General features: G+C 69.7%; 41 protein-coding genes and 1 pseudogene. 17 read left to right on the forward strand and 25 right to left on the reverse strand.

The window, feature by feature from the left end; translation table 11 throughout:
- Positions 1–378 precede the first annotated feature (378 nt).
- Both OTB20_RS33200 and OTB20_RS33205 read right to left on the reverse strand, forming a co-directional pair.
- The gene (locus OTB20_RS33200) at positions 379–954 is read right to left on the reverse strand and encodes an ATP/GTP-binding protein (protein ID WP_267823306.1); all 576 of its coding nucleotides are present in this window, start codon (positions 952–954) and stop codon (positions 379–381) included.
- Positions 955–1,244: 290 nt separating this feature from the next.
- Positions 1,245–1,853 carry a hypothetical protein gene (locus tag OTB20_RS33205; protein WP_267823307.1) on the reverse strand — a complete coding sequence of 203 codons (609 nt, stop codon included), beginning with the start codon at positions 1,851–1,853 and terminating at the stop codon, positions 1,245–1,247.
- Between the two features lie 673 nt (positions 1,854–2,526).
- Here OTB20_RS33205 and OTB20_RS33210 point away from each other — a divergent pair.
- Positions 2,527–3,786 carry a PQQ-binding-like beta-propeller repeat protein gene (locus OTB20_RS33210; RefSeq protein ID WP_267823308.1) on the forward strand — a complete coding sequence of 420 codons (1,260 nt, stop codon included), beginning with the start codon at positions 2,527–2,529 and terminating at the stop codon, positions 3,784–3,786.
- 45 nt (positions 3,787–3,831) lie between these two features.
- Here OTB20_RS33210 and OTB20_RS33215 read toward each other — a convergent pair whose 3' ends face one another.
- The gene (locus OTB20_RS33215) at positions 3,832–5,241 is read right to left on the reverse strand and encodes a transcriptional regulator (RefSeq protein WP_267823309.1); all 1,410 of its coding nucleotides are present in this window, start codon (positions 5,239–5,241) and stop codon (positions 3,832–3,834) included.
- Between the two features lie 336 nt (positions 5,242–5,577).
- Between OTB20_RS33215 and OTB20_RS33220 the strand changes: the two genes are divergently transcribed.
- The 4 genes from OTB20_RS33220 to OTB20_RS33235 all read left to right on the forward strand — a co-directional run bounded on the left by OTB20_RS33220 (position 5,578) and on the right by OTB20_RS33235 (position 10,448).
- Positions 5,578–5,748: a hypothetical protein gene (locus OTB20_RS33220; protein WP_267823310.1), complete on the forward strand. Its 171-nt coding sequence runs from the start codon at positions 5,578–5,580 to the stop codon at positions 5,746–5,748.
- A 127-nt stretch (positions 5,749–5,875) separates the two neighbouring features.
- The gene (locus tag OTB20_RS33225) at positions 5,876–7,723 is read left to right on the forward strand and encodes an asparagine synthase-related protein (RefSeq protein ID WP_267823311.1); all 1,848 of its coding nucleotides are present in this window, start codon (positions 5,876–5,878) and stop codon (positions 7,721–7,723) included.
- Complete coding sequence (locus OTB20_RS33230) at positions 7,720–8,430, forward strand: lasso peptide biosynthesis B2 protein (protein WP_267823312.1); 711 nt, start codon at positions 7,720–7,722, stop codon at positions 8,428–8,430. The genes OTB20_RS33225 and OTB20_RS33230 overlap by 4 nt, the downstream gene beginning before the upstream one ends.
- Before the next feature lie 53 nt (positions 8,431–8,483).
- The gene (locus OTB20_RS33235) at positions 8,484–10,448 is read left to right on the forward strand and encodes an ABC transporter ATP-binding protein (protein ID WP_267823313.1); all 1,965 of its coding nucleotides are present in this window, start codon (positions 8,484–8,486) and stop codon (positions 10,446–10,448) included.
- A gap of 82 nt (positions 10,449–10,530) precedes the next feature.
- Here OTB20_RS33235 and OTB20_RS33240 read toward each other — a convergent pair whose 3' ends face one another.
- Positions 10,531–10,944 (reverse strand): NUDIX domain-containing protein, encoded by a 414-nt coding sequence (locus OTB20_RS33240; protein WP_267823314.1) that lies wholly within the window; start codon positions 10,942–10,944, stop codon positions 10,531–10,533.
- A 378-nt stretch (positions 10,945–11,322) separates the two neighbouring features.
- On the opposite strand from OTB20_RS33240, the gene OTB20_RS33245 reads away from it, so the two are divergent.
- Positions 11,323–12,483 (forward strand): hypothetical protein, encoded by a 1,161-nt coding sequence (locus OTB20_RS33245; RefSeq protein ID WP_267823315.1) that lies wholly within the window; start codon positions 11,323–11,325, stop codon positions 12,481–12,483.
- A 397-nt stretch (positions 12,484–12,880) separates the two neighbouring features.
- Here the strand turns inward: OTB20_RS33245 and OTB20_RS33250 are convergent, their stop codons facing one another.
- Positions 12,881–13,069: a hypothetical protein gene (locus OTB20_RS33250; RefSeq protein WP_267823316.1), complete on the reverse strand. Its 189-nt coding sequence runs from the start codon at positions 13,067–13,069 to the stop codon at positions 12,881–12,883.
- A gap of 905 nt (positions 13,070–13,974) precedes the next feature.
- On the opposite strand from OTB20_RS33250, the gene OTB20_RS33255 reads away from it, so the two are divergent.
- Both OTB20_RS33255 and OTB20_RS33260 read left to right on the forward strand, forming a co-directional pair.
- Complete coding sequence (locus OTB20_RS33255; protein WP_267823317.1) at positions 13,975–14,337, forward strand: Scr1 family TA system antitoxin-like transcriptional regulator; 363 nt, start codon at positions 13,975–13,977, stop codon at positions 14,335–14,337.
- 622 nt (positions 14,338–14,959) lie between these two features.
- Positions 14,960–15,775 carry an alpha/beta hydrolase gene (locus tag OTB20_RS33260; RefSeq protein ID WP_267823318.1) on the forward strand — a complete coding sequence of 272 codons (816 nt, stop codon included), beginning with the start codon at positions 14,960–14,962 and terminating at the stop codon, positions 15,773–15,775.
- On the opposite strand, the gene OTB20_RS33265 is transcribed toward OTB20_RS33260, so the two are convergent.
- Positions 15,772–17,061, reverse strand: coding sequence for an XRE family transcriptional regulator (locus tag OTB20_RS33265; RefSeq protein WP_267823319.1), 1,290 nt, complete (start codon positions 17,059–17,061; stop codon positions 15,772–15,774). The genes OTB20_RS33260 and OTB20_RS33265 overlap by 4 nt on opposite strands.
- 263 nt (positions 17,062–17,324) lie before the next feature.
- Between OTB20_RS33265 and murC the strand changes: the two genes are divergently transcribed.
- A complete protein-coding gene (gene murC, locus OTB20_RS33270; RefSeq protein ID WP_267823320.1) occupies positions 17,325–18,743 on the forward strand; it encodes a UDP-N-acetylmuramate--L-alanine ligase in 1,419 nt (472 codons plus the stop codon).
- On the opposite strand, the gene OTB20_RS33275 is transcribed toward murC, so the two are convergent.
- Positions 18,740–20,143: a UDP-N-acetylmuramoyl-tripeptide--D-alanyl-D-alanine ligase gene (locus OTB20_RS33275; RefSeq protein WP_267823321.1), complete on the reverse strand. Its 1,404-nt coding sequence runs from the start codon at positions 20,141–20,143 to the stop codon at positions 18,740–18,742. The two genes, murC and OTB20_RS33275, sit on opposite strands and share 4 nt — an antisense overlap.
- 139 nt (positions 20,144–20,282) lie before the next feature.
- Between OTB20_RS33275 and OTB20_RS33280 the strand changes: the two genes are divergently transcribed.
- Genes OTB20_RS33280 through OTB20_RS33290 form a run of 3 tightly spaced genes read left to right on the forward strand, consistent with a single transcriptional unit; the run spans position 20,283 to position 22,823 of the window.
- A complete protein-coding gene (locus OTB20_RS33280) occupies positions 20,283–21,242 on the forward strand; it encodes a D-alanine--D-alanine ligase family protein (RefSeq protein ID WP_267823322.1) in 960 nt (319 codons plus the stop codon).
- Positions 21,239–22,222: a threonine/serine dehydratase gene (locus tag OTB20_RS33285; RefSeq protein ID WP_267823323.1), complete on the forward strand. Its 984-nt coding sequence runs from the start codon at positions 21,239–21,241 to the stop codon at positions 22,220–22,222. The genes OTB20_RS33280 and OTB20_RS33285 overlap by 4 nt, the downstream gene beginning before the upstream one ends.
- Positions 22,215–22,823: a C39 family peptidase gene (locus OTB20_RS33290; protein WP_267823324.1), complete on the forward strand. Its 609-nt coding sequence runs from the start codon at positions 22,215–22,217 to the stop codon at positions 22,821–22,823. The genes OTB20_RS33285 and OTB20_RS33290 overlap by 8 nt, the downstream gene beginning before the upstream one ends.
- A gap of 54 nt (positions 22,824–22,877) precedes the next feature.
- Here the strand turns inward: OTB20_RS33290 and OTB20_RS33295 are convergent, their stop codons facing one another.
- The 13 genes from OTB20_RS33295 to OTB20_RS33355 all read right to left on the reverse strand — a co-directional run bounded on the left by OTB20_RS33295 (position 22,878) and on the right by OTB20_RS33355 (position 39,519).
- Entirely contained in the window at positions 22,878–24,299 is a 1,422-nt protein-coding gene (locus tag OTB20_RS33295) for a hypothetical protein (protein ID WP_267823325.1), read from the reverse strand.
- Between the two features lie 768 nt (positions 24,300–25,067).
- Positions 25,068–25,430 (reverse strand): hypothetical protein, encoded by a 363-nt coding sequence (locus OTB20_RS33300; RefSeq protein WP_267823326.1) that lies wholly within the window; start codon positions 25,428–25,430, stop codon positions 25,068–25,070.
- 47 nt (positions 25,431–25,477) lie between these two features.
- The gene (locus OTB20_RS33305) at positions 25,478–27,598 is read right to left on the reverse strand and encodes an ATP/GTP-binding protein (RefSeq protein ID WP_267823327.1); all 2,121 of its coding nucleotides are present in this window, start codon (positions 27,596–27,598) and stop codon (positions 25,478–25,480) included.
- Entirely contained in the window at positions 27,595–28,065 is a 471-nt protein-coding gene (locus tag OTB20_RS33310) for a hypothetical protein (RefSeq protein WP_267823328.1), read from the reverse strand. Before OTB20_RS33310 ends, OTB20_RS33305 begins: the two co-directional genes overlap by 4 nt.
- Before the next feature lie 171 nt (positions 28,066–28,236).
- The gene (locus tag OTB20_RS33315; RefSeq protein ID WP_267823357.1) at positions 28,237–29,322 is read right to left on the reverse strand and encodes a C40 family peptidase; all 1,086 of its coding nucleotides are present in this window, start codon (positions 29,320–29,322) and stop codon (positions 28,237–28,239) included.
- Between the two features lie 62 nt (positions 29,323–29,384).
- Entirely contained in the window at positions 29,385–31,667 is a 2,283-nt protein-coding gene (locus tag OTB20_RS33320) for a hypothetical protein (RefSeq protein ID WP_267823329.1), read from the reverse strand.
- Positions 31,668–31,740: 73 nt separating this feature from the next.
- Positions 31,741–34,212, reverse strand: a complete 2,472-nt coding sequence (locus OTB20_RS33325; protein ID WP_267823331.1) for an ATP-binding protein — start codon at positions 34,210–34,212, stop codon at positions 31,741–31,743.
- Entirely contained in the window at positions 34,212–34,814 is a 603-nt protein-coding gene (locus tag OTB20_RS33330; protein WP_267823333.1) for a hypothetical protein, read from the reverse strand. The genes OTB20_RS33325 and OTB20_RS33330 overlap by 1 nt, the downstream gene beginning before the upstream one ends.
- Entirely contained in the window at positions 34,811–35,089 is a 279-nt protein-coding gene (locus OTB20_RS33335; RefSeq protein ID WP_267823334.1) for a hypothetical protein, read from the reverse strand. Before OTB20_RS33335 ends, OTB20_RS33330 begins: the two co-directional genes overlap by 4 nt.
- A 22-nt stretch (positions 35,090–35,111) precedes the next feature.
- On the reverse strand, positions 35,112–36,170 hold the full coding sequence (locus OTB20_RS33340) for a conjugal transfer protein (RefSeq protein WP_267823336.1): 1,059 nt from the start codon (positions 36,168–36,170) through the stop codon (positions 35,112–35,114).
- A complete protein-coding gene (locus tag OTB20_RS33345; RefSeq protein ID WP_267823338.1) occupies positions 36,167–36,433 on the reverse strand; it encodes a hypothetical protein in 267 nt (88 codons plus the stop codon). Before OTB20_RS33345 ends, OTB20_RS33340 begins: the two co-directional genes overlap by 4 nt.
- Before the next feature lie 43 nt (positions 36,434–36,476).
- Complete coding sequence (locus OTB20_RS33350) at positions 36,477–37,370, reverse strand: hypothetical protein (RefSeq protein ID WP_267823339.1); 894 nt, start codon at positions 37,368–37,370, stop codon at positions 36,477–36,479.
- A 502-nt stretch (positions 37,371–37,872) separates the two neighbouring features.
- Positions 37,873–39,519 carry a DUF2637 domain-containing protein gene (locus OTB20_RS33355; protein WP_267823341.1) on the reverse strand — a complete coding sequence of 549 codons (1,647 nt, stop codon included), beginning with the start codon at positions 39,517–39,519 and terminating at the stop codon, positions 37,873–37,875.
- 429 nt (positions 39,520–39,948) lie between these two features.
- Between OTB20_RS33355 and OTB20_RS33360 the strand changes: the two genes are divergently transcribed.
- Positions 39,949–41,331 (forward strand): replication-relaxation family protein, encoded by a 1,383-nt coding sequence (locus OTB20_RS33360; protein ID WP_267823343.1) that lies wholly within the window; start codon positions 39,949–39,951, stop codon positions 41,329–41,331.
- 131 nt (positions 41,332–41,462) lie between these two features.
- Here OTB20_RS33360 and OTB20_RS33365 read toward each other — a convergent pair whose 3' ends face one another.
- The 3 genes from OTB20_RS33365 to OTB20_RS33375 all read right to left on the reverse strand — a co-directional run bounded on the left by OTB20_RS33365 (position 41,463) and on the right by OTB20_RS33375 (position 43,641).
- Positions 41,463–43,235, reverse strand: coding sequence for a hypothetical protein (locus tag OTB20_RS33365; RefSeq protein WP_267823345.1), 1,773 nt, complete (start codon positions 43,233–43,235; stop codon positions 41,463–41,465).
- Positions 43,236–43,316: 81 nt separating this feature from the next.
- Positions 43,317–43,445 (reverse strand): hypothetical protein, encoded by a 129-nt coding sequence (locus OTB20_RS33370; RefSeq protein ID WP_267823347.1) that lies wholly within the window; start codon positions 43,443–43,445, stop codon positions 43,317–43,319.
- Positions 43,435–43,641 carry a hypothetical protein gene (locus OTB20_RS33375; RefSeq protein ID WP_267823359.1) on the reverse strand — a complete coding sequence of 69 codons (207 nt, stop codon included), beginning with the start codon at positions 43,639–43,641 and terminating at the stop codon, positions 43,435–43,437. The genes OTB20_RS33370 and OTB20_RS33375 overlap by 11 nt, the downstream gene beginning before the upstream one ends.
- Between OTB20_RS33375 and OTB20_RS33380 the strand changes: the two are divergent.
- A pseudogene (locus OTB20_RS33380) lies at positions 43,640–43,942 on the forward strand (tyrosine-type recombinase/integrase); the annotation flags it as partial. The gene OTB20_RS33375 and the pseudogene OTB20_RS33380 sit on opposite strands and share 2 nt — an antisense overlap.
- Before the next feature lie 94 nt (positions 43,943–44,036).
- On the opposite strand, the gene OTB20_RS33385 reads toward OTB20_RS33380, so the two are convergent.
- Positions 44,037–44,390 (reverse strand): hypothetical protein, encoded by a 354-nt coding sequence (locus OTB20_RS33385; protein ID WP_267823349.1) that lies wholly within the window; start codon positions 44,388–44,390, stop codon positions 44,037–44,039.
- Positions 44,387–51,088, reverse strand: a complete 6,702-nt coding sequence (locus OTB20_RS33390; RefSeq protein WP_267823350.1) for a polymorphic toxin-type HINT domain-containing protein — start codon at positions 51,086–51,088, stop codon at positions 44,387–44,389. Before OTB20_RS33390 ends, OTB20_RS33385 begins: the two co-directional genes overlap by 4 nt.
- Positions 51,089–51,504: 416 nt before the next feature.
- Here OTB20_RS33390 and OTB20_RS33395 point away from each other — a divergent pair, with 416 nt between their 5' ends.
- From OTB20_RS33395 to OTB20_RS33405, 3 genes are all read left to right on the forward strand, one after another.
- On the forward strand, positions 51,505–54,819 hold the full coding sequence (locus tag OTB20_RS33395) for an FG-GAP repeat domain-containing protein (RefSeq protein WP_267823351.1): 3,315 nt from the start codon (positions 51,505–51,507) through the stop codon (positions 54,817–54,819).
- Between the two features lie 123 nt (positions 54,820–54,942).
- Complete coding sequence (locus OTB20_RS33400; RefSeq protein WP_267823353.1) at positions 54,943–55,815, forward strand: hypothetical protein; 873 nt, start codon at positions 54,943–54,945, stop codon at positions 55,813–55,815.
- A gap of 27 nt (positions 55,816–55,842) precedes the next feature.
- Positions 55,843–56,019 (forward strand): hypothetical protein, encoded by a 177-nt coding sequence (locus OTB20_RS33405; protein WP_267823355.1) that lies wholly within the window; start codon positions 55,843–55,845, stop codon positions 56,017–56,019.
- Positions 56,020–57,516 lie beyond the last annotated feature (1,497 nt).

The following is a 57,516-nucleotide window of genomic DNA, read 5'->3' on the forward strand; positions in this document are numbered from 1 at the left end:
GCAACCGACTCGTCGGCATCCTCCACGGCTGCCTCAAAACCCGCACCCACTACGACGAAGCAACCGCCTGGTCCCACCACGCCCACCCCCACCCCGCTTGACACCAAACGACATGGGGTGTCTGACCTGCCGGTACGTCCTGGGCGATCGCGAGCACCTGGGTGCGCTCACCCACCGAGGTGACCGCGGCAGCGGCGCCGAGCGCACCGGCCACGGCGAGCACGGTGCACAATGCGGCGACGCCGTAGCGGCGCTGCCGCTTGACGGGCACCGCGGTGGTGATGGGGATGTCGGAGCGCGAGCCAGCGGGGCGCGGCACCGGCGGGGCGACGGGGGATTCCATACGGGTGCCTCTCGGGGAAGAGCAGGTGCGACGTGCTAGTTGAGGACCTGGACCTCGACGACGGTGATGTCCACGGAGGTGGTGCGGACCTCGGTGAGCTGGCCGGCCTGAGCGCCGCTGGTGACCTGCCAGTCGATCGCCCAGGTTGAGGTCGCGGTCACGTGGTACTTCCCGCCGGCGGTGGATGAGGGGGCCGTGTAGCGGTGCCCGCAGTCCGGGGACGGGGTCTTGCCGTACTCCGCCTTGTAGGGGGTTCCGGCCGTGGTGCAGGTGACGGACTTCCCGTCGCCCATGTTCCATACGATCTTCTTCACCCGGGCCGTGGCCGTCACCGATACCGGGCCGATGGACGCCGACGCGGTGTTCGGCCCGTACGTCTCGGGGCCCGTCGCGGTCCACATGTAGACGGGCATGCCGACCACGCCCTTGCCGCCCGGCTTCGGCGTAATGCCGACCTGGGGCGGGCGCAGCAGCATCTTGTCCACAGCCTGCTGGGCCACGACCGCCGGGTCGATCACCGGACCGCCGCCATCGGCGGGCGGCGCCGTGGTGAAGATGTTTCTGACGACGCTCATGCCGGTCTCGTTGTCGAGGCAGTCCTCGATGTACATCGAGACACCGTGCTGCCGGCCGCCAGACCCCCAAAGCCCGCTGTCATCCGACGGCTGTGGGTCCGCCAGGGTGTAGGTGCAGGTGTAGCGGCCCTTCTCTCCGCCGGTGTTCCCCCCGCCGTCTCCGCCCCCGCCGTCTCCGCCGCCCGGCGGGTGAGTTCCGCCTGGTTCCTCGGGCGTCACGATGATCGGGCAGACGTAGTAGATCTCGCACCCCTCCTCGGCGGCTGCCGTGGCGGGGTAAACAAACGGAAGGGCAAGCGGAAGAGCCAACGCGGCAAATCGACGGGCTAGCACGGCTGGTCCGCGTGCAGGTCTTCCTTGAGCACCTTCCAGGATCCGTCCCAGCGCTCCAGGTGACCCGTGACCACGTACTTGCTCACGCCGCTCGTGGCCATGGGGGCCGGCTTCCCGGACTTCTTGTCGACGATCCGCCAGTTCGAGACGTCCAGACAACTGGAAATCGTGACGTTCGGAGTCGCCTTCTCCAGTTCCGTCGCGGTCACCAAGGAGTTGGAGACGACCGGCTGGCCCGTCATGACCCGGCCGTTCGCCTTCAGATTCGCGGTCCCCTCCTGGGCACGGGTGAGCGCCTCGAAGGCGGCGTATCGCTTCAGGTCCGTACCCTCGATCGCCGGAATGGCGAAGGCCTTGGGTACTTCTGTCCAGTACGCCTGATAGGCGGAGAGCGCAGCCGCCTTCGCAGTCTCCGTCGGATCAGCGGGCGTCTTGCTGGTTGATGCTGTGGATACGGGCGGACTGCCGGGCTGGCTCGTCTTGCTGTCGGGTTCCTTGGACGAGGTGCAGGCCGAAGTGACGACTGCGCAGGCGGCGAGGAATAGGGGGATGGACCGGCTGCGATTCCTTCCGGTCCGACGGCGCATCTCAACAGGTGCCATGGGTACCGCTACCTCCCCGTAGTACCGAGCCAGAATCTACTGGCACAGGCAGCCGCAGGCCGTCGGCGCTTAAACCTCAACCGCCACATCCAGCCGGACCTTCCCATACGTTACGCAAAGTTTGGTCAACACTGAAAGCGGTTAGTGCAGTTCACGGGCGCGCGATGGGAACAAACCGGCGCGTTTTCGCACACCGACTGCGCCTCCTCGGAATTAAGTCCGAAAGGTCGGATATAGGGAGCGGGATTGCGCAGCGAGCGACGCCTGGACGGAACCTCGTCCATTCACCTGCGGACCGGCAGCCCGGCTACGAATTGGCCAAATATGGAACCTGAGAGGCTGGAAACCTGCGCAACCATCGGGGCTGATTGCCTCGCATGAGGCAGTTGATATCAAGTTCCTGACGGCTGCTGAACCGAGGCAGCCGGCTGAGGCTGGAACAGCCACTTCTGCATCCGCCCCCGGCACGTTTCTCCGGCCCAACCTCGACTATGTCCCGGCACAGGGCCTCGGTAGAGTCCTGATCTCCGGACCTGCTCGAGGGCCGAGCCCCGCTTTGCGGGAAACCCGAGTCCCGTGATCAACCCGGCGAATATGGTTGGCCGATCCAGGTGGTTAGACACGCGATCGGGGAGAAATGCCGTCTCAATGGAGTTCGAGAAGGTTCGTCGGCTTGACGCTGGGCGCCGTCGTAGCCAGCTCAGCACTGGCGGGCTGTGGAGGCGAGGACCTCAAGCAGTCCGGAAAGAACACGGGCCCGCAGGTGCACTCGCCATCGCCATCCAAGCCCGCTCGCACTGCCTTCGACCCGCCCCTGAAGTTCGACGGATCTGGGACGAGCCAGGTGGACCTGACGGACGCGCGTCAGCCCAGCACCAGCAGCGGCGATGCGAGCCGGCCCGCAGTGACGCTGACCGACGGAACGGCCTACGTCACCGCGGAGAGCGGCCTGAAGGCGCTCGACACCGGGACGGGCGCGGCGAGGTGGGAGGCAGACACGAAGAACCCTCCCGAGCTGGGCGGCTTCGGCCATGAACGAACTGCTCCCCTGGTGACAGCCGCTGAGGGAGTCACGACGGTGTTCGCGGCGTTCAACCGGACGGTCAAGGCGCAGGGGACGACGCCCTCCCGCCACGTCATCGAGGTGCTCGCCGTGGACGCGGCTACGGGCAGATCCATCTGGGCGGCTGAGTTCCAGCCGGTGTCCGGAGGTCCGGTCAGTCTAAGCGAGGTCCGTGCTCCGCAGGTCGTCGCCACCGACCAGGACAACGTCGTGGTCGTGGCGACGAACGCGACCTACATCCTGAACCGGCAGGACAGCAGCGTGCGCTGGAAGCAGCCCGGCTTCCGGGCCGTCGCCTTGGCGGATGGTGTGGTCGCAGGGTCCCAGTCCACGGATGTGATGCAAGGCCAGATCTCCGGGTTTGCGATGGACACAGGGCAGCCTCGGTGGACGGCGCTGAAGGGTAAAGGGCCTCTGCCCGCATCATCCGCCGGCCCTGGGCTGGTGGCCACGAGCAGCGGCTCGAAACTGACGATCCTCGATGTCGCAACGGGCGCCGTCCGGGCGGCAGCCGACAGCCCGGAGAAGCTGCCCGGGTCGTGGAACTGCCGCTACGACGAGCGGTCTCTCGTGCTGTGCGCTCTCGAGACCGGTGGCGGGAGGAGCAACAGCATCGTCGTCTTCAACGCCTCGAACCTACAGAAGCTGTGGCAGCTGCCGGACGGCTCCGGACGGCTGATCCCGCGGGTGACAGCGTTCTGGCACGGTGCTGTGTACGGCAGAACCTCAAACGGCTCCGTGGTCCTCGACGGACAGACGGGTCAGGACCGCTCTGCATCAGCCGAGGAGAGCGCCCCCTTCGAAGTCGATCAGTACTCGGGCCTCGCGCTTTCGAACGGAGAAGTGACCTTCCGCAAGGCGACGGGCTAACGACGTGGCCGCTGCCATCAGGCAGAGGTTGGGGAGACGCGGTATTCAGAGGGGTTGGAGCGCAGTACGGATGCGTGCGCGGCTGTCGGCCGCAACCGGCGCTTCACCCAGAACGGTTGCCAGTTCGGCATCCAGTTCCCGTAGGCGGTCACCGACGCGAGTGGAGGTGATGGTGCCCATCAGGGTCAGGGCGGCGGCGGTCGCGATGTCGGCGGCTTCGGGCTCGTCGGCGCGGACGTGGGCGCGGGCCAGGGCTATCTGGTCGAAGGCCCGGCTGCGGGCCCGGTCGGCGGGCCGGTCGGCGGTGCCCTGCTCGATCAGGGTGATGGCGTTGCCGATTCGGGTGGGGGCGTGCTCGGCGGCTTCGAACTCACACACGCCGGCGGTGACGCGGAATTCAGCGAGGTCGAACCAGGCGGCCCAGCCGGGAGTCGTTGTGGTGTCTTCGTCGGCGAGGGCCTGTTCGGCGGCGCCGGTGGCGCGGGTCATCTCCTCGATGTTGCCGAGGGCCGCGTGGGAGCGGGCTTCGAGGGAGCACAGCAGGGCTCGCAGTCGGCCCTGGGGCAGTTTGCGGGTGCCGTACTGCGCGGCCTGGACGAGCTCGAGGGCGTCGTCGGTTCGCCCGAGGTGGTTGGCCTGCCGGGCGAGGCAGTTCATCAGGTGGCCCCCGATCCCGGCGCCGTCGCGGCCGGCCTGCTTGGCGGCTTGCAGGCCGAGGAGGAGGTAGTTCTGCGCGTCGGCGTGAGCGCCCGCATCGTGGGTCATCCATCCGGCGACGGAGGCGAGTTCCGCGACGGCGACGAACAGGGCGCGGCCCGTCTCCTCGGTGTAGATGCCGGTGCGGGTCAGGTTGGTGACGTGCTGGAGCTGGCCGACGACCGCGAGGCGGGACAGGCCGCCTCCGTGCGCGTTGTCGAGTTCACGGAAAGCTTCGGTGGTCGCCTCGATCCGTGCGACGTCCGACAGGCCGAGGCGTGGTCCGGGCTGTTCCGGGGTGGGTAGGGGTTCGAGGTCGTTCAGGTGCAGCCAGGGCTGGACGGCGTTGACCAGGGCGGCGCCGGTGAGGTGGCGCGCGCGGCACGGGGTGCGGTCGTCGGTCACGGCATCGCTCCGGGTGGTGTCGAGTATGGCGGCCACGACCGTGCGAGCGGACCACGCCTCTCCTCTCCGGGCCGCTGGCACTCCGGCGGAGGTCAGGCCGAGATCGGCCGGGCTGAGTGTGTGCCCATGGCACAGGTTGCTCATCGCCTCGGCCAGGAACGCGGGGACGGGATGACGGGGCCTCTCCCCTTTGGTGATCCATCGGGAGACGCGGGAGCTGTCGGGCTGGATGTCGTGGCGTCCGTGCCCGGCCGCTACACGGCCGACTTCCGCCGCGATCTGGCCGTAACTGGCTCCGGAGATGCGCGCCCAGTGCGCGAGAGCCTCGTTGGGCTGTGCTGCCAGCTGCGCCACCGTGTCCACCTGATCCGAGTAAGGGAGAAGGGCATGGTCGTAGGTGCGTTTCCAGGCTACGCCGGGTGGTGAACTACGGCCTGGTCTACGGCTGTTCGCAGTGATTCGCAGCGCCATCGCAGCACGGGCGTTGTCTCGGAGCGCAGGCAAGCGCAACGGAGTTCGCCGTGGAGACGCAGCGGGTGGAGGGTGCCAACTGGTCTCAGCCCGGCAGCACGACGCCGAGTGCAAGGGGGAGGGGCTACAGCCGCCCTCCTGATCTGCTCCGTGGCCGACGCCTTCGTCGCGCCGGCCTTGGAGGACCTGATCCGACAGCCCTACACGAAGGAGTCCGTCATGAAGCACACCGAGATCGAGACCGTTCAGGCCATCGCCACCGCCGAGGCCATCGCCACCGTCGAGGTCTTCACCACTCCCGAGGTCTCCGACCTCGGGGCCGTCGCCGAGGTCACCCTGGGCAGCGGCGGCTTCAACAACCCCGACCACACCATGTACTACCAGGGCTGATCCTCCCGGCGCCGTCCGGCGCCACCTCGGGTGAACGCGCGCCCGGGACGGCCAGCCCTCGCCGGCTGGCCCGTTCCAGGCGCGCGTCCGCCTTGCCGGAACGTCTGACCGACAGGGAGAGCCCGCCATGAGGTACGTCGCAGGCACGGTCACCCACACGCCCCCGCTCACCACCGGGCCGCGCCCGCGCGGCGGGCACCAGATCCACGACGACGGCACCCTTCGCGCCTGGACCGTCGAGCACGGCCCCCACGAAGTACAGCGGGCGCTGTCCCGGGACGGCACCGCGGAGGTGATCCTCGTCGGGGACTGCCTGGCCACCGACGACGAGGTCCGGGACGCCGCCGACGCGGCCGCGCGCGGCCAGTGGCACACCGCCGGCCGACTGCCCGGCTCCTACCTGGGGATCGTCAGGGTCGGCCGCACCGTACGGATCGCAGGCAGCCGGGCCGCCGCCGTCCAGGTTCACTGGGTCGCCGATGCCGCCGGGATGGTGACGTGGTCGACGTCCGCCACCGCGCTCGCCGCCCTTGTCGGCGCCGTCCCGGATCCGGTCCGGCTGCTGGCCGAGGTCACCACCTGGGGCGTGGAGCCGGGCGGCGACGGCTGGTTCGACGGCATCCACCGGGTCCCGCCGGGAGCGGCGCTGACCCTCGCCCCCGACGCCCCGCCCACGATCGAGCGGCTCCCCATCCCGGCCAGAGTCTCCTTCGCCGATGCCGCCGCAACCCTGCGCCACGAACTGCCGCTCGCGGTAGGCCGCCGCGCCTTGTCCAGCCAACCGGTGTCGGCGGATCTGTCCGGCGGCGTCGACTCCAGCACGATCACCTGCATCGCCGCCGCGCACACCGACCTCACCGCCGTCACCTACGTGGATGCCGCGATGGCCGACCAGGACGACACCCGGTACGCGGCCGAGATCGCCGCCGCGTATCCGGGCATCGCCCGGCACCTGGTCGACGGTCGCCACACCGGCAGCCGTCACTTCGACCGGCTGGAGGAGCCCGCCAGCATCCCGTTCACCGACGCGCCCGCCCTGAGCGTGGGCACACTAGGCATCCTCGGGGCCCAACTCGCGCCCGCGGTCGCCGCGGGCAGCACCGGGCATCTCACCGGCTGGGGCGGTGACAACGTCCTGGACGGGATCGCGTCCCCGGCCGACCGCTACCGGTCCGGCGACCGCATCGCCGCCCTCCGTGACGCTGCCCGGCTGGCGCGGGACCGCCGCGCCGCCGCCCAGCCGGTGCTGCGCGCCGTCACCGCCTCCGGACGCGGCGACCACCCCCGGGCGCTGACCGACCTCGCCGATACGGTCCTGGCCGGCCCCGCCCTACGGGTGCTGCCCGACACCGCTGATGTGGCCCGCTGGTGCGGGCGGCTGACCGCCGCACGTTGGCTCACCCCGGCAGGCCGCACCGCGCTCGCCGACTTCATCGGGGCCCGCGCCGGCGTGGCCGACAGTGCCGTCGGTCCCGGTGAACTACGCGAGCGCCTCGCGCTGGAGGCCACGGGGACCGAGCACGCCGGTCTGGACACCCTCACACGGACGCTGTGGGGCCTGCCGACGTACGCCCCGTACCTGGACACCCGCATCGTCGACATCTGCCATGCCGTCCCCGCCTGGGAGCGGCGCCGTGCTGGCGACTTCAAGCCCCTGGCCCGCGCCGCCCTCACCGGTCTCGTGCACGCCCCAGTCCTGGCCCGTCGCACGAAGACCGCGTTCAACGGCGTCTACGACGGCCTGCGCGTCAACGCCCCCGCCCTGCGCGATCTCCTGGCCAACTCGGCGATGTCCGGCGCCGGTCTCATCGACCCGGCTGCTGTCCTGGCCTCCTTGGACCGCACGATCCACGGCTCGCCCGCGGACCTGGGGAGCGTGCACGCCCTGGTCGCCGCCGAGCTGTGGCTCACCAACCTCCCCACCGCCTTCGCGACGTGGTGGGAGCCGACGCCGACCCGGGAGACCCTCCGATGACCGAGCCCAGCCTCCACGCCGCCCGTGGCCCCGCCGGCGCGGCCCTCCTCGACCTGGCGACCGGCCGGTGGACCCTCCTGGACCCCATCGCCGCCACCCTCCTCGACCTACCTGCCGCCGGTCACGAGCGAGAGACCGCCATTGATGCCGCCACCGCACGGTGGGCAGCAACCGGCGCCGCCCCGGAGCGGATCCGGGGCGACCTGACCCGAGCCGCCGCCGACCTCGACCACCTTCGCGCCGGGCGCCCCGTCCACCACACCCCGCCCGCCCCGCCGCCGACGGTCCGCTTCGTCCCCACCACCCGGCCCACCCTGAGGAACCGCGCGGCCGCGGCCATCGGCCTGGCCGCGGCCCTGCTACTCCTACGAGCCCTGCCGATCCGGCACGTAGTCACCGCCGCCCGCGCCGCAACCCGTCTGCCCGGCCACCGGGCCAGTGTCCGTGAAGCCGAAGCCGTCCTTGCAGCCGTCCGGGCTGTCGGGACCTGGTGGCCGGGCCGCGTCGCCTGCCTGGAGGAGTCCCTGGCCTGCCACCTGGCCGCCGCCCTCACAGGCCACCGCGTCCACTGGGTCTTGGGGGCCCGCTTCACCCCGCGCGGCGCCCACGCCTGGGTCGAAGCCGACGGCCACGTTCTCGGGCAGGACGACCACGACCGCCTCTGGCCGTACCTGCCCGTCCTCACCGTCGGCAATTCGAACGGGTGATGGACCAGGGGTATAGGCGTATCCACCCGTATGGGTGACGCGTTGCGCCCGACGTGACAGACACACAGCACCGCACCCAGACCACCCCGCACCCCCGCAGCCCCCTCGGGGAGCGGCTCGGCAACCGGCTGCGCCGCCGACGGCGACCGGCCCCCGAACCGCTCCCCGCCTGGACGCTCGGCAGCGAACGCCACGAGGACCGCGCCGACGGCCTGCTCACGATGGCCCGCACCCTGCCCCACCTGATGCGAATCACCCTGTCCCTGGCCTGGCAGGCCGACCGCACCGCCCTGCTGCGCCTGGTCGGACTCCAACTCGCCGCGGGCGCGCTCACGGCCGTTGCCCTGCACCTCACCCGGACCGCACTCGCCGCCCTGTTCGCCGCCGGCGCCCCGCTGGAACGCCTGGACCGCGCCGAACTCGCCCTGCTGGCCCTGGCCGCCGTCGCCGCCGCCCGCTCCCTGGCCTCCGCCGCGACCGTCGCGACAACCGCCCGCCTAGGCCCACGGGTCGACGGCCGCGCCGAACTCGCCTATCTGGAGGCCGCCACCCGCGTCCCCCTCGCCGCGTACGACTCCACCGCCTGGTGCGACCACGGCGAAGCCGCCAACCGCGCCGCCAAGGACGCCCACACCATCGTCGAATCCCTCGTCGCCCTCACCGGCGCCGCCCTCGGCATCACCGCAGCCGCCGGAATCCTGACCGCCCTGGACCCGCTGCTGCTGCCCCTGCTGCTCTTGGCGGTCCTGCCCCGCGCCTGGGCTGCCGCCCGCGCCGCCCAGGCCGCCCACCGGGCCGACCGGCACGCTGTTGGCGACCGCCGCACCCGCCACATCCTCATGTACCTCGCCGCAGGACGCTCCACCGCCCTGGACGTCCGCGCGGGCACCATGCGGTCCTGGCTCCTCGACCAGTACCGAGCCGTCAGCCGCCGCCTGGAGGACCACACCGCCCGCATCGGCGCCGACACCGCCCGCCGCCAGCTCACCGGCGACACCCTCGCCGGCACGGCCACTCTGCTCGTCTATGGCGCCCTGCTGTGGCTGGCCATTCACGGCCGGATCCCCACCGCCGACGCCGCGACCGCCCTCATCGCCGTCCAGACCAGCCGCGCTCTGCTCACCGGCATGGCCACCGGCCTGACCACCACCTACCGCATGGGCCTCTACCTGGAGGACTGGGCCAGTTTCCTCAGCGACGCCAAGGCCCGCAACGCCCTCCCGGCCGCCCCCGCACCAGTCCCGACGAACCCCGTCGTCATCCGCGCCGACCGCGTCACCTTCGCGTACGAGGGCGCTGCCACACCCGTCCTCAGCGACGTCTCCCTGACCGTCCGCCGCGGCGAGATCCTCGCCATCGTCGGCCACAATGGCGCCGGCAAGTCCACCCTGGCCAAGCTCCTCGCCGGGCTCTACCACCCCACCAGCGGCACCGTCACCTGGGACAGCACCGACCTCACCACCGTCGACCCCGACGAGCTGTTCTCCCGTCTCGCGATGCTGCCCCAGGACATCGCCCGCTGGCAGGCCACCGTCCGCGAGAACATCACCCTCGGCCAAGGCGACCAGAGCGACGAAGCTGTCCTCGCCGCCGCCCTCGCCGGAGGCGCCACCGAAGTCATCGACTCACTCCCCGACGGCCTCGATACCAATATCCGCCCCTCCCAGTCCGGCGGCCGGGACCTCTCCGGCGGCCAGTGGCAGCGCATCGCCGCCGCCCGCGCCTACGCCCGCAGGGAAGCACCCCTGTTGATCTGCGATGAGCCGACCAGCGCTCTGGACCCCCGAGCTGAGCAGGCAGCGTACGACCGCATTCGCGAACTGGCCGCGCACCGGACCGTCATCCTCATTACGCACCGCCTCGGCTCCACCCAGCACGCCGACCGCATCGTCGTCCTCGACCACGGCCGCATTCTCGAAGAGGGCGACCACAACAGCCTCCTGGCCGCAGGCGGCGAGTACTCGGCGATGTGGACCACCCAAGCCCGCGCCTACGGCCCCACCCCCACCAAGGTCTGACCACCGCGCCGCCATCGGATGCTGCTGCCCAGGGTGTCGGGCCGACGGCGAAGGTGTCCATCGAGGTCAGAACGAGGGACGGTCACGGCGCCGGCGCGAACCAGGCCCGGGACTCGTCCTTCTCGACCATCGCGATGATCTCCCGCATCCGCGCGGTCATCGGCGGCAGTGCGTCGAGCGCGAAATAGCCGACCTCTACCGACTCGTCGTCGCAGACCCGAGGCGCCTGGTCCGGGTCTGCCGGACGGCAGGCGAAGACGATCTCCAGGTACTGCGCCCGGTCTCCGTTGTCGTGCCGCACCGGCGGGGAGGAGGTCACCGCGGCCAGACGCTCCACCACTACCCGTACTCCGGTCTCCTCCTCTACCTCCCGCGCCGCTCCGGCGGCCGGGGCCTCGCCGGGTTCCAGGATCCCGCTCAGCGGGGTCCACAGCCCGGCAGCGGAGCGCCGTTGCAGGAGGACTCGCCCGTGCTCGTCGCGGACAACGGCGACCACTCCGGGGAGCCACAGCAGACAATCGGGACCTGCAGCAGTCCGTAGATCTGACACAAAATCGGGAATCATGCGGCCAGACTAGGGCGGCGAATCGGCTGGTGGCGGGCTTCCAGGACACTCCCCGCCCGGGCGCCACCGAGCCAGTCGGCCATGTGTTCTCTGGTGCTGTGTCAGCGGCGGACAGTTCCCCTCCGTGCTGCCCGTATCCTCCGACGTGATCTTCACCTGCCTGCCCAACCCCCGAGTGAGGTACCTGTGCGTGCTCCCGCGTGGCCGCTAGCTCTCGCCCTGTCCCTGACCACTGGTCTCCTCGCCGGGTGCGGTCCGGCAGCTGATGACGCCAAGCCGAGCAGCGCGCCACCGCCGGCGGTGAGCGCTGTGGCACCGCCTGCGGAGCCGAAGCTGGTGGCGCACGACCCGCCGAGCTGGTTCGACGCCCGCGGCAAGGTGCTGTTGCCCGAGGTGGCCACGGAGGGCCGGACCAACCTGGCGGGCCAGGTCCGTGGGGGCGGAGCCGATCTGCCCGTTCTCCTTCACGACGCCTTCGCGTTCGTGGCCTCCCCCACCGGGGTGCAGGTCGTCGATCTCGCCACCGGCCGCACCGTGGGTGAGGAGAGTGCCCGGGGAGAGGCTCTGCGCGGTGGCACCGAGGGCTTCACGCTGCCGCCGGTGCTGGCCGGGGCCGAGGCGCTGACGCCGTTCCTGATGACGACGCCCGCCTCGGGCACGTACGCCGCCGGTGCGGTCGTCGAGGTCGTCGCCGTCGGTACGGCGGCCCCGTACAAGGCTGCCTGGCGGACCGCGGTCAAGCTGCCCGAGTGGGCGCTGAAGTCCACCAAGATCAGGGTTGCCGCCGTCGGCGCGCTGGACGGTACGGCCGTGGTCACCGTGGTGGGCGACGACACATCGGTGACGTACGGCATCGACACGACGTCGCACTCCCTGCGCTGGACCGCTCCCGGTGTGGAGGCCGTCGCGGTGGGCACCGGAATGGTCACCGGCCTGCTGGACGGTGAGCCTCTCACCCCCATCCCGGTCGGCGTCGACCTTGCCACCGGCTCCGAGAAGTGGCGGGGGGTGGCAACGTACGCCGCGGACATGGAGTCGGCTGGTCCCGTCACGGTCCGGGTTGCGGGCCAGCTGCCCGACGGCTCGAGGGTTGACCAGCTGCTGGACGTGACCAGCGGACGGCTCCGTGCCGCCATGCCTCCGGGCCTGGAATCGACGACCTGCACCTACGACCAGATCCGCACGCTGGTGTGCGCGAGCTCCTCCGCGGTCGCCGCGGTGGACCCAGCCACCGGACAGTTCCTGTGGTCGCTCAAGACCGGTGAGGGAGACCGCAAGGCCCCGAAGGTGACTGCGGTCTGGCATGGGCGGGTCTACGGCCAGGGTGTGGGCGGCCCCGTTGCCCTGGACGCGCGGTCCGGCGCGGACATGCCCACCAAACCCGAGGCCGCACCGCTCCTCGTCAACGCCTACGTCGGCCTGGTCCTGAATAAGGACCTGCGGCTTTCGAGTTACCCGGCCGGCGGCTGAACGGCCTCGCGGTTCAGAGGACGTTGCCCTGCTTGCGGAGGCGTCCGGTGGCCGCGAGGGCCTGATGCAGCACAGAGGAGAGAGCTGGTCGGCCTCTTCGTCGAAGAGATCGGCCTGCTTCTCTGCGCGGCAAAGCCGGTCCAGGAGCACGCCGCGCAGGACGGCGCCGACTGGTTCATGGGCCAGATCCGCGAGCTGTACGGGTGGGGTGTCGAAGGCGTCGACTACGGGCGCCCCGCGGAGACCACAGTGGCATGGCCGACGCTCATCGTGTGAGGCTGCGGCACCTGCGGCCCGGGAGCTGCCCCTCGTCTCGCTGTCACGGGACAGCTCTCGGCGGAGTTGGCCGGACGGGTCAGGGACAGGTGGTCCGGCCGTACTCTTCGCGATCATCCGGTCAGTGCCAGCCGGTATACCCGTCCTGGTTCGCGGGCCCGGTGTCCGCGCCCATGAGACCGACCAGGAAGAGAACCACCACGATCAGCGCGAGCAGCACCAGCCAGAAATGGTCCTCGAATCCTGACGGACCCGGGCTCCGCGGACGATCGTCGTCGCGGCTCTCCGTGTCGCTGTCTTCGTCGGTCATTCCGCATCCCCCTCCATCCGCCTTCATGACACTGCGCCACACGGCCTGCGTCAAGCCGATAGGCATCGAAGGCAGCGCTCTGTGGGCGGTTGTCCGGATCGTCGCCTGCGGACTGCACGCCGTCGCTGTAGGCGTTCATGCTTGTTGAGCATCCTGACCAGCTGGTTCGGGTAGCTGAGCATGGCCTCTGGGGTCGTTCAAGTCGCCTGAACCTACCCACCACCGTGCCGGGTCTGGCGCTCGTCCTCGGCTCTGGGGACGACGCAGCCTTCACGCGCAGGGCCCTCGCCACCCACCACCCCCCGGCCGGATCACCCGCCACCCCGGCCCCGGCACGACGAGTGATACCGCCCTGGCCTACGACCTGCTCCTGGCCCTGGGCAAAGCCGTCCATATCCGGGGCCGGTTCCTCCATCTGTCGAGACCGCCATGACGTTCGCGCGCCAGGAGCCGTACTCGGCCAGGCCGATAGCCAGCCAGGTCCAGGGGCGGGTCGAGCTGTCGCCTTCCGCCACTGACCAACACCGTCCGCGGCCCATGGCCGTGGCACCGCTGGGCTTCAGAAGTGGGCGGTGGCTTCCCCTGGCGGTGCCGTGAAGTAAGGGACCGTCTCGATCACGCCTCCGCACCCGTCTTCTGGACAGGTACGGGTCTCGATCGTCTGATCCTCGTTCAACGTGCCTGGAGGGAACTCTGGAAAGCGGTCGCACGAGGGACACAGCGGACCCATCAGCGGGTAGGGGATCCACTTGCCGTACTTGTTGCTCGTCATGGCTCCAAATTCGCATCCCCAGGGGCGCGGGGGCGGTGGTTTCTTCCTTCCCGACGAACTGCAGCCGCTACTTGGCTCTGGAGTCGGTGGCCGAGGCGGAGCCAGGGCCCCCAAGGCCAGGACGACCCGGCGGATGAGCCCGCGCTGCGACCCGGAACAGCAGGCCGAGTACGAGCGGCTCGCTGCCCAGATCCTGACCCCGGGCGCGATCTGGCAGGACGCCGTCGAGGCCGGCATCGTGCCAGGCCTGCTCCAGGCACCCGGCTACGCGCGGGCGCTGCTGGCCCGGTCGGTCAAGGACGTGAGACCGGACCGCATGGAGCTCCTGGTAGCGCTACGGATGGGACGTCAGCAGGTCCTGACGCGGACCGCGCCGCCGGCCACCCTGCAGCTGTGCCCGGGCAGCATGGTCCACGTGCCGCTGTCCAGCGCCGTGGGCTGGCAGGACGCCTTGCCAGATCCGGACCCGGAGCCCGGGCTCTTCGAACTGCCGTAACTACGCCGGTGGCCCCGGCTGCGGACAGCGCGCGCCCAGCCGACCAACAGCCATCTCCAGGGGAGGCTGAGTGTCTGCCCGCCGCCCTCCAAGCCGCCACGCTCCCGCACCCCTCTTCCACGCCCAGATGCCAACCACCCGATCCGCTGCCGGCCAACCCCACCCCGGGGTGTCAGCGGCGAGCGGCGGGGCCTGCTGTTCGACCTGGCGCGCGACGCCCGGGTCGGTGGGTGTGAGACGCCGGTCGCACAGGAACCCGCCGGTGCCCGTTTTGGTAGGAAACCGCCCTTCTGGGCGAGACCGTCGATGCGGAGTCGATGCCGCGGACCCGTCCAGAAGCAAGCTTGCGTGGTTTGGATTCGGACGGCCAAGAGCCTGAGGAGTGGGCAGCACCCAACCGACCCGCTCATTAAAGGATCGGCCACACGGGGGTATAGCCCGCTTCTGGCTGGGGCCACCCACAGCCCTGGCCGGCGTCACCGCATAGCGCCGCGCGACGGTGTGCGGTGACGGGCATGGTCGCAGGCTCTCGCTACCCGGAGGAGATATGTCCGTCCACCCGTGGGTGGACGGTGCCGTAGGCGGGTCGTGCTGTGGAGTTGCGGTCTCTACGATCGTCTCCATGACCTCTGGGTTGGAAGTCGGGTTCCGGTCGCTGGACGGCACTGCGCTGATGGGGACGGTGACGGTGCCGGAGCAGACGACGGCGGGTTTGGCCGTCCTGGTGCACGGTGCTGGCGTGACCCGGCACGAGGGTGGGTTCTTCACCCGGCTCGCTGCCGGGCTCGCCCATTCCGGTGTGCGGTGTCTGAGGTTCGACCTGCGCGCGCACGGCGCGAGTGGCGGCCAGGCGCAGGAGGTGACGATCGCGGGAGTCGCCAACGACATCCGGGCCGCGAGCGATCACCTGCGAGCCGAGGTGGGTATGGACCGGCCGGTCCACGTGATCGCGGCATCATTCTCCGGTGGGGCCGCCGCGCTGCATGCGGCGTACCGCCCGCAGGACGTTGACCGCCTGGTGCTCCTCAACCCGCGCTTGGACTACCGCGACCGGTACGTCACCAGCCGCCCGTACTTCGACGCCGACTACATCACCGCGTCCGCCGCCCGCGACCTCGACGAGCGCGGCTTCACCGAGAAGTCCCCGTTCGAGCTGGGCCGGGCCCTGCACAACGAGGTGTTCTACCTCGACCCGGACGTCTACCTGCGCCAGGTGCGGGCGCCGGCCCTGTTGGTTCACGGGACGAAGGACACGTTCGTGCCGGTGGAGTCCTCCCGCCGCTACCTCCCGGTGTTCGGGGGGCCGGCTGAGCTCATGGAGCTGGAGGGCGCTCAGCACGGTTTCGCCGTGCATGAGGACCCCGGGTACGCGGATCCGCAGACCCAGGTGTGGCAGGCAGCTGTGATCGAGAGGGTCTCCACCTTCCTCACCTGCTAGTTCGGCAGGGCGGTCAGGGCTTGTCGGAGTTCGCGTACGGCGGGCCTGCGTGCGTGGGGGCGGAGTTCGGCGACGGTGCGGCGGAGTTCGCCGAGGGCCTGGCCGAATCCGGGGACCGCGGCGAGGTGGAGTGCGGACAGTCCGGTGGTGGCGGCGTCGTCGGGTTGTCCGGCGGCGGCGAGGGCGCCGGCGAGGTGGGCGGTGAAGAAGGCGCGGTCGCGTGGGGCGAACGCGCCGCGGGTCAGGTGCTGGCGCAGCAGGGTGACGGCCTTGTGGGGCTGTCCGGCTTCGCGGTGGCAGATCGCGCTCTGGGCCATCAGCCTGTCCTGGCTGTATCCGGCGCACAGCGGTCCGGTGCAGGTGGCTGGCTCGGCCGGGGCCGCAGTGGCGAGGGCGTCGTGGGCCTGGCCGAGGGTGCGTGCGATGGAGCCCGTCGGGGCGCCGGTGAGCGCGAGGGCGCGGGCTTCTTGCTGGAGGGCTTCGGCGCGGGCGCGCGGGGGCAGTGTCCAGGGTCCTTGGGCGGCGGCGTGGGCGAGGCCGAGCATGCGGGCGGCGTCGCCGCGGTCGGTGGCCTGGGCTTTGCGGAGCAGCACGTAGGCGTGCATGGGTCCGTCGCCGGTGATGCTGGCCCATTCGATGGCCCGGTCGTGGAAGTACAGGGTGACGGGGGGCGGGGCGCCGGCGTCGCGGTGGAGGAAGGCGGTGAACTCGGCGGCGCGTGCGCCGACCATGAGGAGGTCGCGGCGTACGGCGGAGCGGGTGTCGCGGGCGAGCTCGTCGATGACGCCGAGGAGGTCGAGCGCGGTGGGCAGCGTCTGGCGCGGTCCGGTGCGTCCGTCGCTGCGGGCGGCTTCGTCCAGGGCAGAGCGCAGGTGGTTGACCAGGGCGTGGTCGCTGTAGCGGCGGGCGTTGGCGAGGGCGGCGGTAAGCCGGCTCTGACCAGTGGGGTTGAGGAGTGGGGCTGCGCCAAGGACGAAGCCTCCGAGGAAAGCGCGTCGGCGCATGGGGTCCTCCTCGCGGTCGGGGAAGTTCTTCCCCACCGTGGGCGGGACGAAGCCGAGTGCGGTGAGCGGGAGGCCGAACATCGCCTCCAGGACGCGTCGGGTCCGGCGCTTGGGCCAGCCGGGGTCAGCCGACTCCCACCGCCTCACCTGGCGCACCGTGATGGTGGCGGGATCGCCCAGGAGCGTGGAGTGGTGCTCGTAGGCGTCGGCGACGTCGCTCTGGCTATGCCAGCCCTGCCGGCGTCGGGCGTCGGCGAACGTGCTGATTCCCGGTCGGGACATGGGTACCCCCGGTCGCAGACCTCGCGGTGATCGGCGGCCGCGAACCGTGCGGCTGCCCGGAGTGAAACCATGACGTTACTCCCGCCAAATGTCCTGCGATACGTCCTCGTTGCCACCCCTTTGGCGAACCTACGGTCCTCAGTACGGCCCCGCAGCAGTCAGGCGCTTCCCAGGCGCAGAAGCTGCTCGGCCCGGGGCGGACCGGTGCGTGTTCACGCGCCGCCGTCCGAGAACACCGCACCTCAACGCAACGAGGAGTAGCCGTGACTGAAACCAAGCACGTCCAGATCCCGGTCGAGTGCAGCCCGCTGGACCTGTCCCGCCCTCACTTCGCCGGGATCGGCGGCGCCGGAATGTCGGCGCTGGCCCGCCTGCTCGTCGAGCAGGGTGCCCAGGTCTCCGGCTCCGACCTGAACACCACGGCCGTCACTGAGCGGCTCGCCTCCGCTGGCTGCCGGGTCCACGCCGGGCACCACCTCGCCCACCTGCAGCAGCCCAGCGTGGTGGTGTGGTCGAGTGTCATCGCCGAGGACAACGAGGAGTTGGTCGCGGCCCGTGCGGCGGGGATCACGGTCGCCCACCGCAGCCACGTGCTGGCCCAGCTGATGAACGAGGCGGGCCGCCGGTCGGTGGTCGTGGCGGGCACGCACGGAAAGTCGACGACTACGGCCATGCTCGCCGCCGCGCTGGAGCGGCGTGACCCGTCGTGGGCCGGCGGGGGAGCCCTCCTCGGCGGGACGAACGCCCACTACGGCGCGGGGCAGGTGTTCATCGCGGAGGGAGACGAGAGCGACCGCAGCATCATCAACTACCGGCCGGCCGTAGCCGTCCTGCTGAACGCGGAGGACGACCACCCGGAGAACTACACCGGCCTCGCCGAGACGGTCGGCGTGTTCCGCGACTTCGCCCTGGCGGCTGAGGTCCTGGTCGTCTCCGCAGATGACCCGGGCGCCGGGGCCGTGACCGAACTCGTCCGGGGGCGCGAGGGCCTGCGGGTCGTGACGTTCGGCCAGTCGAAGGGCGCAGACGTGCACGTCACCGGGATCGAGGCAGCCGGCCCCTGCACCTGGGTCCAGCTGGAGGACCTCGACGGGACGCCGGTGACGCTGACGGTGCGGGTTCCGGGTCGCCACAACGCGCTCAACGCCGTCGCCGCGTTCACGACCGGCCGGATCCTGGGCATCGACGCGATCGAGCTCGCCGAGGGCTTGGGTGGCTTCGAGGGGATCGAGCGGCGCATGAACATGGTCGGCACCGCCGACGAGGTCAGCGTCCGCGACTCCTTCGCCCACCATCCGACGGCGATCTCCGCCGACCTGGCCGCCGCCCGCACCCTCACCACCGGCCGGACCGTCGTGGTGTTCGAGCCGCGCGGCTGGGCCCGCACCGCCGCCCTCGGAGCGGACATGGGCAGCGCCCTGGCCGCGGCGGACGAAATCGTGCTGCTGCCCGTGCACTCCACGGTGACCCCGCCGCCCGCCCAGATCGGCACAGAGGAGATGGCCAAGGCCGCGGTCGCGGCCGGCGGCCGCGTCCACCAGGTCACCGGCCTCACCGACGCCGAGGGCGTGGTGGCCGGGCTGGTGAGGCCCGGCGACCTGGTCCTGCTGATGGGAACCGGCGAGGTGAACGCCCTCGGCGCGCGGATCCTCGCACACCGGGCCACCACCGTCCTGTCCTAGACAGGCGCTCCCGCAGCGTCGGCCTCCAGGAGCAGTGCCGCGGTGCGCTCCAGGCCGACGCTGTGGGAGCCCTTGACCAGGACGACGTCGCCCGGCCGCAGCTCCTCCTGGAGCAGAGGCAGGGCGGCTTCGCGGTCCGCAGCGCGCAGGACCCGCAGCTCGGGAGCGTGCTGCTGGGCGGAGCGGGCCAGTACGTCGGCGTGATAGCCGCCGACCGCGACCAGCACGTCGATGCCGCACTCGGCGACGAGCCGGCCCACCCCTTCATGGCCGGGCACGGCGTCCTCGCCGAGCTCCTTCATTTCACCGAGCACGGCAACCGTTCGCCGTCCATCCGCCATGGCGGCCAGGGCTTTCAGGCCTACACGCATCGAATCGGGGTTCGCGTTGAACGCGTCGTTGACGACCCGCACGCCGTCCGGACGGTCGCTGACCTGCATCCGGCCCGACGTCACCTGCACCGCCCCCGACAGAGCGGCCGCGACCTTCCCGATGTCGGCGCCCAGCCCGAGCGCGACAGCGGCGGCGGCGAGCGCATTCCACACGTGGTGCTCGCCGTGGAGCGTCATCGACACCGGTGCGGACATGCCGTCGAAGGTGAGGGCGAAGGAGGGGCGGCCCACCCGGTCGAGGGCTACGTCCAGCGCGCGGACGTCAGCGCCGGTGGCGAGTCCGAAGGTCATGACGCGGGCCTTCGTCCGGGAGGCCATGGCCGCCACGAGCGGGTCGTCGGCGTTCAGGACGGCCAGCCCGTCGGCGGGGAGCGCTTCGAGGAGTTCGCCCTTCGCGGCGGCGATGGCCTCCCGGCCGCCGAACTCGCCGACGTGGGCGGTCCCGACGTTGATGACGAGCCCGACCTGGGGCGGGGTGATCTCGGTCAGGTGCTTGATGTGCCCGATCCCGCGGGCGCCCATCTCCAGCACCAGGTACCGGGTCGCCCGGTCGGCTCGAAGGACGGTCAGCGGCAGCCCGATCTCGCTGTTCAGCGACCGTGCGGTGGCCGTCGTCGACCCGAGTACCGCTGGCAGCACCTGGGCGATCAGGTCCTTCGTCGACGTCTTCCCCGACGAGCCGGTCAAGCCGATGATGACCGGCTCGGCGATCTCGGCGAGCGCGTGGCGGGCCAGCAGGGCGAGCGCCTCCAGCACATCCCCGACGACGACGGCAGGCACCCCGACGGGGTGCGTCGCGAGCACGGCAACGGCCCCGGCTTCCACCGTCTGCGCGGCGTAGTCGTGGCCGTCGACCCGCTCACCCACCAGCGCCGCGAACAGCCCGCCCGGCTCGATCTCGCGGGAATCGACCACCGCCGGCGCCGTCATCAGCACGCCCGGATCCGGAACGTCACACAGGCGCCCGCCCACGATGGCGGCAATTCGTTCGAGCGAAAGGGGGATCACAGGCACTCCGTCCACAAGCGGTTCCCGAGGGGTGCCGCATCCCGTGCGCCACCCGTTCCGGTCTCCACGACCGTAGCGCCTCCCCACCCCCGCAACCGGACACCCAGGCCCCACACCACCAGAGCGGAGTACCAAAGCGATGCTCACCCACATCCAAGAGCCCCAGCTCATCGCCGTCGTGACCGGCGGACACTCCAGCGAACGCGAACGCTCCTTCTTGTCCGGGCGAGCCGTCCACGACTCCCTGCTCCGCCAGGGCTACCAGACGGTGTTCCTCGACGCCGCTGCTCCTGACTTCGTCGACGAGGTCCGCCGCGCCGACGTCGCGTTCCTCGCCATCGCCGGCCAGGGCGCCGAGGACGGCAAACTCCAAGGACTCCTGGAATCCCTGAACATCCCGTACACCGGCTCCCCGGTGGCGGCGAGCGCGGTCGGCATGCACAAGACGCTGGCCAAGACCGTCGTCGCCGCGACCGGCGTCAAGGTGCTTCCGCACGTCGAGATCCCCCCGCTGCAGATGCCCGACGTCGTCGCCAAAACCCTGGCGGAAACTCTGGCCTTCCCCGTCATCCTCAAGCCCCGCTCGGAGGGCGGCTCGATCGGCATGAGCCTGTGCCACAACCTCACAGAACTCATCGAGGCGATCACGGCCATCGACCGTGCCCAGGCATGGTTTGTCGAGCCGTTCATCCCCGGAACCCCCGCCACCTGCGCCGTCCTGGAAACCGGCGGCAGCACCATCGCGCTCCCCGTGCTGGAGAGGGTTCCCACCGCGGCCGAGTTCTACGACTACGCCGCGAAACGCGACGACACCCTCCACCGCTACCGGTGCCCCGCCCGCCTCACCCCGGACGTCACCACGCTGGTCATCGAGTCGGCGCTCGCCGCCCACCGCGCGCTCGGCGCCAGCGGATACTCCCGCTCCGACTTCATCGTGAGCCCAGAGGGCCGGGTCACCTGGCTGGAGGTCAACACCCTCCCGGGCCTGTCCCACCCCGGGAACCTCGCCACCATGGCCGACGCCGCGGGCATCAGCTACGACCACCTCATCCGCATGATCCTCGACACCGCCCACACCAGCGGCGGGTACCGGCCGTGACCCTGCTGGACCACGCCCGCATCGAAGCCGCCGCACGCACCCTCCAAGGCATCGCGGTCCGCACCCCGGCCATCACCTCCCGCGCCCTGGACGCGGAGGCGGGCTTCCCCGTCCTGTGCAAGGCCGAGAACCTCCAGCACACGGGCTCCTTCAAGTTCCGCGGTGCCTACAACCACACCGCGAACCTCCCCGCCGGCCAACGAGTACGCGGCATCATCGGCGCCTCCTCCGGCAACCACGCCCAGGCCCTCGCCCTGACCGCCCACATCCTGGGCATCCCCGCCACCGTCGTCATCCCCGACGATGCCCCCCGCGCCAAGGTCCAGGGCTCCCGCGCCCTCGGCGCCCGCATCATCCGCCACCAACGCACCGGGCAAGACCGCGACGCGCTCGTGGCCAGGCTGGCCGAGCTCCACGGGCTGGCCATCGTCCCCTCCGCGAACTCCGCCGACGTGATGGCCGGAGCCGGCACCGCAGCCCTCGAACTCCTCACCGACCACCCCCACATCACCACCCTCCTCGTCCCCGTCGGCGGAGGCGGACTCGCCGCCGGCACCGCCGTCATCGCCAAACACCTCAACCCCCGCATCCAGGTGATCGGCGTCGAACCCTGGAGCGCCACCGACACCCTGCAGTCCCTGCGCACAGGCACCCGCGTCACCCTGCCCGCCGCGCCACGTACCATCGCCGACGGCCTCGGCCACACCACCCCCGCCGAGCTCCCCTTCGCCATCAACACCCGGCTCCTCGACGACATCGTCACCGTCACCGACCACGACATCACCACAGCCATGGCCTACGCCTTCCGCCATCTCAAGGTCGTCGTCGAACCCAGCGGCGCGTGCGCGCTGGCGGCCCTGCTCGCGCGACGGATCACCCACACTGGCGGGACGATCGGCGTGATGATCTCCGGCGGCGGCGTCGACCTCGCCGGCTTCCTCACCACCATCAGCCTGTACAAGGAGAAGGCCCGTGTCTGAACTCGCGTTCCCCACCGTCACCCAGTACGCGAGCCCCGACCTCATCGAAGCCATCGCCTACCAAGGACACGCCCCCGGCGACGACCCCCGCTGGAAGGAATCCGGCGCCCCCGACCACGCCACCTACACCCGCTGGTGCACCCAAATCTGCGGCATCGCCTGCCTGCGCATGATTCTGCTCCGCCGCGACGGCCACGCCCCCACCCTGTTCGATCTCCTCGACGGCGCCCGCAAGTACGACGCCTACACCGAGAGCCCCGACACCAGAACGATCCGGGGCCTGATCTACGCCCCCTTCGCCGGCTACGTCCACGCCGAGCTCGGGCTGACTGCCGATGTACACAGCAACCTTCCCGCAGACCAGCTCACCGACCTCCTCGACGGCGGCCAGACGGTCATGGCCTCGGTCCACAAGGAGATCCGCCGCCCTGATCAGCCGGCCCTCGGCCAAGGCGGACACCTCATCCTCGTCACCGGCCATAGGAACGGCACCGTACGATTCCGCAACCCCTCCGGGCACACAACGGAAACCCGCAACGCCGAACTCCCCATTGACATCTTCACCACGTTCTACGGACAACGCGGCATCGCTTTCGACTAGCGCCAGGCGCCCCCGAGGCCGGCGCCAAGAGGTCGGTGGAGTCGCCGAAGGGACTTATCGCCAATGGGGCTGTTCTTCCTGCTCGGCCTGCCAGATTTCCAGGTCGGCCCGGAGAGCCGCACACGCACGTTCGGCGTTCAGCTGTTCCTTCATGTAAGCGAGCCACCGCTCGTCGCCGGAATGGGTTTGCCGGCTCTGGGGCACGGTGTGCCTCTTGGCCCGAGCCTCGTAGACCTCCCGGGGCGAGACCTGCCGCCCGTAGGTCTCGTGTGGCGGCAGAGCGCTCAGGAAGGCGTCCTCGGGTTCCCGCAGCCAGGCCGGCGGAGCGTACGGAGCCGGGAAGGGCCTCTTCTGTGAGACGGCTTCCCGGATCTCAGCCAGGCGCTGGCGCAGTTGGGGACCGACCTGCGCCTTGAAGCGGTCCATGATCGGCGCCCGGTATGCCGCCAGCCCGTTGAGGAAGTCGGTGTACTGCTGCCCGGTCTCGTCGACGAGCTCGTCGCGGACGGTGGGCGCTGCCGGGTCGCCCAGGTGGCCGAGGCGTTGCTGGCGGGCAAGTTCATGGCGGACATAGGCGGCAGGGTCGCGGAGATGTCCCGGGACGCCCCAGCTTTGGAGTTCGGCGCTGAGGCTCTGCCAGCTCCAGCGCTGGACGATGAGCGGGCGTAGAGCATGGGCGAGCCGGCGGGCGCAGGCCCGGTGCAGCCACCAGACCTCGGTTCGCAGCTGCTCGGCGATGGAGATCGCCTGGGCGCACTGCGCCGCGGTGAGGCGAGAGAGGTTCTGGCTGATGGGCTTGGGGGACTTCGAGGCGCACCCGCGCTCGCGGGTGTAGTTCTTACCCCCCACTACCTGCAGGTTGCTGTGGTCCTGTGGGACCACAGAAGAAGGGGTGCACCGCCTTCCACGCTTCGGCTTCGCCACGCTGCGCCGACGGACGTCCGTGATTGCCTGCGCCCGGCCGTGGTCGGTGACTCCGATGACGCGGGCGGTGTACCCGGTTCCGGCGATCCGACGGCCCATGGCCGCATCCCACATGGGCGGGGCCACGGCGGCGAAGAGCGTGGCAGTTCCGCGGTATCCGTGCTTAGCGGTCCACGCGGAGCCGTGCCGGGTGCGCATCGAGTTGGTTTTCGACCCGTGCTCGAGGTACGCGAGGAGCCCGAGCTCGCGGAGCACCTTGGCGTGTTTGAGGACCGCCCGCCTCCCCAGGGCGAGTTCACGCTGCGTCGCTTCGACGCTGAAGGGGAAGTGGCCGTGGTGGCTGCGCCGCATCCGGGCCGCGAACGCCTCGGCCAGGCGCACCGTGGTGGGTCCCGCGTCGCAGTGGTAGCCGGCGGAGACCATGAAGCGGACCGCGGCGAGGAAGTCGCGAGCGCGACGCAGGTGCCGGGACGCGGTCGTGGCGACCTCGTGCTCGCAAGCGTCATCGATCAGCTCGAACTGGATGCCTGCGGGCCCGGGGGTCGCGGACACGTTGAGGCACGCTGCCGGGTCGATATGGCGGCAGGCCGGGACGTCGTGCATCATTACCTTCGTTGCGTCCGCTCCGTTGCGCGCAGCACGAAGCGCCCCTTGGGGGTGTTTCGGGTTCTGGGAGAACCGAATGAATGTCCGGCCTTCAGGTCGGACACTTCGCCGGACCAGGGGGTCAAGCCCTGGAGATGGCGGTGGCAGATGGCCAGCTGGCCCGACGGCAAATCGGGCACGGTGGCCGGGGCAGCTGAGCGAGGCCTGGGGAGGTTCTCGCGGCCGGGCTGCCCCTCAGATGGGTTACGTCATCCAGCCCCGCTCACGGGGGATGGGTACGGTCCCGGATGCCGGAGGGCATGGGGAAGTCCACCAGGTGGCCGGAGTGGACACGGGCTCGGCCTGGCGGTGGTTGTTGTGTCCCGGGGGACGGTTGCGGGTACGCTGCACCGCAGCGAGACCTCGATTCGGCAAGCATCGGTCTCGCACTGTGCGAGGCCTTTTTGGTCGAAGTTTTCTCGCACCGGTTCAGCCCCAGTGGCGCGATTCAGGCCGGCCAGCCTGATGCCGTTGGGGTTTTCGCCGTTTACGAGGTGGCTGCCCTCCGCATCCGGGTGAACACGGAATCCAGCGCAGGCCCACCCTATGCCCCTCGCACCACTCTGGTGCAAACCCCTGCTCGCTCCCTCCACCGTGTCGGAAGAGCCTTGCTGACGGTGTGTCGCCCGCACGTCGGGACGCCAGCGGGAGCCGGATGCGCCAGTCGGTGAGACCTCAGAGCGCACGGTGGTGCTCCCGGGTGTCGGCCTGGACGGACCACCAGGGGAAGGGCCGGACCGGCCGGGGTTCGAGGAGGAGGTCGTCGATGGTTCCCTGCCCGTCGGTCTGGCGGCTCCAGGCTTCGAGGACGGAGCCGAGGATGGAGCGCGCGACCAGGCGGAACTCCTCGGGCGAGGGTGTCTGTTCGGCGAGGGTCGGCAGGTGGCGGGTGCGTGAGTGAACGGCGAGGAGTTCGGTGATTAGGGGGTTGAACGCCAGCATCGCGCTGACGCTGCCGCAGGCGTTTTCTGAAGCGGCGGGCGCGGGGATGTGCGTGGTGGCCGGGACGGCGATGCGGGCCAAGAGTCGACGTATCACAGCGGGTTCCCTCATTCAGGTCGGGCGGGCAGAGGCGGCAGGGCTGGCTAGAGGTTGCTGTGGTGCTTGAGGATCACCGCGTCCATGCCTTCGAGTTCGGCCAGGATTTCCTTGACGGGCCGGCGCTGGAGGTTGGTGTCGATCGTCTCGTCCAGGGCGGGGATGCCGTCGGGGTTGTTGTATTTGGCGAAGATCTCTTCGACGGGCAGTCCGCGGACCCTGAAGGGGCGGGTCGGCTTGCCGTTCAGGTTGATGGACATGAGGTAGTGGTATTTGGGGAGTTCGGTGATGGTCTCCGCCGTGACGTGCCCGTTCCACCGCTTGGCGATGAACGCCGCTTCGTCGTAGTCCGCGGCGCAGGTGGCCAGCAGGCTCTGGTTCTGCAGCAGTGACTGGCGGGTCATCGCGGACAGTCGCAGCGCCATCTGTGTCATGCCGATGAACCTGATCTCATATTTTCTGAGCTGTTCGGCGATCGCGGCGAGGAAGCCCTTGCTGCTGCTGTCCAGGGCGGTGAGCTCATCCCCCCAGGCCCAGAACGTGGCGCGCTCCTCGCGGGGGGTGTCCTGGCGGGCGAGGCCGTTGCGGTAGAGGTCGTGGATGAGGAGGCAGCTGACCAGGGCGTCGGACTCGCTGCCGGAGGGGCACACGAACACGATCCGGTTGGTGTCCATTGCGGTGCGAGTGTTGTACGCGGAGCGCGGGCTGCCGAAGAACGCCTGCAGCGACTGCGAGGTGTCGAGGCGGTCGATCGCGTACGTAACAGTGGGCACCGCCTCCGGTCCCAGCTTGGTGAACGTTTTCGTCCAGTAGGCCTGCACGCTGTCCGGGAGACGGGGGAGCAGCGCCTTGCGCCATTCCTCGTCGGTGAGCCAGGTCCGGATCTGGAAGAGGGTGCACTGTGCCTCGGGCTTGCCGTCATGGGCGGCTTGGAGGTTGAGGAGGGCGAGGGCTTGGGCGGTGCGGGCGAGGATCGTTTGGGCGCGCGGCGCGCCGTCGCCCCAGGCCTGGGCCGCGGCGATGCCTTCGGTGACCGAGCGGACCACGTCCTGGACGTCGCCGGTGGTTTTGCCTTCCATGGACAGCGGGTTCCAGGAGACGACCAGGTCGTCGTCGGTGACCTTGGCCAGGTTGATCTCCCACACCCGCGACTGGATGCTCCGGTGCGCCAGGTAAGGCTTCGCGCGGGCCCAGCCCTCGCCGTGCGGATCGAGGAACCAGGTGCCGTAGCCGGCGTGGGCGAGCGCGATGCACTGCACGAGGGCGGCCTCCGTCTTGCCGTGCCCGGACTTGCCCAGCGAGAGCCCGAACAGGAGGTCCTCGACCCGGGCCGCGCCGATCCGCTCCTGCCCGTCGGGGAAGATGACGGCGCCGAGCGGGACCAGGCCCGGCTGTCCGGTGTAGACGGGCAGCCTCGCGGGAGCCGGTGGGACGAGGCCGCCTGAGCGGACGACGTTGGAAGCGTGACACCGCTTCGTGGGGGGCTTGAGGAAACCGGCAAGCTCAGGGACGGTCAGCCACTGCCTGCGGTGCGGGCGGAACTCGCCCGTGGCGAAGCGGCGGTCGAACCCCGCGATCGCACGCCGGGTGCGGGGCTTGCGGGCCTTGAAGTAGTTCTCCCCGCTCGTGGTCGCGAACACGGCGAGCAGCTGGTGCATGCGGGCAAGGGCGGCCTGCGGATGCGCGGCTTCGGTACGCAGCAGCAGCTGCACCGCGAAGACCGCGCCCGCCGCGGGCTCGAACTTCCCGATCCCCTCGCGGACATCGCCGCCCCTGGTCGGCTGTCGGCTCGCGCCGGGGGTGGAGCCAAGAGTTTTGCCGCCGGACCAGGCGGCCATGAACGCCCCCCACGCAGCCGCGCCCGTACCGCCGGTGGAGGCCGGGCCGCGGGATTCGGCGAGGAGACGCCGGCGGCGCCGGGCCAGCTGGCGGTCCCGTACGGGAACCAGGTCCAGGACGATGTCGGCCCGCTCTCCGCTCTTCGCGTGTACGGCCGCGAGGGCGGCGGCCAGCTGCTGCAGCGGATCGGGGGACAGCCCGAGTGCGGCGAGTGCCTTGTGGTCGGACCGGCCCAGGACGAGCTCGGCCCGCTCCACATGCACCGGACGCTTCCCACGGCCGGATCCGCCGTTCGGCGCGGGCTTGGTGAGAGTGGTGGGGGCGCTCACTGGGCGCCTCCCTTGCGCTGGAGGGGAGCAGAGAAGCGGACGGGCTTGATCCCCTGACTGCGGCGGGTGACGCGGACTTCGACCTCGGCGAATCCCGGCATCGACAGGACCGCGCCGGCCTGGGCGGAGCCCTCGAGGAAGCAGCGCATCATGCCGTCCGGGTCGACCGAGTACCGCAGCCGGACGGCCGCGCCGCGTGACGGCGCCTGGGCGGCGTCCACGACGCGGCCCAGGTGGTGCGCCCACCTCGAGACCTCGCTGGCCTGCGGGTCGAAGGTGCTGGTCGGCACCAGCTCCACGCAGGTGCGGTGCGCGAGTGCTTCCCGTACGCGCAGTGCGCGCTGGAACGCCTTCCAGCCCCATACGGCACCGCCCACCAGCACGGCCGTAGCGAGGAACGGTGCCGACACCGCGATGGCGTGCACGCCGGTGAAGAACATTTCGGCGCCCGGCACGGCGGCCGTCATGCCGAACTCCGAGAAGTGATGCGGGTAGTGGTGCCACGTTTCACGGGGCCTCCTTGGTCGCTTCGGGAAAAGTCCCTTCACCCGGACCAAGTACGGCCAGAAGACCGGTTGTGACATCACCCCCCCAGTCGTTATCAGTTCGTGATTATCTTGCGGCATGAACCACCATGTTCACGTTGTAATCCGGCGGACTGCGAGCACGGTGATCGTGTCGAGAGCTACTACTTCGACGTTTCGGCCTGGCCTGGGCGCGTGCACCACCAGGCCGCTCCCGATCGCCATGGCCACGTGTTCCGGGACGGTCGCGCTGCCGCGGCTGAAGACGAGGTCACCGGGCGCGATCGCGTTCGCGGGTACCGGAGTGCCTTCGTTGACCTGGGTGTAGGTGGTCCGACTGAGCTCGATTCCCGCGATCCCGTACGCGCGCTGCATGAGCGAGGAGCAGTCGCAGCGCCCTGAAGCCGCGTTGCCGTGGGGGTTGGTGCAGCTGCCACCCCATTGGTAGGGCGTGCCGAGCTGGCCCAGTGCCCAGCGGATCGCGCTCTGAACCGGAACTGGTGCGGTGGAGGGGATCTGGTAGCCGGCGGGAATGGTGCCGGGCGGGATGGTGCCCCAGTCCGTATCCCCACCAGAACCGGGGCATGCGGTGCCAGCGGGACCCGCGACGACGGGCAGACCGGGCGGGGGCGGGGCTCCGAGCGTGGGCGCGATGGCCAGTTGAAGGGCTGTGGCCAGCGGTTCGTGCTTGGCGTACGCGTCGGGGAAGGCGGATGCCTGCACCTTCTGCGCGGCGACCGTCAACGGCATCAACTCCCAGTCCTTCAACGCGGTCAGCGCCTTGTAGAACTTCGTGGAGGCGTAGACAGGGTCGAGGATCTGCTCCCGGCTGCCCCACCCCTGCGAGGGGCGCTGCTGGAACAGGCCGAGGGAGTCGAGGTCCCCGTAGTCGAGGTTGCGCAGCCCCGACTCCTGGAGCGCGGTAGCCAGAGCGATGACCTGGCCGCGCGCCGGAAGGCGCATCTGGATCCCCGTGGCGACGACGGCCCGGGCCATGGGGATCTGCTCACCCGGCGACGACAGCCCGGCCACCTCTACGCTGCCCGCGCCGCCCCCGGCGAGGGCGGCGCGGACCTGCTGCACGATGCGTGCCGTGTCTGAGTCGAGCCCAGTGCCCGCGGAGCAGCTGCCCTGGGTGCGGGCCGCGGCCTGGGCCTCGGCGTCGGCGATGCCCGAGACGTGCGCGGCGATGGCCGCCATGAGTATCAGCGCGAAGGACACGCAGGCGCTCCCGCCGGCCAGCCACGCCTTCCTCTTCTTCGTCACGCCGGCCCCCGGCCCGGCGGCGGGGTACGGCGCACGTTGCGGTCCAGACGATGACGGAGCTGGCGCTGCCGGGGCGAGGCGGCAGCCTGAGTGGGGACAGGGTGACGCGGTGCGACTGCTGGCCGGGCAGCGGCGGCAGCGGCCGTTGGGGCGGGGTGCGGTCGGCGGGCGGGATGGGCCCCGGGCCGGTGGCTCGGGCGTGGCGGCGGTACGGAAGAGGGCGTGGCTCCCGGTGCAGGTGCCGGTGCGGTCGGTGGGTTGGGCGTAGGGACAGGAGTTGGGCGAGACGAGCGCGGCGCGGGCCCCGTGGACGGGCCTGTCCCTCCGGTGGGTCGGGGGCGGCCGGCGGGCCGTGCGGCTGGACGGGCGGGACCACTGCGGCCGCCGCGGCCGGGGGAGCCGAGGCGGGTTGCCAGGACGGAGGCGCCGACGGACTGGGGCATCGCGTAGGCCATGGCTGCCAGCGGATTTCCGCTGGCGAGGGAGACACCGACGAGGCCGGCGCGCACCAGCACGCGCGCCGTGCTCTGCGCGACGCGCGGTTGCTTGGTGATGGGAGTGGAGGAGGGCGGGGTGAAGACTGATCCGTGGGTTCCGCCGATGCGGTTGGTGGAGAGCTTGGTGCGCAGGTTCTGGGAGACCTGCTTGGAGCGGGCCATGATCTTGCGGCGCTTCATGACCGCGCCGATGCAGATGAGGTCCACGATCAGGAAACGCAGGGTCAGCTCCTTGCCCCAGTCGGTCTGCGTGGGGTCCAGGACGGCTTGGACGATGACGATGAAGGTGGCCAGGGCGATGACACTGGCGATCATCTGCCCCAGCGAGCGCAGGACGGAGGCGGCCCAGTCCCACAAGTACGCGCGGCCGGCGCCGGGAATGGTGCCCAGAACGAGGGCGGGCTCGGCGCGGATCGCGTCCCACGCGATCCGGCACTGGGCGACCAGGAAGCTGCCGGTGAGGCCGGAGATCAGCACGCTGACGATGAGGGCGGCGACCAGGAGGAAGAGAGCGCTGATGGCCTTGTCGAGCGAGGCCTTTTTCGCCGTGCCGATGTCGCCCTTGACGCACTCCTTCTCGAACTCCTGCATCGGTGGGTTGCCGAAGTGGTCTACGGCCCACCGCTGAACGATGGGTGTCGTCCAGTCGGTAAGGGCGGCGCCGGTGGGGTCGATGTATGACCGCAGGTGGTTGTACTTCTTCAGCTTGGCGGTCTGCTCGGTTATCGCCCGGTCGTAAGCGAGCTGAGAGAGTTTGGTCTGGCTGTACTTGGTGGCGCACTCGCCTTCGAAGACGCGGCCGTACTGGATGAGCATCGCCGGCTTGACGATGAAAGCGTCGGTGAGGGAGTCGGTGAGCGGCCGGGCGAGGGACTCGCTGTCCGCCTCGTCCCCGTCCTTCCTCGGCGCGGGCAGTGCGGTGGGGCTGGCGTCGAGGATGATGCGGGCGACTTCCAGGGACAGCCCGCGAGCCACGGAGACGGCCCCGTCCTCGGAACCCAGCAACACCTGCGGTGGCGAGGCCAGGAGCGTGGTGGTGAGGGCGGCGATCAGCAGGGACAGCGCGGCGTCCCCCCACCCTTTGGCCCGGTCCCCGAAGAAGATCCGCGCCACGCAGACGAGTGCGCACACCGCCATGGCCAGGCTGGGCAGACCCATTTCCAGGATGACGCGGGTGTGCAGGGAGTTCGCGACGGACAGCGCCGGGGTCAGCAGCAATTTGGCCAGGGCGAAGGACAGGGCCCGGGCGATGAGCCAGCAGCAGAACGCGATGACCCACTTCGTGATCATGAAGCAGAGCTCGGCGATCAGGTTGTAGATCCCCAGGTCCCAGTCGGTCAGGCCTCCGGTGTCCGAGCGCACCGTATACGCGGAGATCGGCATGCCGCCCCGGTCGGTGACGTTGAAGACACTCAGGACGCCGCCCTCGTCGGGCAGGAGCAGGCGGATCCGTTCCTGCTCCGCCTGCATGAACGCTTCCTGCATGGCCTTCGAGACGTGCTTGTTGAACTCGTCGAGGAGGTCCTGGATCTGCTGGAGTTCTTCGGGGGTGGGGGTCTGCTGCTGGAGGCCTCCGCTTGGGGGGAGCGGGCTCAGCGGCAGGGAGGGCGGCGTCGTGGCCGTGGCCGTGGGGTCGGGGGTGGGGCTGGGCGCGGCGTGGGCGGGCAGTGAGGTCAACAGAGTGAAGGCGGTGGCCACGAAGGCCGCCACGAGCAGGGCCAGGCGCAGCCGGGCGGTACCGAGCAGGTGGAGGCGGGAGCGCCAAATTCTGACGCTGTTCATGCCGCCATCCCGTGGGCGCCGGGGGTGGTGTGGATGACCTGCCGAATCTCGTCGTCCATGGGGATGAGCACTTTCATGAGTCCGATCCGGCCGGGCAGGTCGCGGTGGAGGCACTCGCCCGCCCTGGCCGCCTTCTCCTCGTCGCGCAGGTGCAGGGGGAGAGCCGGGTGGTGACGAGGTCCAGGAGGTTGGCATCGGTGGGGTCGACGCCCAGGAACTCAAGTGCCCGTGCCGCGAGGGACGGAGCGGTCTGGCGGAACACGAACCGGAGCGGGATCAGACCACGGATGATGGCCCCCTTCTCCGAGTCCGCCGGCCCGAAGTCGTCCGCGTCATGAGAGCCCAGGTAGGCGGCGGCGTTGCGCTTGCGGCCGTCACGCAGCAGCTCCAGCAGCAGCTCCAGGCCCTCGTCGGAGGAGGTGAGCCACCAGCATTCGTCGAAGACGGTGACACAGAACTCGGCCGTACTGGCCATCGCCGTCTCGCGGGCAACCGCGGCGATCAGATACATCACCGCGCGCCCGAGCACCTTTTCGAACTCCAGGCGCTCGATGCGGTGATCGCTGGTCAGTTCGGACTTCTTGGGCAGGGCGAGCGCGTTCACCGCGAAGACCACACTGTCGGCGCCGGCAGTGTCGACGACGGGCAGGCTGTCGTCGAACACGACCCTCGAGAGGTCCTTGCGGGCTACGGCGGCCAGCTTGCGGGCCAGCGTCCGGGCCGCCGGGTCCGCGGCCCCGCGCGCCTCGAGCTCGGTGACAAGAGCCCGCATCGACGGGGCGGGCCGGTCCAGGACGGCCTCGACTGCCTCGGAGAGCGCGACACCTTCGAGTTCCATCGGACGGATCCCGAGCAGGAGGGTCAGGAACGATTCGGTGTACCGGGCGGCGGTTTTGACGCTGTGTCGGTGGAAGAGGCGCAGTGGGTCGAGGGAGACCGCAGCCGAGTGGTCGATGCGGACGACCTGGGTGGTGCCGGGGCAGGCGTCCGCGAAGCGGACCCACTCCTCATCCCTGGTCCGGTCCACGATCACGGCCCGGCCCCGCGACCCGGGCCGCCCGGTCCGGTGCCCGCGGGCCAGGACCTCGTACGTCGCATCCTTGAGGACGATGGACTTGCCCGCCCCGAGTTCACCGACCGCCGCCAGGGACCCGGAAGCGTTCTCGCGGGGGCCTCGGGTGGCGTCGAAGAGAACAGGCCGTGCGCCGCCGGAGGCGATCTGCAGGCCGAGAAGACCGCCGCGCTCGTCGCCGAGCGCGCTGCCGCACCAAGGCATCGCCATGGCAAAGTCCCGCGCGAGAAGGGTCTGCGCGTACCCGAGCATGACGCGGGGGGTGCGGCAGCCGGGCAGCATCGCGTGCCACAACTCGCACTGCTTGCCCACCGGGCTGCGGAAGGTGTAGTCCCCCACCCCGAAGTCGGAGGCCAGCGAAGCTGCGCGGGCCTGCGCCTCGGCGGGGGTGTCTCCCCAGACGGCAAGGGTGACCATGGCGCTCACCTCCACCTCGCGGGCGTTGGCGGTGATCCGCTCACGGAACTCGTCGTTGTCCTCCACGTTCTTCTCGATGGCCGTCGGCGGGCCGGCGGGATCGCCTTCGTACTCGGCAGCCTGCGCCTTCAAGTGCCGGGCCCGGCGGCGCGTCTTCGCTTCGGCTTTCGCACCGGGGGTGATGACCAGGCGGGCGGTCCAGTCCACCGGATAGGCGAGGTCGTCGAGCTGCTGCAGGTACGCCGCCCCCGGCAGAGCGAACGCTTCGGGCATCTCGGAGAGCGCCAGCAGCGTCTGGTAGGAATCACCCCACTCGCTGGAGACCTGCACAAACCGCCGCTTGAACGGATTGGCCGGCAGAACCCGCGCGGGTCCGCCGGTCAGGTCGGCGCCGCCCTCGGCGAGCAGGACGTCGCCGAGCGCTGCGACGGTACGGCCGCGACCGCGCATCGCCGGTTCCGTGCCGTCGGGCAGGAAGGGCTCGGCCAGCCCGCGACGGGCGGAGTGCCCGTAGATCCACAGGATCTCCGCCTCGCTCGCCGGCCGCATCGACACCCCGCCGGGCCACTGCGCCTGCAGGCGCTGCGCCTGCTCGACGCGCAGCCGGACCTCGTTGGTGGAGATCGGAGCGGGCAGCAGGCCAAGCTGTAGGGCGAGTTCCGCACCGGCGGCGGAGAACGCGTCCTTCACCGCACCCGTACGCGACAGCGCCGGGAGGGGGACGGCGAGCCAGTCGGTGCGCCCGGTCAACTCCATCGCCTCGAGCTGGTCCAGGACCGTGTGGCCGAGGGCTTCGTAGCGCGGGGAGGCGGGCAGGTCGACGTCGGCGACCATGGCGCGTACTACGGCGGCCGGATCGACCTGCGGGCAGAGCGACATCAGCATCGGCTCGCCGGCCAGCGCCTTGAACAGTGCTTCAAGGGACTGGAGGCGGCGCTTCTTCGCGACGGACGGGGCATGGGAGTAGTTCGCGGCGGCCACCCGCCACACCGCCCACACGGTGCCGTGGGTGGTGAAGATCAAATTCTGTTCCACGTGGCGGATGGGCAGACGCATCAGTACTCCGTAGGGGATGAGGGCTGGGCTGCACGGCGGGCGAGGAGAGCCTGGACACCAGAGGCCACCGTCGGCCCGGGCGGAGGCAGCACAGCACCGGGCCTGAAGCCGGCTGCGGTGGTCCCAGTCGCTGCCTCGGGGGCGACCGTCCTCACGTGCGCGCTCAGTTCGGCTTCGGTGCCGCCGGGGAGGGTGAGCGTGCAGCCGGTGCGGCGGGCGGGGGCCGGCCGGTAGGACTGGCCGCGGAGCCGGCCTCGTCGGGGCGCGGCCAGCATCACGAGAACGCTGGCCGCGGCTGCGGCGGGGTTGCGGCCGTCGACCTGAAGACGGCGCAGCGCGAAGGAGACACCGAAGGGCAGGGCGATCAGAGCGACGATGTCGCCGACGCCGTGCCCGCCCCACAGGGGCCGGGTGATGACGAGCAGGCCGACGGTGGCGATGATCGCGGTGAGCTGAGTCATCGTGTACGGGCCGCCCGGCAGGCGCAGCCCGCGCCCGCCCCGTACATCGCGGATGACGCCGTAGACCAGCGGGGAGCGACGGGCCTTGGTGTAACAGCGGCCGATCAGCTCGGGGTCGGCGTTGCCGCTGGCCCCGCTCACTGGTCGCCCGAGACCGTGGTGCCGTTGTAGGTGGTGATGTCCTCGGTGACCTTGCCCTGCAGGGTGCCCATGCTCGCGGACAGCCCCCACACCACAGCGCCCAGGATGCAGGCCACGATCGTCGGCCCGGGCGCCTTGGTCTTCCACCCGACCACGACCACGAACAGGCCGCACAGGCAGGGGATGAGGACGATGAAGATCAGCTTCTTGATGTCGACGCCCATGCCCCAGCCGGTGCTGATCCAGCCGGCGGCGAGAGTGACGGTGTCATTCATGACGAAAACCTCTTTCACGAGTTCAGGAGGAGGGAGCGACGGAGGGCGGAGCAGAACGGGCGGGGGCGGCGTCCAGGGAGGCGATCTCCCAGCGCCCCGCCCGTGCGGTGAGGCTCAGTGCGTAGGAGAGCGGGACCCGGATGCCGTCGTGGCCGGTACCCCGCAGTTCGACCAGGACCCGAAGCCGGGTTCCATCACCCGGCACCGCGGTGACCGCGGCCTCGCCCGCCTCGCCCTCGACCGCGATCTGGTCGACGGCCAGACCCGTGTACGGGGTCGGGACAATCGGGGTCAGGCGGGTGCCGGGGGAGAGGTAGCGGTCCAGCGGCCCGGCCTGGGTGAGATAGGCGCGCAGGAACTCGGTGGCCGCGAGCGTGCGCGGATCACTCGGCAGCGCCGGGTGCGACGGCCCGTACACCAGCTTCGGAGCCTCAATGCGCGTTGGCGCCCCGACTTCCGCCGGCAGACCCAGCGCGATGTACCCCGTCGCACCCGCCTCGGCAGGCGCGGTGGCGATGGGGATCTGGAAGTAGTGGACAACCTCAGCCGACGCTGCGCGCGCCTCCGCCTTCACATCGCGACGGGCCGCGTCGGGCGACGGAGTCGGCGCCGGGTTGGCTTCGCTGATCCGGGCGGCCACGGTCACCGACCACACGTCACGCTCGCTCTGGCGCAGCCGTACGACGGTCAGCTGCTCGCCATGGCGCCGGCCGGACTGCCCTTCGAGTCGTAGTTGGGCGGCGGCCGGGTAGTACGCGGCGAGCTTGCCCCCGTCCCCGTCCCCGGCGCGCAGGAACGCGTCGAGGTAGAGCGTGGCGAACCCGGCGGCCCCTTGCGAGCCCGCGGAGGTACCCGTGCTGGCAGCCGACTTCGGCTGTGCGGCCGGGGCGGGGGCCGCTGCCGAGACGTAGGCGACCGTGGCGATGACGGGGCCGCAGAACAGCAGGATCCAGGCCGTCCAGCGAATCAAGGTGGAGGCGTTGGCCTGGGCACCGGTCGACCAGCCACCCGCGTAGTCGGCTTCCGGCTCTCCGACGTCGGTTCGGGCGTGATCCGGCTCTCGGCGGGTCAGCAATTTCATGCCGCACCCCGCGCGTTCAGGCGGTGGCCGGCAAGCTCGTCGATCCGGGCCCGCAGCTCCGCCTCTGGCCGCTGCCGCAGTACCCGGAGCGAGTCCAGAACGGACGCGGCCTCCTCGGCCAGGAAGACGCGGAGCTTGTCGTGGGTGACGGTGTCGAACGGCTGATGGACGAGAGCGGCGCCGAGACCGATCAGCAGCCGCTGCGCACGGGTGACCTTCTCCTCGTCGGCGTCCAGCAAGGCCTTCGTCGTAGTGGCGGGCACAGGTTCCTCCTGGGTGATCGGGTACGGGGCTTGTCCGCGGGGTTCAGGCCGCGGGCTGCAGTGAGGACTTGAGGGCGGCCACGGCGCGCGACCGCCGACGGCGCCAGGCGACGACGGAGGTTCCGGCGTACGCGGCGGCCTTCGCGTCGGAGACCGAACCGGCGGCGTAGTACGAGGTGATGAGGCGACCGTCGCCGGGCGAGAGGCCACCGGACTCCATCGCCTCCAGCACGAGACCGAGGACCTCCAGACGGGAACGACTCGGCTCTCCTTCGAGCAGAGCCCCGGCAGACTCGAGGCCCGCGGCGGTCGCGGCGGCCCGCACAGCCCGGGCTCCGGCAATTTCGGCCGGTCCGGGCAGAGGGTCGGGGAGGTCTTCGGCGACGGCGAGGTCTTCGCCGAGCTCCTCACGTTCGGCGGCAAGCTGGGCCAGAAAGTGACGCAGCGTTTCCAGGGCGAGATTGGCGGCGGGGCGCCCGGGCCGGGTGTGGATGCGTCCGGAGCACGCGACCTCGTAGAGCGCGGCCACCGCTGTGTGGCCGACGTAGTCGAAGGACCGGCCGCCGAAGGGGCGGACTTGGCCGCGCGCCATCCGGACGGCGGCGGGGATCATCGCCTGCACAATGATCCGTCCAGCCAGAGTGGCCGATCGGTCACGGCCTGCCGCCCGACGCAGCAGGGCTCGCAGCACGGCATCGGCCAACGCATCGGTCAGCCGGTCACCGTGGGCGCGAAGTACGGTGAGCAACCGGGAGGGGCCGAGGGCGCGTACCGAGGAATCGGTCACGGCCGCGATGCCGGCGGCCAGCTGATCGGTCACTAGCCAGTCGGTCACGGTGGCCTGGACGGCGGTGTCGGCGCACAGCGCTGCCCATTCGGTGTCCAGCTGGTCAAAGATCCCGCCGGTGGTTCGGGCGGGGTGCAGTACGTCGGGCACGGCACGTCTCCTTTCGGATCTCGTGCCGTGAACTCTCCTCACCGAGGCATACCCAAAGGCTTACCCAAAAGGCCAAAACCGCAGGCAGGGGGCTTACCCGTTCAACGGGTAAGCCCCCTGCGGTCGATTGGGTAAGCCTCTTGGGGGGTTGGGTAAGCCTCGTGGGGCCCGGTTGGGTAAGCCCTTCCAAGGGGTGGGTAAGCCTGGCTGCGATGCTGGATCACGTGACCGATCCCGGAGGTGACCGACGGGCGGTCATCGGGCATGACCGGTGACCGATGAGGACCGGACCGGCCATCGGCCACCGGTCGCTGGGATCGGTCACACCACGGCCGGTCATCGGTCATCGCGTCGGTCATCGGTCATCCAGCGATCGGTCACGGACTCAAGGGTTGACCGTGACGGTGACCAATGGCCGACTACTGGGTGACCGGTGACCGATGCGATGACCGGTCACCGACGAGTGCGGCATGGCTGTCGGTCACGTGCGCGACGTCGACCGTCAACTGCTGACCGACCGGAGATGTGCGCGGCCCTGTTGCCGGCGCTGGTCCTCGAGGTACTGGCTTGCGGCACTCACGCGCCGCTGTCCGGTCTTCGGGGACAGCCCGAGCCGGCGGGCGACCTCCGCACCGGCGAGCTTCTGCCCGGCTTCCTCGGCCTCGGCCAACCAGCCCGCAACGGTCACGATCTGTAGCTGAACAGGGTCTAGATCCGGCTCGCTGGTCTGCTGATCGGGCAGCCTCGCGGCCACCCCTCCACCATCAGTGACCGATGCTTCCCACACAGCTGGCTCGCTCAGGTGCGCCTCGGTCGTCCTCGCCGACGAGACATCAAGTGCGCTCCGCCGTCCGACTTCCCCGCTGGCGCCCTCGGGCGCCGAGGCGGCTGTCGGCGCCAGCTCGGTTGGGTCCAGCTCAGCCTCCATCGGTTGCACCACGGTGGTCTGCACAGCGGGCGGCCCGAAGAACGGGTGGGGCTTCACGACGGCCTGGTGTTCAACGACGACCGGGGCATGGAGCCGGTCATCGGCCGTGGGCTCGACCGGATCGGCCGGTTCGGGCTCGATCAGTTGCTCCTGCGTCGGGTACTCCTCGTACAGCTGCCGCTCATCGCCCGGGAACGCGCCGTTGGCAGTGATGAACGCGCGGTACGCCTCGAAGGAACCTCCCGGCAGCAACTGGCGCTCCATCCCGTAGGGGGCGTAGTCGTCCTCGTGGACCAGCTGAGGTGTGTCAGCCGCCGCGAGGGAACCGCTGTTCTGTCCCGGCCGGCCCACCGGTTCCGCGGCGACTGGATCCGGGACAGTGGCACCCTCGGCAAGGGCGGCCTGGGGCCCGGACTGCAACTGCGGCTGAGGGAGAGCCGTCTGTTCAGCGGGCGTGGCCTCACCCACCAATAGGGCTGGAGGTGGGGTCGTCTGGGCGAAGGCAGGAGGAGCCGTGACGCCCGTAGCCGCAGGCAGGAGCAGGGGCTCGATGCCGGCTGCCGCGAGGCCTTCGGGGGCCGTCTGGGAGAGGGGGACGCCGATGCGGGCCAGACGCAGCGGCATCATGGCGCCGACGGGGGCCTTGCGGCGCCAGCCGCGGCCGTAGCGGGCCTGGAGGCGGGCCTGGTAGATCAGGCGGTCCTGCTCCATGCCGACGGCCTGCTCGTAGGAGCGCAGCTCCCACAGCTTCATCCGGCGCCACAGCTTGAAGGTGGGGACCGGGGACAGGAGCCACCGCGTGATGCGGACGCCCTCCATGTGCCGGTCGGCGGTGATGTCCGCGATCCGGCCCACCGCGTGCCGGGCGGCCTCCACGGTGACCACGAACAGGATCGGGATCACCGCGTGCATGCCGACCCCGAGCGGGTCGGGCCAGGCCGCCGCGCCGTTGAACGCGATCGTCGCCGCCGTCAGCAGCCACGCCGTCTGGCGCAGCAGCGGGAACGGGATCCGGATCCACGTCAGCAGCAGGTCCAGCGCCAGCAGGACACAGATGCCCATGTCGATGCCGATGGGGAAGAAGAGCGAGAAGTTGCCGAAGCCCTTCTGCAACGCGAGGGTACGCACGGCGGCGTACGAACCGGCGAATCCGATCCCGGCGATGATGACGGCTCCGGCGACCACGACACCGATCAATATCCGGTGCGTACGAGTCAGCATCGGTATCGTCCTCTTCCCCGCAGTCACTTCCGTGTCCACCCCTCCCCGACCAGGCCCTTCCTGAACAGGCCTCACACTCTCATGGGCTGCGGGAGGGCTGGGAGTCTCTCGGCACTCCGAGGGGGAGATCGCCGAGTACGCGTGAGCGCATTGCCTGCACGTCCGGGGTGCCGGCTGAGTAAGCCAAAGGGGGCTCCTGCGGAAGCCACTTTGATTCCTCCTTCGAATCCTCCTTGGGGTACTGATAGGGGAAGAGGAAGGAAAACCGCTGGTCACGCCCCGAATCGGCACGATTCCAGCATCGTCACAACCCTCTTCTCTCCCCGTAGTGTTTGTAGGAGAGGAGATCATCGGGTTCCAGGGGGCGGCAGGCAGGGCGAGGCCGGCGGTCGACCGACGGCTGGTCGGGCAGGCGAAGGAGCAGAGTTGATGGCGGGGAAGCGCAAGACCAATCCAGCGGGGTCGTCGAACGACTTGCGCGGTGATGTGCTGCGGGTGCTCGGGGTGCTGAAGGTGGCCACGGCCGATCAGATCCAGCGGATTGGTGCGCCGCACCTGTCCTACCGGCACACCGACAAGCCGACTCCGTCCGAGCGGAAGGCCGCGCGCACCGCTTCCCACACCGGCGCGCTCTCCGACATGCGCAAGCACGGCGTCACGGAGAACGGGGGCACCGCCCGGACGGGGGAAGCGCTGCGCAACCTGACCACCAAGGGACTCGAGGCCGCCGCGTACGAGCTGCGACGCCCGCTGACGGACATGGGCTCCACGGCCCGCGGCGCCGGCTCCAGCGGCGCCACCCATCCCATGACGGTCAACGAGACCGTCATCGCGATGCTGCGCCCAAAGCCGGACCTGGCCCGACTCATCGAGGAGCCGGCCGAAGCCCGGGCAGCCGCCCAGGCCGCCGTCGACGCACCCGCCGGGATCGGCACCCTCCGCTCGTACTGGACCGAGGTCCCGCTGCCCGCCATCGGTACCTGGAAGGCCCCGGGCAAGGGCGGCGCACAGGCCGACATCGTGCTCACCGCCCCGCAGGACCACGTGCCGTTGCTGTTCATCGAGGCCGACAACTGCCACGAGACGGCGGAGGAGCTCGCAGACAAGCTGGAGAAGTACGCCCGGTTCTTCAGGAAGAAGGCGAAGGACAGCGAAGGTCACGAGCTCCCGATGTGGCGTACCCGCTGGACGGGTGGAGAAGCCACGTACGGCGATGTGCCGCACCCGCCGGTGCTACTGGTGTTCAACCCGATCGGGGAACGCAATCCGGACCGCACCGTCCCGCGCCTGGCCGAGCTCACCCGCCATCTGTGGGCGGGGGAGCGGCAGCGCGGCGGCCATCACCACTACGAGGGGAAGATCCCGGTAGTCACAGTCACCCTGCCGAACCTCAGCCAGCACGGTCCGGCCGGCGCGGTGTTCCACCGTTTCGGCCGCGACCACATGCAGCCTCTAGTGGAGGCGATCGGCAATCCACGCCGCGAGGCCGCCGATGCCCGCGAACGGGAGGAAGACAGGGTCCAGCGCGAGGACTACCAGAAGCAGCGACGGCGCGCGGCGGAGCAGAAGGAAGCCGAACGGGAGGCCCGCCGTCCCGTCTGCGCCGCATGCGGGGCGAAGTTCACCGACGAACGGTGGAAAGCAGCCGAGGCGCACCCGAACGCGACCCCGCGGTGGCACCCGACGCTGTGCCAGCCGTGCGCGCAGCAGGCTGTTACAGCCGATCAGCAGGCCGAGCGTGAGCGCCAGGAGCAGGCCCAGGTGCCAGTACAGAAGGCCGACAGCTGGCGCTCCCGCTTCCGCCCCGGGTAAGCCCCCTGATGCCTGGGTAAGCCTCCCGCCAACGGCGCGGGTAAGCCCAAGGCAACCCTGGGTAAGCCCCTGTTGCCGGTGGCGGGACGCCTCCCACGTTGCCAGACAGCGTCTGCCATGCGCCGCTCCGATCACGCGGCCAGCGCCACGGCCCGGGCCGGGTGATCGACGAACACCAGGGGAACTCGCCGGAGAGGCGCGGCCGCTACCGGTTCCACCACTGAGGCCGGGGACGGTGCGTGCTCGGCGGCCATCGTCCACGGGTCCACCGGTCCGGCCGTCCAGACCTCGGCGGCCACCGCATCCACCTGGTCCCACAGGGCGGCCCGCCCGTCCGTCCCCGGCGCCGCCAGGGCACCGGCCCGCATGAAACCGGCGAGGGTCCGCAGGACGGCGGTACGGAACTCCCGCGCCCGCTCAGCCCGCTGGTCCGGGGTCAGGGCGTCCAGGTGGCCGCCCAAGATGGCCAGCAGGGAGCGGCGCCAGGTGCCCAGGCGGCGGGCGGCACGGGTCGCCAGAAGCTCCAGGCCGTCCAGGCCCGGGAGCAGCGCGGCCAGCATCCGCTCCACCGCCCGCGCCGGGCCCGCGACATCGACCTGGCGCCACAGCTCGGCACCACAGTGCGTACCGTCGGCCAGCAGCCGGCGCGGCGTGGAGGTCTGCAGGCCGAACAAGGCGGCCAGCTCCAGCACCACGGCGCGGTGGTCCCGCGCTCGGTGCGCCCGGGCGGCCGGGAACGTGATGCGGGCCAGGCCGCGGCCGCCTACCACGTGGTGGCGGGAGACCTCGGCCCGCACGGCCGGGCGGCGGACCGACACCTGGGCGGCGTCGCGCGCGGCATGCTCCGCGAACTCCTCGGCAACGTCGTCCAGGACCACGTCCAGGACCACGTCCTGGTCCCCGGCGGCGGGGACGTGCGGGGCTGGCGCGAACGCCGTACGGCACGTGCCGCACCGGGCGGCCAGCTCCCACGTGTTCGGGCAGGACCCGCATCCGTACATCTGCTCCGTCACCAGCTGCTCCTCGGTGGCGTCGGCGGCCGCGCTCTCCTCGGCCAGCTCCTGCTGGTGGGCGGCCTCGGCGCGGGCCTGGATGGCGACGGCCTCGGCGTGCCGGACGGCGGCCTGGCGTTCGTACTCCGCCCACTGGGCGCGGGCCGCTGCGGTACGGCGGGCGGCCTCGAGGCCATCGGGGAGGCAGGGGAGCAGATGCGCCGTCTTCCCGTGCGCCAGGGCCCGGTTCACGCGGACGGCGTGCGCCCGCCATTCCTCCGGGGTGACCAGCGGGGTGGCGGCGGCCAGGATGCGGCGCACTGCGGTGACCCCGTCGGATGTGGCAGTCACCAGGCCGTCGGCCTCGGCCAGGAAGCCGCCGCCGGCCAGGGAGGTGACCAGCTCGGCGGAGATGCGGCGGCCGCCCGGCGTGCGCCGGTAGGCGCCAGCCCCGTCCGAGTGGATGGGCTGCCGGGCGGCGTACTGGACGGCCTCCAGGTGTCGCTCCGTCCAGCCCAGGGCCTGCGCCGTCGCCTCGGTCAGCTCCCGCTCACGGTCGGCGGCCATCTCTGCTTCGACCTCGGCGCGGATGGCCGCCGCCTCGGCCTCGGCGGCCAGCTCGGCGCGGACCTCGGCCAGCACGCGGGCGGCGCCCGCCTCCAGCTCGGCCACGGTGGGGCGGGTGGCACGGTCGTCCTGGTCGGCGCGGACGATGCGACGAATCTCCGCGTGGACGCGGGCCGTGTCCCAGTCGTACCAGCCGGCGCCCCCGAGGCGCTCACCCCCCAGGCCGTAGACGACCCATGCGCCGCGCTCCCTCGCCACGTTGTAGACCTCACCGCGGGTGATGGCTTCGATCATCTCCGTCTGACGCTGCTTGATGGTGATGCGGCGGGCGGTGGTGCTGCTCATGTCGTTGTCCTTTGAGTCGAGCCGGTACAAGGGCCGGGCCCGGCCGGTGGAGTCAGCAGGGCCCGTGGCGGGTGGTGGTGGTCAGGCGGAGCGGCGGTCCAGCTCCACGCCGTAACGGTGGGTGCGGATGGCGGCGACCATCTCGGCGTACGCCGCGGTGGTGATGACGTGCTCACCGCCGAACACCCGCCGCACCACGTTAGGTCCCACCGATGTCGCGGGCGTCATAGGCGACGTCCGCGCACACGACGCGGGTGACGCGCTCCCCGGGGCGCTCGGGGTCCTCCACCCGATCAGACATCTGGACCCAGTAGGCCTGTTCGTCGGACGGGAGCGGGCGGGGCTGGCCGTGCGCGCCGAGGAGTCGTACGGGGCCGTCAACGTTGTGGGCGCACGCGGGGATCACGGGGTCAAGGCCCCCCACCAACCTCACCCGCCGCTTCCGCCGTCTCCTCCACGGCGCGGAACTCCGGACGATCCGCTTCCACGACCTCCGGCACTCGACCGCCACCCTGCTCCTTGAGCAAGATGTCGATCTCGTCGTCATCAAGGAACTCCTCGGCCACGCCCACATCGGCGTCACCGCTGGCGTCTACGCTCACCTACGCCTCCGACTCCAGCGCCAGGCCATCGACAGCCTCGGCACTGCCCTCGCTCCAACCGACGCCCCTGACGACCCACCCGCCGCAGCCGTCGTCGTCCGCTGACGCCGTCAGCGTTGCCGTCAAACACCCAGGAGCCCCGCCGGAATATTTTTCCGACGGGGCTCCTCAATGCCCTCGACGCTCACACCGGGGCACTTTACGGGCCTGTTGTTCCCTGCTCTGATGCCTCATCGCCGACTATCGAGAGAAGGGCACTCTCAATCGCATTACGAAGGTGCGTCCGCGCATCTCCCATGTCGGCCTTTTCGAGCAGGATCGCGAGGAACCCTGAATCCGGGTAGCCACTCTCCTGTTCATCGTTCATCGCCCATATCTGCGACCAAATAGCGATCATCATCTCGTTGCAGGCTTGGGCTTGCTGCAATCCGCCCGGCAGTTCCTCGGCGAAGATACCGCGTGCCGAGATCCCCAGCCGATGCCCCAGGGTCAGCAGGAATCTCTCCTTGGAGTCCGACTCTAGGACTGCAAGAACTCTATCTCGAATGCTCATTGGTCCATGTCCCAGAAATCATCGTCAGTCATTCTGCGCCCGCCGTAGGACTCGCGGGGCAGGGAGTCGACGTCATATCCGCGCGACCGCAGAACCGCGACCCTCGTATTTCCGTTCATGATGGTTCCGTCCGGCTTCGCTATCAGCGGCTCGTGGGCCCCCGGCCTCAACGAAAAGGCGATGTCCTCGGTGTCCTGCTTATGCCAGAAGTCCAGCGAACTCTTATCGAGCGAGCTGTCAGGGTGTAGCGACTTCAGCGGAGGAGTGCACGGTGTCGAATTGTGAACGAGGATCGGGGAGGTGCCCGCCAGCACATAGTACGTGTGAAGGTCGTCGATGGTGAGGTTGTAGGTGCGGGCGTTCTTGGTGTGGGGCTTGTTGGCTGTGACGATGGCGGTTGTGTTCTGGTCGGTGAGGAGGGTGGCGCCGGTTGTGAGTTCTCCTGCTTTTACCCAGGCGTTGGCTGAGGGTGACCAGAATGGGTGTTCGTGTGTGGCGGTGAGTTCTTCGATTCCGTTGTCGGTGGCGATGGATAGGGTGTTGAATTTTTTGTCGGTTTTGGTGGTGATCAGGTGGGTGACCGTGCGGTCGCCTGTTTCTCCTGTTTCGGGGTCGGTTGCCTGGACTCTGTCACCGAGTTTTATTTCTTCGATGTTTTTGGTGGTGCCGTCGGCCATGAGGACTTTGGTTCCAGGGAGGAAGCAGTTGCATCCAGGGACTTTTCCTGTCGATCCTCCTCTTCCTGGGCCGAATGGGCTTGTTCCCGGGACTCTGCCTCCGCCTTCGAATACGCCGTATTCCGCTGCGCGCTCGACGTCCGACCAGAAAACGTACTCTCTTAGTTCATTCGAGCAGTAAACTGCGTTGGGGCCGATGCACAGGTTTGCGGCTATCGCTACAACATCTTGGGGCGTATTGTAGTCAGGGTCGGCCTGGTAGGTGCTGAGGGAATTACGGAAGGCGTCGTTCCAGGTTGCGAATTCTTCTTCGTCCATAGTCGATTTGGCGACGGCGATGATGTCTGATTCGGTTGAGCTGACTGTGTTTGTGGCCAGCGCCGGCTTCTGCCCGCAGTCGGGGTCGCTTCCGCAGTTGTCTTGTTCTCCTGTGTTACGTTCGCCGTCCTCGTTGTCGCTGCCGTCTTTGTTGTAGTCGTCTTCGTAGCAGGAGTTTCCGGATGCGCCGCACATTTCGCGCATTCCGGTGGGGTCGTATGAGGTGATGGGGCTGTTGTTGGCGTAGTTGTAGCCGTTGAGGGATTGGGGTAGGTCGAGGCTGAGTAGTGGGTCGACGCTGATGAATTGGCCGGTGGTGGGATCGTATTCGCGTGCGCCGATGTGGGTGAAGCCGGTGGTGGTGTCGGTGTCTCCTCCGATGAATCCCTTCTGGCCGGGCCAGAAGGCGGGGGTTGTGCCGCGCTGGTTGCCGTAGGGGAGGGATTTGCGGCGGTTGTAGGCGAGGGTGGCTGCGCTGATGGAGAGGGTGTTGGTGCCGTGGTGGTCGGCGATGAGGAAGCGGACGCGGCCGTCGCTGCTGGAGCGGATCGCCGTACCGCCGGGGAAGGTGTAGTAGCGGTTGCCGGTGACGGTGTTGGTGGCCTTGGTCAGGATGAGTTCTTGGCCGCCGGGCAGGTAGAGCGTGGTGGTGGCCGGTTCGCGCTTGAGGATGCGGGTGCCGGTGGTGTCGTAGAGGAATGTGGTGGCGGCGCCGGAGATGGTGGAGGTGGCGAGTTTGCCTTCCTCGTTCCAGGTCATGGTCTGGGTGCCGCCGACGGCCGGGTTCTTGATGGTCATGTTGCCGGTGGCGTCATACGCGTAGGCGTCGATGCCGGCGGTGCCGCCGGTGGCGGTGACCTTCTGCAGTTCGTGGCCGGGGGTGGTGCCGGTGGGGTAGGTGTGGGTGCGCAGGGTGTCCGCGGTGACCGGGCCGGCTTTGTGCTGTTTCTCGGTGGCGCGTTGGCCGGTGTCGGTGAACGTCCAGGACGTCCAGTACGGGTCGACGCTGCCCAGGTTGGGGGTGCCGGCGCCGCCTACGGGTTTGGTGGCGCAGTTGTCGCCGGTGGTCCAGGCTTCGGTCATCCGGCGGGCCCAGTCGTAGGTGAAGCACTGGTTGTCGGTGACGGTGGCGTCGTCCTGCTGGTCGGCGATCCGGGTGATGTTGCCGGCCGGGTCGTAGGTGTAGGTGGTATCGGACAGGAGTGTCGGGCCCGGGCCGGTGAAGTCACGCTGGGTGTAGGAGTTGACTGCCCGTCGGGTCAGCGAGTCGTAGGTGACCGTGTTGCTGACCAGGCTGCTCAGGTTGCCCATGGTGGCTTTGGCGAGCTCGCCGAAGACGGTGTACTTGGCGCCTTGCATGTAGGTCTGCGCGAGGTCGCCGCTGACGAACCCGAGCATGTCCTGGTCGCCGTAGTCGTTGGTGACCGTCTCAGCGGGCAGGGCGGTGGTGGCTTTGCTGTTGCTGGTGCTGTAGGTGGTGGTTGCGGGCAGTCCGCTGACGGGGGTTGTGGTGCCGGTGAGGGTGTAGGTGCCGGCGAGTTCTTCCTCGCCCGTGACGCTGGGGACGGTGACCTTAGTGCCGGTCGGCTGGCCGCCGCTGTTGTAGCCGATGACCGTGCTGACGTAGGCGGCGGCGCCGTCGTAGCGGAAGGAGGAGGCGGGCAGGCCCTTGCCGCCGGTGGCGGTGTCGTAGGTCCAGGCGGCGAGCCTGGCACCGGTGGCGGTGTCCTTGCGCAGGCTGGTCGGGCGGCCGAGCTCGTCGTAGGTCGTGGCGAGCGTGACACCCCGCGCATCGGTAGTGCTCTCGGGCCGGCCGTCGGCGCCGTAGACGGTGGTGGACTTGCCCTTGTCCGGGTCGGTGCTCGCGGTCTGGCGTCCGGCCAGGTCGTAGTTGTAGGTCCAGGTGTTGCGCCCGGAATTATCGGCGATCTTCGCCAGCTTGCCGGCACGGTCGAAGGCGTAGGTGTGCTTCTCGTACAGGGTGGCCGCGTCGGCGATGCCGGGGGTGCGGTCCTTGTAGTCGCGCCGCTCGATGACCCGGCCGCGGGCGTCGCTCACGGCCAGGCTGGCGGTCCCGCCCAGGGGCGGAACAACGGCCTGCCAGTTCGGCCCGTAGCTGCTGGTGGTCCGCCACTTCTCGACGTTCTTGTGCAGCAGGACCGAGTCGGTCACCCGGCCTCGCCCGTCGTAGAGGGTTTCGGTGGCGCTGGGGATCGCATTGAGGACAGGCTCGTACAGTCCCGTGCTGACCGGCAGCTCGTTCCAGTAGGGGGCGTGCGTCCGCGTCGTGCGCCCGAAGGTGTCGTAGAACGTTTCGGTGACGATGCGTCCCTTGCTTCCGCCTACGGGGTCCATGCCGATGGCATCGCTCTGGGTCTGGATCACGCGCAGCAGGGAGTCGTAGAGCGTGGCCGAGGTGCCCCAGGCGCCGTCCTCGTACAGCTTCTTCGTCGCGACGACCGACGGAGCGGTCGTGGACACCCTGTACTGGTAGATGGTGTTGGGCTGCTCGCTGGTGGCACGTCCCGCGGCCCAGCCTTTGGTGAGGCGGCCGAGCGAGTCGTACTGCGAGGTGGTGGTGCGGTTGTTGGCGTCGGTGGCCGTCAGGGTCAGGCCGCGCAGTCCGTCGAAGGTGCTGTTGGCGGTGTGGCCCTTGGGGTCGGTGACGGTGATTTTGGTCGGCTGGGCGTTGGCTGCTGGGCTGTAGACCATGGTGGTGGTCTCACCGTCCTGGCCCTTGGACGTCAGCGCGCGCCCATACTGGTCATGCGTGGCCTGGCCGGTGGTCTCCCAGACAAGAAAGTTGTTCGCGTCCAGCTTGGAGGCCTTCTCGGCCTTGGTGGGCAGAGCCCTACCGGCCTTGGGCGCGGTACCGGGAGCCTGGCCGTCGTATGAGGTCCGGGCCGCGCCGGTAGCCGTCGGGGCCGAGACGGTGCCTGTGCACGGTTTGGCGGTCGTGGCAGTGACCTGACTGGGATAGGCGATCAGCCAGTTGTCCGTGTCAGGGGCCACGTATGCGGTCACCGAGCAGGTCGCCTCGGTGCTGTTGGCTCCGTCGTTGCCTTCGGTGACGAGTAGGCCGTAGGTCTCCTCGTATTTGCGCGTGGTGGTGGAGGCCTGCCAGGTGCCGTCGGTGAGCAGTTTGCTGGCGACGGTGGTGGTGGTTCCGGGGAACCGGGCGACCTTTGCGGTCAGGGTCGGGCCGTCTGCGGTCTTGTCGGGGTCGGTGATGCCCACGACGGCCTGGTAGGCGTTTGCGGGCGACGTCCATGGGGTGTGGGTGGTCTTCTCGACGACGGCGCCGGCCTCACCGTCGAAGGTGCGGGTTTCGGAGACCTTCCCGGCGAAGTCACGGCGGTCGGTGACACCGTTGATGGTGTCGCCCATGCCGAGGTAGTAGTCGCTCTCGGTCCGGAGCCGGTTGGTGGCGCCTACCAGGGTGCGGACGGTGCGGTAGCCGCGGAAGTCGTTCCAGGTGCGGTGCTTGTCGAGAGTGAACTCGCCCTCGTCGCGTGCCCAGCTCGCACCACCGAAGTAGAGGTACTTGGTGGTTTTGATCGAATGGTCGCCGGTGGTGTCCCTCTCCGCGACCGTCTGGACGAGGTACTTGTGGAAGTAGTCCTTGACGGGATCCACTGCGCCTTCACCGGTCCACCAGGACGGGTAGCAGCGTTTGATGTTGGTGGCGTCCGCGGTGGGAAGGGTGGTGGGGGTGCACTCCTGGCCGGTGTAGGTGACCAGTGTCTCGCCGCCGGTCTCGTTGATGACCTCGGCGATACGGAACTTGTTGATCGCCGGGCGGCCCTCGTCCCAGTTCACCCGGTTGGCCATGGCATCACTGAGGGTGAACCTGGTGGTGAGCGGCTCGCTGTCGCCGAGGGCGCCGGCCTTGCCGGTGTGGGTGAGCGAGTTGAGCCACAGGCCCGGCTTGCTGGTGTCGCCGGTGAGCGGGTAGGACTGGTTGAGCGTCCAGGTGTCCACGGGTACGTGGACACCCCCGGACAGGGCGACGGTGTCGATGGAGATCAGCCGCTTGGTCGACCAGAACGACGGCGCCCCCTGCAGGCAGCGGGTGTCGACCTTGCAGTCCAGGTAGACCGGGACGTCGGGCCACTCCTTGGCGTGGTCCTCATCCAGGGTGCAGGTGGCCACGTTGCAGCGGTTGGTGATGGTGAAGTTGACCTGGGCCGGAGCCAGAGCCGGGGTGTAGACCTGGCCGGCGCGCAGACCGTAGGAGATCTTCTTCAGGGTGCTGTCACGGGTGTAGATGACGGGGGCGTCGATCTTCCCGTTCTTCGCGTAGTAGGCGCCGTACTTCGTGTAGTACAGGGCCATGGCGTTGTTGTGGGGGTCGACGACGTAGTCGAGGTTCCACCGCCAGCCTTGGTTGACGGCCGAGGACGCGAAGTCCGTCTGGTGGCCGATTTCTCCGGTGTGGTTGCCGTAGACGGGGACCCAGTTGACGGAGTTGGTGACCTCATCGTCGGTGGTCCAGCCGGGCAGCTGGTTCTTGCCGAACCAGTACTGCGTGCCATCGGTGGTGGTGACCCGCCAGTACTCGGAGTCACTGTCCCCCGACCCGTTGCCGGGAGAATCGTAGATCCGCTCGACGCGGGAGCCGTCGTCGCTCGACAGCTTCCACACCTTCCTGCCGGCGTCCCAAAGCAGCTCGGAGCTGGAGCCGTTCAGCGACAGCGTCGCGTTCTCCGACTTCCAGCACAGATCACCGCTCTTGGTGGTGCTGTTGTTGCCGCCCTTTTTGTCGTTCTCACAGGGGGCGTACTTGCGTTCGATGAAACCGGGGCTGTACTCCCAGCCCTCACCGACCCACGAGGTCTGGTTGTTGCTGGTGCCGGTGCGCCCGTCCACGGAGGAGGAGCTGTAGGACAGGCCCACCTTCGGAGCCAGCCCGCCGGGCACCGGAGGCACCGAGAGGGGGGTGTTCCAGTTGAAGGAGCCGGAGTTTCCGCCCGCCGACCAGGAACCGGACGTCGCGAGGGAGGTGGCCTTGAACGAGCCCTCCGAGCTGTCGGGGCTGGGATCCGCGAGCAGGACCGCGGTTCCTCCCGCGGGCGCGGCAAGCGCGCCAGGAGACTTCAGCAGGGAAGTCGGGGCCGCGGTGGCGGGCAGGTTCACGGAGGCGCTCAGCGTGGAGGCCTTGGTGTCGTTGCGGGTGGGCAGCGGGGTGCGCTGCAGGCACTCCGGCTTCGAGGGTGTCGTCAGCGCGCAGGCAGGCACCTGACTGAGCCGCAGCGAGGAGCCCCAGGTCGCACCGTAGGCGTCCTTGAACTTCGAGTAGTCGACCTCGACCTGCGCATTGGCGGCCGCGGCCGAGCCATCGGAACGCTGCACGGACAGCAGCAGCCCCGTGATGCCGGCCTTCTGCGTTTCCTTGTGGTCGGCGACGGTGACCCTGACCCGCGACGGGCCGGCCGGGACACTCTTGCCGAAAGCGGCGGACGCGGCACCTGCGGCCTGTGCAGCCGGGATACTCGGCTGTGCGACCCGCACGGGCAGGGAGCCTGCCTGAGTCGGCGCGGCCGACTTGGTATTCGCCTTCGTTGAGGCGCCGGGCAGGGTGATCTCGGCGGAGCCGGCGACGGGCCAGCTGACGGGCGAGGGCTTCCAGTCCGGGACCTTCGCTACCGCCTTCTTCGCGCCCGGCTTGCGTTCTTTACCCGGCACGGAAGGCGTCTTCTGCACGTCCCGGGGCTTGACGGCGGTGGGACCGCCCCACGCCGGACCGGCAAGCAGCGAAACAGTCAGAGCCGCCGACGTCGCCCCCACAATTCCGATCCGGAGTGAACGTTTTCTCTGAAAACGATCACCCCCGAATAATTCGGACATCGAGGCCATTATTTTTGGCATAGCAAACCCCCCACGGGAATTAAGAGACAGATAAAACCGCAGCCAACACGGCTTCCGCCCCTGGCGCAAGACACGTTTTCAGCACGGTTGACCTGCTAAAACGCGCCGATGCGTATCGAAGTGGATCATTCCGGCCGCCTGAATCCGGCCCAGGTCTGATTCACACTCAGGTCCTGCTATGCCAATGCGAATCACTTCACCTAGTCTGCGGTGATCCATGCCCTGACGTACGCAGAAGGATTTAGCCCTCTATGACCCATCGAAGAGCCGGCGCACACGCGCCCCGCTCGATAGCAGCCCTCCTCGCCCTGCTCCTGCCGCTCACCGCCGCGACCCTGCTGGCCGAGCCCGTAGCGGCCACAGCGGCCGAACAGGCCCCCGCCGACAGCACGGGTGCCCCGAAGTCCGCGTCCGAGGTAGAGGCCTTCGACCTGGCGAAAGAGTCCGGGGAGCGGGTCGAGGTCATCGACCTGCGTACCGAGTACGTGGAGACGTACGCGAACCCGGACGGATCCCTGACGCAGAAGCAGTTCGCGCTGCCCGTCTGGACACGCTACGACGGGATCTGGCGCCGGACGGATGACACCGTCACCAAGCGCGAGGACGGCACCATCGGCCCCACGGCCACGTTCGGCATCACGTTCTCCGGGGGCGGGGACGGCCCCCTCGTCGCGATGGAACGAGGCGGCAAGAAGCTGGCGCTGAGCTGGCCCGCCAAGCTTCCCGAGCCGGTGCTGGGGGAGAACACCGCGCTCTACCCCTCCGTGCTTCCCGGAGTCGACCTCAAGCTGATCGCCAAGGTCAACGGCTTCGCACAGCACCTCACCGTCACCACCCCCGAAGCCGCAGCCAACTCTGCACTGAAGTCCATCAAACTCGGCATCACCACCGAAGGCGTCACCCTCGACGACACCGCCGGCGACCAGCTCCTGGCCAAGGACAGCACCGGCCAGGTCGTCTTCAGCGCGCCCAAGCCCAAAATGTGGGAGCAGCCCGAGCAGCCCGATGACCCCGTTGTCGAGCGGTCAGCGTCCCTCGCCAAGTCCGCCACGTCAGTGAAAAGCGTTCTCCTGGTGGATGAGCCTGAGCCGGCACCCCAGCAGGCACCGGTCGCTGCGGACGTCACCGCCAACACCCTCATACTGACCCCGGACCCCGCGCTGCTCGCCTCGGCCACACAGTTCCCGCTGGTCATCGACCCGGTCTTCACGGAGGGGTACAGGGAAAAGTGGGCGGTGGTGTACTCCGATGCACCGAACGGGGACTTCCCCAATGGGGCCGGCTGGAACTCCAGCAACCCGGCGGATGAGCCCCGCGTTGGCTACAACGGGAGCGGCGACCTCGAATCGTTCTTCGCGATGAACACCAACGGACTCCACGGCGCCACCATCCGGAGCGCCACATTCACGGCCAGGCAGACCTACTCCTGGGGCTGCAGCCCTTCGGCGGCCGGCCCCACAGAACTGTGGACCTCCAGAGACATCGCCACGACACCCACGTGGAATACACGGGGCACTTACTGGGGGTACAAGCTCGACGCGCGCAGTTTCGCCCACGGCAATCCCACCTACTGCCCCGGCACCGAGGGCGTCGACTTCCAGTCCTCAGCACTGACCGCCTACGTTCAGGACGGCGCGGACAAGGACTGGGATCCGCTTGTCTTCGGCCTGAGGGTGCCCGACTCCTACCACGGCAACGTCAACAGCTTTAAGCGGTTCGAGAACAATCCCGTACTCGAAGTCGACTACAACTTCGAACCTGTGGTCCGCCACAGTGAGGCCTTCGAAGGAAACTGGGCACCGGGCGCCGACGGCCTCAAGTCCGTCCCCTGTGGCGGCACCATCGGCAACAGCGGGCTCGCGATGACCGCCAACGTCTACGACCAAGACCTCGGCAAAGTCACCGCCTACTTCCACGTCAGAGACGCAGCTAACAACAACGTGCCCTTCCCCACCAACTGGCAGCAGGTGTCGAACGGGTCCACTGCAAAGGTGACCGTGCCGTCCGGGGTCCTCTCCAAAGCCGGCACCTACAGCTGGCAGGTCTACGCCCAGGACGAGGAGAACACGAAGAGTGACCCTCCCACCCCCTGGTGCAAGTTCACGGTCGACAACGAAGGGCCCGCCGAGCCTGTCAAAGTAACCCGCAGTGACAACAACCCCTTCACTGTTGCCACACCGGCTCGTGAACCGCTGAGCGTGAAGCTCAAGCACACGGCCACTGACCTCGCTGGATTCTGCTGGAGGATAGACCGCCCTATCTCCGTATCCAGCACCCCTTGCGAGGGAAGCAACTGGGTACCCTTGGCCGCGGGTGCGAATGAAGCCACCATCACGGTCGTCCCCATCGGCTGGCCCGAGAGCACCCTGTACGTCCTCGCCTTCGACAAGGCCGGCAACAGCTCACCGACCGACGGCGCCCTAGACGTCACCGCTCTCCATACCGTGCGCGCAGATTTCGTCTATCCGGCCGGAGAGAACCCCCTGCCGCCCTTCGCCAAGGCCACCAAGGACCTCAACGGAGACCTCAACGGCGATGGCTACACGGACATGCTCGCCGCCGAGCCCGGCGGAGGCCTTCGCGTCTACACCGGTGATGGAACCGGCAACGTACAGGGATCCATCATCGGATCCTCCGGATGGGGCGGCGCGCTGATCGCCCACGGCGGTGACTTCACCAACTTCGTCAGCCCCACCGATAGCGTCGACGGCTACGAGGACGCCATTGTCCGCCTCGCATCCGGCGGGCTCTACCTTTACGCCGGCAACGGGCAAGGAGCGTTCACCGGTCGCCGCGACCTGAAGGTGCCATCCCGTCTGGGAGCCGCAGGATGGACCGTACTCCAGCAGATCGTCGCTCCCGGAGACCTGAACAAGCGGACCGACACCGGCTACGTGAAGGGCAACGACCTGCTCGGGCTTGAGTGCACCCGTTACACCCTGGACGTGTGCACGCGCGTCAGCATGCGCCTCTACTCCGGCCAGACCAAGGCTGGCGACAGCAGCCCGAATCAGAACGAGGCCTTCAACCTTGACACCCCCACCGAGATCGCCGGTCCCGGCGGAGCGGGCTGGCTCAACCACAGCATCGTGTCAGTCGCTGACCTGAACGGGGACCAGATCAAGGACATCGTCACCCGCGACAGCAACAGCCCCAGCCTCTACCTCCACCTCGGCCGGATCACCAACGGCGTCTACAACGTCGGCGGCGCAGTCCCGGAAGACATCGTCTACGCCAGTGCCGGCTGGGGACCCAACTCCCGGATTCTGGCCACCGGCAACGGCAACGTCCAGGGCACCGTGGTGAACAAGACCGTCACCGACGACGGCACCGTGATCAAGTACAAGGTGTTCCAGCCGAAGGCGGGCGACGAGCTGGGTGACGTGTGGGCGACCACCCCGGCCGACCCGGACTACCTGGTCAACTACACGGGCAGTTCGGGAACCACCACAACCACATGCCCCAGCGGCTGCCTCCTCCTCTACCCAGGCGGCCCTACAGGCGTCAAAGTCCCCTACCTGGTCGGACTAGGCGGCTGGAGCACCAGCATCAAGAACATCTTCTGACCCTCCCCTCACCCCGCATGCGGCCCCCGGCAAAGCTCAGCCGGGGGCCGCACACGTCTGGGTCGAGACAGACCAGACCTCATACCTTCGAGCGGCCTACCACTGACGCCGAGCGCGGCCGCGATGGGCCACCTCGACGCCCGCGGCGTCGACGTCGCCCGGATCCTGATCGACGCGCACGCCGCCGGAGCAGGCGTCGACCAGGCCGTCGCCGCCGTCACCACCGCGGCCGCCGCGGCCGCCACCAAGGCGCCCGCGCCCGCCCCGGCGGCGGCCGCCGCTCCTGCTTCGGCCCCCGCTCCGGCTTCGGCTGACGCCCGTGTCCCTGCACCCGCCCCCGCTCCGGGCACCGCGCCCGCCGGGGCGGCGCCGGTGCGAGAGGCCTTCTACCCATGGGCGCCGCCCGCCCTCGCCCCGGCTCCTGTGGCTGTGGCTGTGGCTTCGGCTCCTGTTCCGGGCCCGGCGGTGAGCGACGATGCGCGTCGTTCCTGGGGACCGTTGACCGAGGGCCTGAAGGTCCCTCTGGGCATGAACCTGGGGGACAGGGCGAAGGCACTGCCGCAGATGGGTGTTGAGGCGGCCGCGCACGCGGCGATGGTGGGGATGGTCCGGGAGGTTCTGCCCGAGCATGAGGCGGGTCTCCTGATCGGTGCCCGTCACTGGCCGTTGCTGGCGGCTCGGATGCAGCAGCTCGGCGACGGCCAGGGGCAGAAGGCCGTCGGCGGGCACTTGGCCCGTCTGGGCTCGGACACGTCCTGGAAGCAGGGCGCACCCTCTGCGCTGGTGGGACGCCTCGTTGAGCAGACGCACCTTGCTCTGACTACGCCGCCGCCGGGACCGGTGTCGCGGGTGTGGGTGTCCCCGGGCGCGGCCCGTTCCCGCTCCACCACAGCGTCCAGCGGGGCGGCGCCGGGGCAGGCCGCTGCGGCCGAAGCCGCGGTGCCCGCCCACGGGCAGGTCGTCTCGCGCGTCAAGGGGACGGGACGGGCACGGTGACGGCGGTGGCGCCCGGGGAACGCCGGTATGGAGCAGGCGGACTCCGCCCTGACCGCGCTGAGCGGGATCGTCGCGCTGGCCACCATCTACCGGGCCCTGGTCTACCGGCGTCCCGGACGCCGGCCCGGCCGGGCCACTGGTGAGGCCGTCGGAGGAAGTCCAGCGCACGCGGCCCGGGAGGCGGGCACCAGGCCCGCAGCCTGACCGGAGAGAACTGCGAGGAAGGGGGAGGGCCGTGGCGTGGGGGCTGGGAATCACCGGGGCAGCGGGCATGCTCGCAGCTGGCACCTCGCCCGGTCGAGCCGGTCGTCGCCGTGTCCGCCCCGGCCCGGGCGAGCGGGGCACCGCGGGCTCCTCGGGCACCGTGTCGGCACCCTCGGCGGTGAGGCGGGCCCGACGGGCGGCCGTTGGTGGCGCAGGGGGAGTTGCAGGGCACGGGCCGGTGCCCAGGGCACGACGTTCGATCATCACCCCAGTTTCAGGCTTCCGGACCGCAGCAAGGTGATGATCTGGACGGCCCGGTACCTCAGTCTGCGCAGGTGCTGTCGCATGTCGCATGTCGCCTGAGCTGGTGCGTTTGATGTGCGTTTCGCGGTGGTAGTCGGATGCGGTGATGGGGTGACAGGTTCGTGCGGCCGGGGCGGAGTCCGGCCGCATCGGTTTTCGGCGTCAGGTTTTCAGCGGTTGCGTCACGACGTCTTCAGTTCGGCGACAGTGTGTTCACCAGCGGAACGACACAGGATTTCACCTGCGTACGGGATGACCTGCACGCTCAGAGCCCTCCGGCCTGCAGGTGTCTTGTGCAGGTCGCTGGGTGCTTTTCAGTCTCGTCGGCCGTCGGCAAGTTTCGTTGGTCAGTAAATCTGGGCAGTGGGCACGGTTCTGACCTGGGGTTGTGCAGGTTGGCTGAGCGGTTTTCTGGCCGGGTGGCTCACGGGATCTGCTCAGACTATGGGGCCTGTTGGTCGTCTGAAGTGCTGTGCTGCTTGCCCCGAGCGAGGTTGTGCAGGTTGGTTGAGTACTGCACAGTTTCGCTGGTCCGCGACATGCGTCTGACGTGATGTCAACAAGTGGCAGGAGTGATTGTTTCCTGAGTCAATCCGGAGTCTCTTTTGAGTCAATGCCTCGGAGCTTGAGGCGCCCCCTCTTGGCCAGCATCCCCGGACTGCGGACGTGGTGGCAGGCGCCACGGTAAGCTGGTGGTGGGTTACGCGGTCGTACCTGGCGGCTTGTTCGCCTAAGGGGGTTCACACCTTCGGCCGTGGGGTCCGCGGTCGGCCCCTGAGGGGCCGGTTTTACGGCTGGCACCAAGGCCGCACTCCTGCAATACCGTCCCCGGGCCGGCGGGCTCCGTTCGGTCGTCCAGCGAGACAGCTATCATTCCCCGCCCTCGCTAGCCGGGACCGCGAAGCGGGCCCTGGGACCTGGAGGCGAAGCCGGAAGGGCCGGGGTGGGAGCGAAGCCGACACCCAACAGGCCGAAGGCCTGGACCCCGTGAAACCGAGTCAGCTCCCGCGCGCAGCGCGGGAACTGACTCGGTTTCACGAAGTGGGCCCCACCCTGGTAGAGCGCAGCGGAACCAGGGCAGTCCGAAGCGAAGCGCAGGACCCCGGCCGAAGGCCGGCTCCGCTCGGCGCAGCCGAGCCCGCCCCGCGCAGCGGGGCGGCTTCAGTCCTGAGCGCGCAGCGCTCAGGTACCCGC

This window comes from Streptomyces sp. H27-H1 (genome assembly GCF_026627445.1).
Lineage (GTDB): Bacteria > Actinomycetota > Actinomycetes > Streptomycetales > Streptomycetaceae > Streptomyces.

What these genes read in the sequence shown, in the direction of transcription:
- OTB20_RS33280 (WP_267823322.1), top strand. Translation starts at nt 20,283, where the DNA reads ATGCTCACCCACATCCAAGAGCCCCAGCTCATCGCCGTCGTGACCGGC.
- OTB20_RS33335 (WP_267823334.1), bottom strand. Translation starts at nt 35,089, where the DNA reads ATGAATGACACCGTCACTCTCGCCGCCGGCTGGATCAGCACCGGCTGG.
- OTB20_RS33365 (WP_267823345.1), bottom strand. Translation starts at nt 43,235, where the DNA reads ATGAGCAGCACCACCGCCCGCCGCATCACCATCAAGCAGCGTCAGACG.
- OTB20_RS33395 (WP_267823351.1), top strand. Translation starts at nt 51,505, where the DNA reads ATGACCCATCGAAGAGCCGGCGCACACGCGCCCCGCTCGATAGCAGCC.
- OTB20_RS33200 (WP_267823306.1), bottom strand. Translation starts at nt 954, where the DNA reads ATGTACATCGAGGACTGCCTCGACAACGAGACCGGCATGAGCGTCGTC.
- OTB20_RS33265 (WP_267823319.1), bottom strand. Translation starts at nt 17,061, where the DNA reads ATGTCCCGACCGGGAATCAGCACGTTCGCCGACGCCCGACGCCGGCAG.
- OTB20_RS33220 (WP_267823310.1), top strand. Translation starts at nt 5,578, where the DNA reads ATGAAGCACACCGAGATCGAGACCGTTCAGGCCATCGCCACCGCCGAG.
- OTB20_RS33360 (WP_267823343.1), top strand. Translation starts at nt 39,949, where the DNA reads ATGGCGGGGAAGCGCAAGACCAATCCAGCGGGGTCGTCGAACGACTTG.
- OTB20_RS33325 (WP_267823331.1), bottom strand. Translation starts at nt 34,212, where the DNA reads ATGCGTCTGCCCATCCGCCACGTGGAACAGAATTTGATCTTCACCACC.
- OTB20_RS33255 (WP_267823317.1), top strand. Translation starts at nt 13,975, where the DNA reads ATGAGCCCGCGCTGCGACCCGGAACAGCAGGCCGAGTACGAGCGGCTC.
- OTB20_RS33230 (WP_267823312.1), top strand. Translation starts at nt 7,720, where the DNA reads ATGACCGAGCCCAGCCTCCACGCCGCCCGTGGCCCCGCCGGCGCGGCC.
- OTB20_RS33385 (WP_267823349.1), bottom strand. Translation starts at nt 44,390, where the DNA reads ATGAGCATTCGAGATAGAGTTCTTGCAGTCCTAGAGTCGGACTCCAAG.
- OTB20_RS33355 (WP_267823341.1), bottom strand. Translation starts at nt 39,519, where the DNA reads ATGCTGACTCGTACGCACCGGATATTGATCGGTGTCGTGGTCGCCGGA.
- OTB20_RS33320 (WP_267823329.1), bottom strand. Translation starts at nt 31,667, where the DNA reads ATGAACAGCGTCAGAATTTGGCGCTCCCGCCTCCACCTGCTCGGTACC.
- OTB20_RS33205 (WP_267823307.1), bottom strand. Translation starts at nt 1,853, where the DNA reads ATGGCACCTGTTGAGATGCGCCGTCGGACCGGAAGGAATCGCAGCCGG.
- OTB20_RS33225 (WP_267823311.1), top strand. Translation starts at nt 5,876, where the DNA reads ATGAGGTACGTCGCAGGCACGGTCACCCACACGCCCCCGCTCACCACC.
- OTB20_RS33260 (WP_267823318.1), top strand. Translation starts at nt 14,960, where the DNA reads ATGACCTCTGGGTTGGAAGTCGGGTTCCGGTCGCTGGACGGCACTGCG.
- OTB20_RS33405 (WP_267823355.1), top strand. Translation starts at nt 55,843, where the DNA reads ATGGAGCAGGCGGACTCCGCCCTGACCGCGCTGAGCGGGATCGTCGCG.
- OTB20_RS33400 (WP_267823353.1), top strand. Translation starts at nt 54,943, where the DNA reads ATGGGCCACCTCGACGCCCGCGGCGTCGACGTCGCCCGGATCCTGATC.
- OTB20_RS33315 (WP_267823357.1), bottom strand. Translation starts at nt 29,322, where the DNA reads ATGGCGGCCATCGCCGCGCACGTCTCGGGCATCGCCGACGCCGAGGCC.
- OTB20_RS33310 (WP_267823328.1), bottom strand. Translation starts at nt 28,065, where the DNA reads ATGACGGCCGCCGTGCCGGGCGCCGAAATGTTCTTCACCGGCGTGCAC.
- OTB20_RS33340 (WP_267823336.1), bottom strand. Translation starts at nt 36,170, where the DNA reads ATGAAATTGCTGACCCGCCGAGAGCCGGATCACGCCCGAACCGACGTC.
- OTB20_RS33250 (WP_267823316.1), bottom strand. Translation starts at nt 13,069, where the DNA reads ATGACCGACGAAGACAGCGACACGGAGAGCCGCGACGACGATCGTCCG.